The sequence below is a fragment of the Stagnihabitans sp. genome, assembly GCF_964946895.1.
Genome location: NZ_CBBQHX010000029.1, coordinates 1 through 56,823, shown reverse-complemented (window position 1 = coordinate 56,823; position 56,823 = coordinate 1). Strand labels below are relative to the sequence as shown.

Sequence of the window (56,823 nt, the reverse complement as noted above, 5' to 3'; positions counted from 1 at the left end):
GGTATTTCGAGCCCGCAATCAACGACCCCATATCCAGCGCCATCAGCTTCTTGTTGCGCAACGATTCCGGCACGTCACCATTGACGATGCGCAGCGCAAGGCCTTCAGCAATCGCCGTCTTGCCCACGCCGGGCTCGCCAATCAGCACCGGATTGTTCTTCGTCCGCCGCGACAGCACCTGCATCGTGCGCCGGATCTCGTCATCCCGCCCGATGATCGGGTCGATCTTCCCTTCAGCCGCTGCCTCGGTCAGATCGCGCGCATATTTCTTCAGCGCGTCATAGCCTTCCTCGGCCGAGGCCGAATCCGCCGTCCGCCCCTTCCGGATCTCGTTGATCGCCGCATTCAGCTTCTGCGCCGTAACGGCACCCGCATCCAAAGCCTCCTTGGCTTTCGAGGCGACCATGGTCAACGCCATCAGGATCCGCTCCACTGGAACGAAACTGTCGCCGGCCTTCTTGGCAACCTTCTCCGCCTCGTCCAGCACGCGTGCCAGCGCGGGGTCCATGAAGGGCTGCGCGTCACCCGTCACCTTCGGCACCTTGGCCAAGGACAGCGCCAGCGACTCGGTCACCCGCGCAGGCTCGCCGCCCGCACGCCGGATCAAGTTAGAGGACAGACCCTGCTCGTCATCCATCAGCGCCTTCAGCAGATGCTCGGGCGCCAGCCGCTGGTGGCTTTCCCGCATCGCAATCGTCTGCGCCGCTTGCAGGAACCCGCGCGACCGCTCGGTAAATTTCTCAAGGTTCATAGTGGCTTCTCCCGTTCAAGCGCCCATAGGATGCCCGCAGCAACAGCACATCCCTCAAGCCTCGGCATTCACTTGGGTATGCCGCCCGTGCTTTGCAATGCATCAATCTGCCGCGCCCCGCTTTTTCAAACCGAGGCGCAAAGGTATCCATCAGGATAGCCGCCTTATGCCCCTGCCCGATGCCGGATCGGTCGCCCATGCCCTATAGGCTAGCGGGCCAGATACAGTTTGCTGTGAAGTTTCGGAGGAAGACCCATGAACGTGGAACAGACGGACTGCCCGTCCATGTTTGACGCCACCCCATCCCTTGGCACGTCCACGCCGGTGCGCTCGTCGATCAAGACCCGCTTCCCTCCGATTGCAGAATATGAAAGCAGCATTTTCGCCACCCTGCGGGCGAAAGAACACCTCGCCGAAGCCGAAGCCAGGTCAGTCGGCCACAAGTATCGCCTGCCGCGTTTTTCCCTGCTGCGCGGCGAAGTGGCGCTGCTGGCAGAGCGCGTGTTCAAACCCAGCCGCGGCACCGCTTGACCATCGGGCCGCTTGCCCGCCTAATGAAGGCCCCAACCCAAGGCCCTTCCGTGCAAGTGCTCACCGCATCCCTTCGCCAGACCGCGCTTGACTTCGGCTTTTCCGCCATCGGCATCACCGCACCCGATGCCATCCCGCAAGCCATCCCCCGCCTGCGCAGCTTCCTTGCCGCAGACCACCACGGCCAGATGTCTTGGATGGCAGAGCGAGAGGCGTGGCGCAGCAACCCCGCCGCCCTTTGGCCACAGGCGCGCTCCGTCATCATGCTGGCCGAGGTTTACACGCCCGAAACCAACCCGCTCGAAGGCCTGAACCACCCCTCCCACGGCGTCATCTCAACCTATGCCCAGGGCAAGGACTACCACGACCTTGTCAAACGCCGCCTCAAACGCCTTGCCCGCTGGCTGATCGACCAGGCCCCCTGCGAGGTCAAAGTCTTCGTCGACACCGCCCCCGTCATGGAAAAACCCCTCGCCGAAGCGGCTGGCCTTGGCTGGCAAGGCAAGCACACCAACCTTCTCTCTCGCTCCTTGGGCAACTGGTTCTTCCTCGGCGCCATCTTCACCACCCTCGATCTGCCCAAAGACGCGCCCGAGACCTCCCATTGCGGCACCTGCACCGCCTGCCTTGACGCCTGCCCGACGAAAGCCTTCCCCGCCCCCTACCAACTCGATGCCCGCCGCTGCATCTCCTACCTCACCATCGAGCACAAAGGCCCCGTCGCCGACGACCTCCGCCCCCTGATGGGCAACCGGATCTACGGCTGCGACGATTGCCTCGCCGCCTGCCCCTGGAACAAATTCGCCGTCGCTGCGTCAGAAATCGGCTATCAGCCCAAAATCGGCCTGCCCGAACTGTCCGACCTTGCCAGCCTCGACGACGCCCAATTCCGAACCCGTTTCGCCGGTTCCCCCATCAAGCGCATCGGCCGCGACCGCATGGTCCGAAACGTCCTCTACGCCATCGGCAACTCCGCCGATCCAGCGTTGATCCCAATAGCCCAGCGCCTGACCACAGACCCCGACCCCACCGTGCAAGATGCCGCCCATTGGGCGCTCAAACGGCTCGCAGCCGGTCCCGCAGCCCGGTGATCTGATCGCGCAGCGCCAACAACTCGTCTGCCGCCATCCCGCAGGCATCGAAGACACAGCCAGCAATCGCATCCGACTCCGCCTGCAAGCCCCGCCCCTTGTCGGTCAACGCCACCCGCACCTGCCGCTCGTCCTTGGCAACCCGTGCCCGGCTGACCAGCCCCTGCGCCTCCATCCGCTTCAACAGCGGCGTCAGGGTGTTTGACTCCAACTGCAAGGCTCGGCCCAACTCCCCGACCGTCTGACCATCCTGCGTCCACAACTGCATCAGCACCAGAAACTGCGGATAGGTTAAACCAAAGCCGGCCAGCAGCGGCTGATAGACCCGCTGCATGGCGTGGTTGGCCGAGTACAGCGCAAAGCAGATCATGTCAGGAAGCTTCAGGTCAGGTTGGCCCATGGATCACCTCTGCCCCCTGATTAAATCGCACACGATCCAATCGCAAGAGCCTTGACCGACTCACCGGGCCGCAGTAACCAATCGCACACGATCAAATCGCAAACGAGGTATACCATGTCCGTTGACCCGAAATACTGGACCGAAGCCACCGCCACCGGTGGCGGCCGCAATGGCCTGGCCAAACTGGCCGATGGCAAGCTGACCATCACCATGACATCGCCCAAGGAGCTTGGCGGCTCCAGCGCCGGCCACAACCCTGAAGAACTCTTCGCCCTCGGTTATGCCGCCTGCTACCTGGGTGCCATGCGCTTCGCCGCCGCGTCGGAAAAGCTCGGCACCGTGCCCGACAATGCCACCGTCACCGCCCATGTCGGCATCGGCCCGCGCTCGGAAGGCGGCTTCGGCCTTGCCGTCAACCTGTCCATCTCGATGCCCGGCGTCGCCCCCGATGTCGCCGCCAAGATTGCTGAACGTGGCCATTTCATCTGCCCCTATTCGGACTTCTCCCGCGGCAACGTCACCGTGCAAACCGAAGTCGTCTGAGACCTTGCCACCGCCCCCTCCGATGCTAGGCTGCGGCCAAAATCGGAGAGTGCCATGGTCGACCGTCTCAAAGGAAAAGTCGCAATCGTCTCCGGCGGTGCCACGGGCTGTGGTGCCGCCGCAGTGCGGTTGTTCGCCGCCGAAGGCGCGGCGGTGGGTATCATCGACCGCAACGTTCAGGCCGGTCAGGCGCTGGCATTCGAACTGGCACAAGCGGGCAAGCGCGTGGTCTTCGCCACTGCCGACGTCTCCAGAAAATCCGAGGTCGAGGCTGCCGTGGCCAACATCAAGGCCTCGCTCGGCCCGGTGAACGTGCTGTTCAACCACGCTGGCACCATCGTCATCAAACCCTTCCTTGAAACCGAGGAAGAGGACTGGGACTTCCTGTTCGACGTCAACGTCAAGTCGATGTACCTGATGACCCGCGCTGTTCTGCCCATGATGCTGGAACAGGGCAAGGGCGCCATCGTCTGCACCTCCTCGATCTCCGCCGTCTATGCCACGCCGAACGAAGTGCTTTACGACGCCACCAAAGGCGCCTGTCACATGTTCGCCCGCGCCATCGCGGTGGAATTCCGCGACCGCGGCATCCGCTGCAACGCCATCTGCCCCGGCTTCATCGAAACCCCCCATGGCCTGCGCGAGGTGCAGGAGCTGACCGCCCTTGGTGTTGACGTCTCCGAGGCTGCCCTCAAGGCTGCCCAAGGCCGTTTCGGCCAGCCCGAAGACATCGCACGCGCCGCGCTATATCTGGCCTCGGATGACGCCGAGTTCGTCAACGGCACCCAGCTTTTCGTCGACAATGGCTTCTCCGCAGTGTGAAATCACCGCGTGAAAGTCTGAACAAAAGGTTAATGCCAGAGGCACAAACCTTTTGAAATCAATACTATAACTAAGATTGCACGCGTGCAATCCAACCCAAAGGCCCGCCCATGTCAGACGCCCACTGGATCTACACCCAAACCGTGAAAACCTTCGCCGCCGGGGCCGAACCCCCCTTCGAGGACCCCTCTGAACTCCTCTCCTCCTGGGGCGCCGTCTGGGGCATCGACAACGACGTGGGCAAGATCCGCAGCATCCTGATGCACCGCCCCGGCCCCGAACTGAACGTCGTCGACCCCTTGAAGCGCCTGCCCGAGATCGGAAGCTACGGCGACCCCGCCGTAGGCTGGTACTTCCAATCCGACACCCTCCCCGACCTGCCCCTGATGCAGCGCCAGCACGACGCCTTCACCGCCGCCCTGACCGCCGAGGGCGTGGACATCCACTACATGGACGGCGAGGCCGGCAACCGCCTGAAACAGATCTACACCCGCGATCCGCTGATCATGGTCAAAGGCGGCGCGATCGTCTGCCGGATGGGCGCCCGGATCCGTCGTGGCGAGGAACTCGCCGTCACCCGCACCCTCGCCAAGATCGGCATCCCGATCCTGCGCACCATCTCGGGCAAGGGCATCATGGAAGGCGGCAGCTTTGCCTGGCTGAACGACAAGACCTGCGCCATCGGCGTCGGAGTCCGCGTGAACCGCGAGGGCGCCGAACAGGTGGGCGAGGTCCTGAAGCGGCAGGGGGTCGAACTTCTGATCGTCGAACTGACCGGGTACGACATCCACCTCGACGTTTCGTTCCTGATGATCGACAAGGACCTTGCCATCCTCAACCCGATGGGCCTGCCCTACTCCTTCCTGGAAGACCTGACCGCCCGCGGCATCCGCTACATCGAGACCGACCCCGGCGATGACCCCTGGATCGTGAACTCCCTCGCCATCGCCCCCGGCAAGGTCCTGATGCCCGAGGGCGCCACCAATCGCACGCTCGACAGGCTCGCGGCGGCGGGGGTTACATGGCAAACGATCCCCTACGCGGCCAACCACAAGAACGGCGGCGGATTGCATTGCTCCACCACCCCGCTGCGCCGCGACAGCCTGTAAGCGGCGAATTCCGCCGGTGCGGCGCGGCCAAACCGGCGGAACCTGACAGGGTCCTAACCCAGCATTAGGTCAACCCGCGATCCTCTGCTATTCTAAGAGCCCAATTGGGAGAGGATCGACATGACAAAACATCTGGCAGATCATCACACCCCTAGCAACGCGCAGCGGCTGAAGCACTTCTTTCGCATCGCCCGTGATAGGTCCGAGTCGGCTTGGCATACCGTCTGGCAGCGCCAGCCCTCGGCCGAGCAGCCCGGGCGAATGATCGTAGAATATGCGAGGATCGAGCGCGGCCGGCGTGTCTAGGCGCATTGACCGGCACCGGCAAACGATCTAGTCAGGCGGCAGGGCATCCGGTGCCTGCCGCCTGCAATTCGTGGTGAAACCGGGGACCAAAGCCGCAACCTGATCCAGATCGGGACGCATCGGCAACGCAGGCACCCGAGCATCTAGTCCCGCTTAGGACAGGCCATGACCGAACTTCCCAGCCTAGAGGCCGCCAAGGCCCAAGCCCGCTACCTTCGTTTAGATCTTGCCGAACAAGGGCGTGAAATCAGCCACTCCGCCGCCCTTGAACTGCTGGCCAAAAGCTACGGCCAGCGCGATTGGAACACGCTGCACGCCGCAATCGGCAATGAACCGCGTCCTCCGGTACATCTGGGGCAGATCGTGCCCGGTCGCTACCTGAAGCAGGATTTTCTTGCCGAAGTGACGGACATCCGGCCACTTGGCGACGGATCTTACGAGGTCACGCTGGCCTTCGACAAGCCGGTTGACGTGGTCAGCTTCGACAGCTTTTCCAACTTCCGCAGCAGGGTCCGCAAGGTGATCGGGGCCGATGGCCGTTCGCTGGACAAGACTTCGGACGGAACCCCGCACTTGGTTCTTTGGGGATAAAGGCAGCGCAATTTCCTTGGGTCCTGCACCAAATTTCCGCAATCCTGCCGCGATTTCGGGGCAAGATCACATGATGGCACAGATTCTGAACCCCGGAACGCCGAACCTTCTGCTGACCAGCCTTGTCGGCTGGCTGGTCGTCGTCAATCTTCTGGCCTTTCTGGCCTTCTTCCTCGACCATCGCCGCGCCTTGGCGGATCAGGGAGCCATGCCAGAGGGCCCGCTTCTGCTGCTGTCGACGATGGGCGGGTGGCTTGGGGCGCAACTGGGTCAGCTGTGCTTCCAAAGCCAGTTGCGCGAGCGGTCATTTCGCACCTTCCTGAACCTGTCGATCCTGCCGGTGCTGGCCTTGGTCGCCATGATGGCCGCACAGGATGTGGATTGGGCCGGTTTGGCAGCCAAAGGTCAGCAGATGATGGCGGCCCAAACCTCTGGCCCAGCCGAGCAGACCCCTCCCGCCACCGCGCAAACCGATCCGGCCACGCCAGCGGTTTCAGACGCTGCCGTTGCAAAACCACTTGCAGCAAAGGCGGCCACCAAGATGACCGCAAACGCGACCGCCACCAAGGGGACCTCGGTGACAGACAATCCTGACCTGCCCAAGCGGATCGGGCCAAGCTCCAAGAAAGAAGCCTGGCACTCGCGTTAGCGGGCGTCCCGTTCCAGATTGAGCCAAAGCACTTCGGCCTCTGTCAGGGTCAGTGCTGCGCCTGGCAGAGTCGAGACGATCTCACCCGGAGAGCGCGGACCGATCAGGGCCAGCGACTGGAAGCTTTGGCTGAGAACCCAAGCCGTAGCGATGTTGTGCGCCGACAAACCCTTTTCCGCGGCCAGAGTTTCAGCACGCTTGCGACGCTCGGCATTGGCCGTGCTGCCAAAGCAGGTTTCCGGCGCAGTATCTGCGGGCAGACGGTTGCGCAGCGCCTCTGGCAGGAAATAGCCACGGGCTTGTGACGACCATGACAGATGCGCCGCGCCGCCCTTGCGGAGGAAGGTGAGGGTTTCCGGCGTGTTGGAGGTGATGCAGCCGGCCCAGACCGGCTTTTCCATAATCGCCAGCGACAGGTTGTTGTTGAGGATGCGGAACGGCTCTTGACCGGTTTTGGCGGCGTAGGCGTTCGCCTCGGCCAGGCGGGTAGGGGACCAGTTGGACCCACCGAAGATCCCAATCTTGCCGGCGGATCTCAGCGCGTTCAGGGCATCGACGAATTCGGCCACCGGAACGGCGGGGTTGTCGCGGTGCATGATATAGATCGGAACCGAGGACAGGCCGAGGCGTTCAAGGCTGATGTCCAGTTGCGTGCCAATGGCGCGCGGGGTGCAATAGGGGGTGTGGGCGCCCTTGGCGATCACCACGACTTCCTTGGCGATACCGCGGGCCGCAATCCACTCGCCCAGCACACGCTCATGCTGGCCACCGCCATAGACGAAGCCGGTGTCGAACGCGTTGCCGCCGGCTTCCACCCAAGCGTCCCAGACAATCGCGCCCTCAGCCACGGTGTTGCGGTTGTCACAGCCGATGATCAGCTTGGAGACGGGAAGTGCCACGCCTGCAAGCTTGACCTTTGGCACCTGCGGCAGGCCTTTCGGAAGAACGCCGGGCAGAGTGCGGTTGGTGGCGGGCGTTTCGGCGAAGGTCTTGTAACCGATCTCAGCCCGCCATTTGTCCAAGGTTTCGTTGTTGCCAATAGAGTCGGCATGGCTCGGAGCGGGGCCAGAGGCTTGCAGCGCACCGGAGGCGATGGTTTTCGAGACATATTCCGCCTCGAACGCAAACAGCATGCGGGGGTCGCGCAAAACCTCGGTGCGGGTGTCCTTGCCGACGGTGATGTGGATGGTGGCGTCTGAGGGGCCAGCGTTGCGGCCAGGGACCCAAGGGTCGTCAATCACGATCTGGCCGTTGGGCCCCGTGATGATCGCCCTGTTGTCCATGTTGCGCGCCACCGCAACCGCGATTTCCGCGGTGAAGCCCGAAGCGAAGGCCAAGAGCCCATGCGCCACCGCATCGACGCCAGTTTCCGCCAAGGTGCCCACGGCCTTCACCGAAGTCGGATTGGCAAACGGCGCCCCAATGGCCGCCCCCGCGATCAGTCGGGCCAGAGAGGCCGGATAACCGCCGACATCCAAAATCCCGCCGCCGCCCAAGGCCATTTCGTACAGCCGAGAGCCGGGCTTGTAGGGCGCGTTGAAGCCGAATTGGGTGCGGATGTGCTGCGGCGTGCCGATTTCCCCCGAGGCGATGATCTCCAGCACGCGGGCGATTTGGGGATGGCAGCGGTACATGAAGGCTTCCATGAAAAAGCGGCCTTCCTGAGCTGCCACTTCTGTCACGGCGATGACCTCGGCCGAGTTCATGCCCGCGGGCTTTTCGCAAAGCACATGCTTGCCAGCGCGCAGGGCTGCGATGGAGAGTTCTGCGTGCCACGGGTGCGGGGTGGAGATGTAGATCGCGTCAACATCCGCATCCGCCAGAATTGCGGCATAGGAGGCATGGCGCTTGTCCGCCGGAATGGCATAAGCGTCGCCAAAGGCATCGCGCCGCGCCGCATCGCGGCCCGCGATGGCCACCAGTTTGCCCGATGTCGATTGAGCCAAGCCGTCGGCATAGTTGTGCGCAATGGCACCCGGGCCGATGATCCCCCAACGAATGGTCATGAGTTCCTCCCTCAGTTGCGGCATTGGTAGCAGCGAGAGAGCCTGATCCGAAAGCGAAATTTTTACTAAAATTTAGCCGCACTGCGGCGGCCGTAGGTAGGGTGGGGTTGTAACCCCACCCTACGTGAGCCCGTTACGCCCGGACGAGGCGCTCGTATTCCATTGCGACGCGCTTGGTCAGGTCACCGACCTCAAACATATGGTCGCCGATTTGGCCCACCGGGGTCACTTCGGCGGCGGTGCCGGTCAGCCAGCATTGTTCGAAGCTGGAAAGTTCCTCGGGCAGAATGTGGCGTTCATGCACGACGATCTGCATGTCTTTCAGCATGCCGATCACGGTCTGCCGGGTGATGCCGTTCAGGAAGGCGTCGGCCTTGGGGGTATGCACTTCGCCGTTCTTAACGAAGAAGATGTTCGCCCCGGTCGCCTCGGCCACATAGCCGCGGTAGTCGTACATCATCGCATCCGAGCAGCCCTTGGCCATCGCGGCGTGCTTGGACATGGTGCAGATCATGTACAGGCCCGACGCCTTGGCGGCCGAGGGAATCGTTTCTGGCGAGGGCCGTTTCCACTTGGAGATGTCCAGCTTGGCGCCCTTCATCTTGGCGTCGCCATAGTAGGCGCCCCAGGTCCAGCAGGCGATGGCCAGCCGTACCGGGTTGGCCGAAGCCGCAACGCCCATCTCTTCGCCAGCCCCCCGGAAGGCGATGGCGCGGACATAGGCGTCGGTCAGGCCATTGGCGGCCAGCGTCGCGGCCTTTGCGGCGTCGATCTCTGCGGCGGTGTAAGGGATTGGCATATCAAGCAGTTGGCCCGACAGCAAAAGCCGCTCGGAATGCTCGGTCGATTTGAAGATCTTGCCGTTGTAGCAACGCTCGCCCTCGAACACCGCCGAAGCATAGTGCAGCGCGTGCGTCAGGATGTGGACCTTGGCATCGCGCCACTCCACCAGCTTGCCGTCCATCCAGATGAAACCGTCGCGATCGTCATATCCTGCCATCATGGCCTCCCGCTTTGCGAATGTTGCGCCTGTTAGGTCCACTTCGGACATAATGTTGCGCGAAATCGACGCCGGGATACCGCTTGTGTCCGAGAATGTCAACAAGGCTGACGTAGTTTGCGCAACCAACGGGCACTACGTGCCGCTGTCTGGGAACCCGCACAGCGGTGCGGCGACGCTTGCTGAATTTGCAGCTTGGAACGGCAACAGGGCTGACGTAAATTCAGGGCAGGGAGGACGCCATGGCAGAAAATGCTTCGGGCAGCGAAGGCCTGCTTTTCCTGACGGATGAACAGTTGCGCAAAGGCATCGAGGCGATGTTCTTCGCCTACCGCGGATTCACGGCCGATCCGGACCGGATTCTGGAGGGGATGGACTATGGCCGCGCCCATCATCGGGCGATCCATTTCATCAACCGCTCGCCGGGGATGACGGTCTCGAACCTGCTGACCCTTTTGGGCGTGACCAAACAAAGCCTCAACCGCGTGCTGCGGACCCTTTTCGATGACGGGCTGGTTGAGGCGCGGGTGGGCAAGACCGACAAGCGCGAACGCCGCCTGCACCTGACCGAAAAGGGTCAGACGCTGGAGCGCGCGTTGTCGGACGCGCAACGGGCCCGTATGCGAGCGGCGTACCGCGCGGCAGGACCGCAGGCGGTGCAGGGCTTCCGCACGGTTCTGGAAGCCATGATGGACCCCGAGATGCGCCGGCAATACCTTGGCCTGCGCGAGGATACGCCATGACGGAAAATCAGGCGCACCTGCTGGTGGTCGATGATGACGAGCGTATCCGGGGCCTGTTGCAGAAATTCCTGATCCGCAGTGGTTTTCTGGTCACCACCGCCCGCAACGCTGATCAGGCCCGCCGCCTGATGGCCGGGCTGGAATTCGACCTTCTGGTGCTGGACGTGATGATGCCCGGTGAAGATGGCATCAGCTTTACCCGCAACCTGCGCAGGCGTCTGGCGGTGCCGGTTCTGTTGCTGACCGCCCGCGGTGAAGCCTCCAACCGGATCGAAGGCCTGGAAGCGGGGGCGGATGACTATCTGGTCAAGCCCTTCGAACCCAAGGAACTTTTGCTGCGCATCAACGCCATCCTGCGCCGTATCCCGCAAAGCCGGCCGGTCGAGGTCGCGCCAAAGCACTTGCAGCTGGGTGCCGTCCGCTATGATCTGGATCGGGGAGAACTGTGGCGCGGCAGCGATTTGATCCGCCTGACCGCCACCGAAGCGCAACTGATGCGGATTTTCGCGGCAGCGCCCGGCGTGGCCGTGCCGCGCGAACGTCTGACGGGTGATCTGCCGCGTGAGCCAGGCGTTGGGCAGGAACGCGCCGTCGACGTGCAGATCACCCGCCTGCGCCGCAAGATCGAAGATGACCCGCGCCAGCCGCGCTATCTGCAAACCGTGCGCGGCGAAGGGTATATGCTGCAGCCCGATTGACGGCGCACGCCGATCTCGCACCGGAGGGTTTCACAGCCTCATGACCTGCTGCGGGATATTCGCACGGCGAGGATGGCAAGGCCTGGGCCCACGGCACGCTGGACTTGAGGCTGTCTGCGCAGCATTGTCTGGCGCGGAACCGCAAGCCCCGAGGACATAATGCCAAGCTATCTGAACCTGGAAATGCGTCTGCGCCGGATGAACAAGCGGCTCGACGAACTGCAGCAATGGCTGGCCCGGGAGGTGGTGGTGCTGGACCGCTGGACGCTGCAGGGGGCGGCGATTTCCAAGGGGACGCCATGGCAGGACGAGGGGGCTCCGCTGGCCTTTGCGCATGAGGCGGTAGAGGTGCCGGCGCATTGGCCCTTGCAAGACGTGAAGCTGCATCTGTGGCTGGGCGGCGAGGGATTGGTGCGGCTGATCGGGGACAAGGTGAATTCCTTCGGATTGAACCCGCCGCATCAGGATTTCCGGATACCTGAACGGCGCTTTCGGATCGAGGCAGATTGCGTGGCGCGGCTGGAGCAGGGCGTGCCGAACCGGGAAGCCGCTCTCGGTCGGACGGAACTGGTCTGGGTTGAGCAGGATCTGGCAGACCTGATCCTGATGCTGCGGCAGGTGGTGGAGATGGTGCGCGTCTTGGGCGGCCACGAGGTCGAGGGCTGGCCGGTCCCGGAATGGTTCCCACGCCGCCCGCATCCAGATCACAACGACCCGCATGCCGTTTGTGCACCCGTGATGGATCTGGCGGAGGCGGCATTTCACATGCTGGACTGGCCGACCGAGACACAGGCCTATCTGAAGCGGATTTCGACCACCGCCGAGACCCTGTCGATCTGGAAGCTGCCAGCCTTTGCGGGAGCGGCGGAGCCTTTGCCGGAGGCGGCTCGCGCCTCGGTTCGTGTCGCCCGGGACCATTTGCGTGCGGGGTTGCGGGCTTTGCAGAGCCGCTTCCCGAAAGAGGGGGCGATGGCCCTGACCGGACATGCGCATATCGACCTTGCCTGGCTGTGGCCGATGGTGGAAACGCGGCGCAAGGGCGTGCGGACGTTCCACACCGTCAATCAGTTGATGGAGCAGTACCCGGAGTTCCGCTTCAACCACTCCACCGCGCAGCTGTATGACTTCGTGGGCAAGGATGACCCGGCGCTGCTGGAGGCGATCACCGAGAAGGTCGCCAAAGGACAGTGGGAGCCTTTGGGCGGCATGTGGGTGGAGCCGGACACCAGCATGCCCTGCGGGGAGTCGCTGATCCGGCAATTGCTGTACGGCATCCGGTATTTCGACAAGCAGTTTGGAAAGGACAAGCGCTCCACCGTCTGCTGGCTGCCCGATACCTTTGGCTTCTCTCCGGTCATTCCGCAGTTGCTGAAAGGTGCCGGGATGGGGGCCGTGTTTACCATCAAGAGCAACTGGTCGGAACTTCACAAGCTGCCGCATGACCTGTTTATCTGGCAGGGTCTGGATGGGTCGGAGGTGACGATGCACACCTTCGAGAACCCGGCCAATGGCTATAACGCCGAACTGGGGCCCAGGGCAGCCTTGGGCACCTGGGCGAATGTGCAGGACAAGGCGCTGCTTGGGGAATCGCTGCTGTGCTACGGCCACGGCGACGGCGGCGGCGGCCCGACCGAAGAGCATATTCTGCGGGCGCGGCAGTTGGAGGACTTTCCGCTGATACCGCGTCAGGCCCATGTCAACGTCACCGACTGGTTCCGTTCGATTCCCTCTCGCATCAGGGGCCCGCTGCCGAAATGGGTCGGTGAAATCTATCTGGAATACCATCGGGGCACGCTGACCACCCAAGGCCGCACCAAGTTCCTGCACCGAAAGGCGGAGCAGGCCTTGGTTGGGGCAGAGATCCTGGGCTCTATGGTGGCGCTGAAAGGGGGCGCGATCCCCGGCTCGTTGGAGACCGATTGGCAAGTCCTGCTGCGCAACGAATTCCACGATATCCTGCCCGGCTCCTCGATCCGCGAAGTCTATGAGGTGGCGGAGGCGGAACTGGCGCAGGTTATCGCAAAGGGCAAACTGCGGCAGACTTCGGCACTGGATGTTCTGGCGAAGGGCGTGGCCGGGACTGAGGCAGGGGTGGTCGTGGTGAACCCAGATATCACGCCGCGTCCCTTGCGGTTGGTGTCGGCAGACCCCTTGCCGGGCGGGCAGGCGGTGGTGGGTGGTCATGTCTTCAGCGCACCGGAGGTGGTGGCCGGACTGTCTGTGACAGCGCGGGCGAGCCTTTCGGCTCCGGCGCCATTGGTGGTGTCGGATTCCGGGCTGGAGAATGCCTTTGTCAAGGTGACCCTGGCGGCGGATGGCACCCTGTCCAGCGTGATCGACAAACGCTCGGGTCGGGAGTGTCTGGCAGGGCGCGGCAATCAGATCTGGGCCTACGTCGACAAGCCACGCTTCTTTGACGCTTGGGATATCGAGGAGGACTATGCAGCCTCAGGTCAGGAGTTGCTGGCTGCGCACATCGAGGTGGCTGAAACCGGGCCGCACCGCGCCGCCATCCGGATCACGCGCGGTTTTGGTGCCAGCAAGATCGTACAGCATGTCCGCCTGTGGTCCAACTCGCCGCGGCTGGAGTTCCACACCGAACTGGAATGGCATGACCGCCGCGTGCTGCTTAAGACCCGCTTCCCCTTGGCCGTGAAGGCCGAAAATGCGCTCTTCGAATGTGCCTGCGGCGTGATCTCGCGGCCTACACACCGCAACACCGCGCGCGACGAGGCCAAGTTTGAGGTGGCAGCGCATCGCTTTGCCCTTCTGACGGAACGCGGCTTCGGCGTGGCGCTGCTGAACGATGGCAAGTATGGACACCATGCCCAAGGCAACGAACTGGGGATCAGCTTGCTGCGGTCTCCGGTTTTCCCGGACCTTCTGGCCGATGAGGGGTATCAGGCGTTCACTTATGCGCTGCTGCCGTTCTCAGGCGACTGGCTGGACGGAGGGGTCTTGGCCGAGGCGCAGGACTTGAACCAGCCGCTGTTTGCAAAGTCAGCGATGGTGACCGAAGGCGTCTGGCAGGCCGTCGCGGTGGACGGCGCGCTGGCACTGTCAACGCTGAAGCCAACCGAGGCCGGGGATGGGCTTGTGCTCAGGGTCTATGAACCCGCGGGCGGACGGGCCCCGGGACAGATTCGCCTGCCCTCGGGTTGGCAACAGGCCGGTGGCCTGAACCTGTTGGAAGAGCCTGGCGAATCCCCGGACATCCTTGGTCCGTTCCAGATTTCAAGCCTGAAACTGACCCGCGCCTGACACGACGCTTCGCCTTTTAACCAGTTTACACCGCGCCCCGGCAGCCCTGACAGGCTGTACGGGGCGCAGTCCATTTGCGGGAAACCAAATCTTAAGCCTGCGGCGATATCCCAAGGGAAGCCCGAAACGGACGGGCTCCGATCGCATGCAACAATCGCGGATTTTATCTGAGAGATGCCCATGGCGCATGACTGGAAACTTTTTGAACCGCAGGACCGGCTGAGCATCGCGCCGTCCGACCCGCTGATGTCCTTCCTGAACGCCAACACGGCGGCCCCGGTTCGCGTCTCGATGCGGCACCAGAAGCGACCGGATTCACGGGTGCTGCAGGTGCTGTTGACCGCCTCGCGCGCCTGGAAGACCCGCGATCTGGGCTTTGATGTGTCCGACCTGCCGCCCCGACTGGTGCAGGACTTCATCCGTCTGGGGCTGACCGCTGAAAAAACTGGCTGGAGTGGATTGAAATGACGCTGAAAGTGCTTGCCATCGACGATTCCAAGACAATCCGCGAACTTCTGCGCTCGGTCATGGAGGAAGCAGGGTTTGACTTCGAATCGGCTTGTGACGGCATCGAAGGCGTGGAGCGCTATGCCGAGGTGCGGCCCGATGTCGTGATCACCGATATCAACATGCCCAACATGGATGGCTACGGCGTGATCGACGCGATCCGCCACGGTGACATCGACAATCAGGTGCCGATCCTGGTGCTGACCACCGAAAGCGGTGACAAGCTGAAAGCCCGCGCCCGTGACGCCGGAGCGACTGGCTGGATCGTCAAGCCATTCGACGATGTCTCGCTGGTCTCTGTCATCCGCCGTGTGACGGGCATGGTGGCTTAAAATGAGCAATCCGATCCTCGACACGTTCTTCGAAGAGACGGAAGAGCTTCTCGAATCGCTGGCCGAAGGGCTGGAGTCGATGCAGGGGGCGGAGTTTGACAAGGAGACTGTCAATTCGGTCTTCCGCGCGGTTCATTCGATCAAAGGCGGGGCGGGGGCCTTCAAGCTGACCGATCTGGTCAACTTCGCCCATTCGTTTGAGACCGTGATGGATGCCGTCCGGTCCGAAACCCTGACCCTGACGCCGCAGATCATGCACACGCTGATGCGGTCTGCCGACTGCCTCGCCGATCTGGTCGACGCCGCCCGCAGCAGCCGCACCATCCCCAAAGAGGTGACTGAGGGCTTCCTGACCGCATTGCAGGCCTGTCTGGGTGAGGGCGAAATCGAAGCTGTCGATGCTTGGGACAACTTCGAATTCAACGCCGTGACCCTGGACATCGGTCCGATCGACCTCGACACGGGCACGTCGGATCAGGTTGCGCCACCGGTGCTTCCAGACAAGGATCAGGTCCAAATCGGCTTCCGGATCGAGTTTCGTCCCCATGCGGCGCTGTTCACCAATGGCCATGAACCCGCTTTGCTCTTCGCAGCCCTTGGCGATCTAGGGCAGATGACTTCGAATATTGATCTGTCACGGCTGGCATCCTGGTCCGACTTCAATCCAGCCGATCCGCAGCTGAGTTGGGTCGTGGAACTGCGGACCGATGAAAGCGAAATTTCGGTTCAAGAGGTGTTCGAATTTGTCCATGGCCTGTGCGATCTGACCATCAAACCCCTGATGGGTCCTCCATCAACCACAAACATTGCCTCGCCCAACGCAACCAAGGACTTGGAGGCCAAGACTGTCGCGAATGCCGTGCACTCCGGACCGATCGCCGAGGGGGCCCTGCCGCTGGTGCAGTCAACCGTGCCTTCCACGCAAGCGGCGGTTAGCCTTGTTCCGGCAACGGCCACAAAGACGAGAACCGAACGCAGCGAAGAGGGGTCTGACGCGAAGGCTCCCAAGGCGACTTTGCGGGTCGACCTGGATCGTGTCGACAGGCTGATCAACGCGGTGGGGGAACTGATCATCAATCAGGCGATGATCGCCCAGCGATTGCAGGACATGACGACGACCCGCGACGACGATCTTGTCATGCATATCGAGGATTATCGCCTGCTGGCGCGCGACATTCAGGAAGGCGTCATGGCCATCCGCGCCCAGCCGGTGAAATCGCTGTTCCAACGCATGTCGCGCATCGTGCGCGAGGCGGCAGATGCCACCGGAAAACTGGCGGAACTGGTGACTTCGGGCGAAGGCACCGAAGTCGACAAGACTGTCGTCGAACGTTTGGCCGATCCCTTGACCCATATGATCCGCAATGCCGTAGACCATGGGCTGGAAAGTCGGGAAGCGCGGGCGGCGGCAGGCAAACCGCCGATGGGCACGATCCGACTTTCGGCGTCGCACCGATCCGGCAGCGTCATCATCACCGTCAAGGATGACGGCGCGGGTCTGAACCGGCCGAAGATCCTGGAGATTGCCAAACACAAGGGTCTGATCGCCCCGGAAGCCGAATTGAGCGACGCCGAGATTGATCAGTTGCTTTTCATGGCCGGCTTCTCGACGGCTGCCACGATCTCGAACCTCTCTGGGCGGGGCGTCGGACTGGATGTGGTGCGGACAGCCGTCCAGGCCCTGGGAGGCCGCATATCGATCGCGACAACCCCGGGCCATGGCACAGAATTCACCATCATGCTGCCGCTGACCCTGGCCGTGATGGACGGGATGGTTGTGACCGTGGGCGGCCAAACACTTGTCGTGCCAATCACCTCGATCATCGAAACCATAAGGCCCTTGCCCTCAGATCTGCACCGAATCGGCACCGACGAAACGCTCTTGTCGATCCGGGGCCGCATGATTCCCGTTGTTGACGTTGCCCGCAGTCTGGGGTTCCCGTCGCCGGGGACCCTCAACGCGCCGCTTCTTTTGCTCGTGGAGTCTGAAAACCTCGGCGAATGCGCATTGGTGGTCGATTCCGTTCAGGATCAAAGGCAGGTCGTCATCAAAAGTCTGGAAAGCAATTTCGGCTCCGTTCCTGGCGTTTCCGCGGCCACAGTTCTTGGTGACGGACGGATTGCCCTGATCCTCGACCCCGATGCCATCGCCGGGGGCCGGGTCGCATCAAACTACCCCATGCCCAACATCCTCTCGAACGCGGGAAGGACCGCCTATGCAAATGTCTGAAGACACGACTAAATCCGAAGTTGAATTTGTCACCTTTTCGGCGGGCGAGCAGAGTTTCAGCATCGAAATCACCCAAGTCCGGGAAATCCGGCGATGGAGCCCTGTAACCGCACTGCCCCACGCGCCGCATGAAGTGTTGGGCGTCATGAACCTGCGCGGCTCCGTCATCCCGATTTACGATCTCGCAGCCCGCTTCGGTTTGGGTCAGACCCCCGAGAACCCGCGCAATGTGATCGTTGTGGCCATGCATGGCGGTCAAACTGTCGGCCTACTGGTCGCGGCGGTTTCTGAGATTCTGTCCGTTTCACGCGAACAGATTCAGGAAACGCCCGACATCCGATCGGAGATGGCCCGGCAAAGCATCACCGGCGTCATCCCAATCGAAAACGGGATGACTCGCGTGATCGATCTCGGCGCGGTCTTGCACCCATCCAACCGGGCAGTGGCATGAGAACGGCGCTTTCTTCTGACGAACCACCGGGGCGGGATGTTGGCGGCGCGCGCGATCGGATCCCTTTTACCGACGCAGATTTCCAGGCCATAGCCGACCTCGCCATGCGTGATTTCGGGCTGCACCTGACCTCGGCCAAACGCGACCTTGTCTACTCGCGCTTGCTCAAACGTCTGCGTAGTCTCGGTCTCGACACGTTCCGTGACTACTGCAGCCTTCTGGCCGGCCCTGACGGCGAAGTCGAGCGATCGGCGATGTTGTCGGCGCTGACCACCAATGTGACGCACTTCTTCCGGGAAGATCATCATTTCAAGCTTTTGCGCGATGTGGCCCTGCCATCATTGATCAAGAGTGCGCGGGAAGGGGGGCGTGTCCGGATCTGGTCCGCAGGATGTTCCGCTGGGCAAGAGCCCTATTCGATTGCCTTCACAGTGCTGAACTTGTGTCCTGAGGCTGCAAAACTGAACCTCAGAATCCTTGCAACCGATGTCGATGCCGAGATCCTCGCGAGGGCCGAGGCCGGGCGTTACCCCGAGGAAGAGCGCAAAGCCATTCCCGAGACGATGCGCAAATACATCGAACCGACGCAGGGCGGTGGTTTCACGATTGCCGCAGCCGCACGTCAACTGATCACCTTCGGCCGCCTGAACCTGATTGAGAATTGGCCGATTTCGGGGCCCTTTCAGGTGATCTTTTGTCGCAACGTCGCAATTTATTTCGACAAACCAACGCAGGCCCGCCTTTGGGCACGCTTTGGCGACCTGATTTCGCCGGATGGGTTTCTGTGCATCGGCCATTCAGAGCGCGTCGCGGGCACCGCCGAGCAGATGTTTCGGACAGTGGGTGTCACGGCCTATCAACGATTTGCGGCTGGCGCAGCCATCAGGACGACCGGATCCCACCACGCGTCGCCCGCGACCTATTCGACCTCTCCCAACCGACTGGAAGGACATGATAAATGAGCCTGCGCGACACAATTCGCATCATGGTTATTGATGACATGTCCGTCAGTCGGGCGCTGATTACCCAGTCGCTGGAGGAGCTTGGCATCACGAAATATCAGACCGAAAACGATGGAAAGGCCGCGCTGGGAAAACTGGTTGCGTCTCCCGTGCATCTGGTTCTTTGCGACATGAACATGCCCGGCATGAACGGTTTGGAATTGCTACACGCATTGCGCAACACCAAGACGACAGCCCGCATCGGCTTCATTCTTATCACGGGCCAGCCCACTCCGGAATTGCTCAGAATCGGACAGGAGTTGGGTCTGAACAACCTGATCCGCAAGCCCTTCACCACAGCCACGATGAAAGCCTCGATCGAGCGCGTCGTCGGTCCGCTGTAATTGGGGCGAAAGATGAAGGAAACCTTGCCACCCCTTCTGGAGCGGACGGCCGCTATTTTGGCCGACAGCGCGCATCTGCTGCTGCAGATCGAAGACAGCATTGCGCCGCTTCTGGCCAAGGCGCCCCACAGCGGGGACGGCGCCGTCTCATCGGCGAGCTTCCGAGCCAATGTGATCTCGCTGCAAAAGATCGACCTGCTGAGCCAAACCCTGGAAGATCTGTCGTTCTGGTTGGAAGACCTGGCAGAGGAGGCAAAAAAACACGCCCGCGGATCCCTGTCGCCAGAGGCAGCCATGACCCGGTTGCGCTTGGCCGATCTGCGTCAACGACTGCACGGATACCACTTGCCCAAGGACAGTGAGACACGCTCCGAGCCATTGCTTTTTTGACCGCGCATTTCTGGACAGATACCTGGCGGGCAGCGTGGGGCCAAGATTACGCCGGAATCCAAGCTCGTTAAACCGGCCTTAAGTGCCCGACCGTTACGATGCCCGCGAGGACTGTGGCATCGATCCGGCCGAAGGATCGAACCTAGAGGGACATCATGTTGAAATTCGGATCCATTCCCCTGAAAGCCAAGCTGCCGGCTATTGTGGTGGGCATCGGCCTGATCGTGGCCATCATGGTCGGCTGTATCGGCTACATTCAAATCTCGGATCTCGCCCGTGGCAATCTGGAGGCCAAGGTCACCAGCCTTGGCAAAGAGGGCAAGGGTGCCGCCGAAAACTTCTATTCGGAACTGACGCGCGACATCCTGGACATGTCCAGCAGTCCCACGGTTCTGGCCGGCTACCGGCGCCTCTCAATGGGATGGAAGTCGAACGCGGTCGATCCGTCGGGCACGCTTGTTGCAGCGTATATCACAAACAACCCGAAACCCTTGGGGCATCGCAAGGATTTTGACCGTCCCGATGCCGACAATACCTACAACCAGCAACACGCTGAATATCACCCCGCGTTCCGTCGCTGGACAGAGCTGCACGGCTACTACGACTTCTTCCTGATCGATCTGGATGGCAACGTGATCTACACCGTCATGAAGGAAACCGATTTCGCCAGCAATCTGACGACGGGAACCGAAAAGGATGGGCCCTTGGCGCAAGCCTTCAATCAGGCGAAAGCAGATGGCACTGGCGGCGTTCACTTTTCAGATTTTTCGCCTTATGGCCCTTCGGCAGGCGCCCCCGCAGCATTTGCGGCCCGGGCCATTCTTGATGACAAGGGTGCCGTCATCGGGGTCATGGCCATTCAGATGGCGGATGGGCTCTTGAACGCCGCGATTGATTCCAACAGCAATCTTGGCGAAACCGGAGAAATGCTGATCCTCGGCTCGGATGGGCTGGCCCGAACAGCCTCCCGCTTTCAGCCAGGTTTCCACATTCTGGACGCCCTGCCGGGCCTGGCCGGGCTTGGCGTACCCAACGAAAAGGAATTCGCAATTCACGATCACGTGAAACTCAGCGACGGATCTATCGGCACAGCGCTATTGACCCACCTCGACATTCCCGGACTTGACTGGAACGCCGTCGTCGAGATTGACGACCGCGAAGCCTATGCCGAGGTTGGGCAGTCCGTGAAACTTCTGGTGATCGGCACATTGGTCGCCTCGGCCATCGCGGCGCTGCTGGGCGTTGTGATTGCACGCGGGCTGATCAAACCGATCGTACGGGTTTCCGGCGCAATTCGGACCATTGCAGAAGGAGATCTGACCGCAACGATCGAAGACGCCGACCGCAATGACGAGGTTGGCGATATCGCAAAATCACTCGACGCCCTGCGAGAGAAGCTGGGCCTCGCAGCGGGTCTCGAAAGAGAACGCCACCAGCAGGCCGAGGCGCAGCGGCGCATCGTCGAATCGCTGAGTGTCGGTTTGCGCGAACTGTCCTCCGGCAATCTGACCCAAACCATCACTGCCGAATTCGGGAACCACGAATCCCTTCGCCAGGACTTCAATCAGACTGTTGAACGCCTGTCCGAGACGATTTCGATGGTGGTAGAGACCTCCGAAAGCATCCGGTCGCGCGCGCGGGAAATCAGCCAGTCTTCCGAAGATCTCTCGACCCGGACCGAGACACAGGCGGCAACCCTGGAACAAACCGCAGCCGCACTGGACGAACTCACGGCATCGATCCGATCTGCAGCGGAAGGAGCGAAAGAGGTCGAAAGCATCGTGAGGTCGGCCCGCAACGAGGCTGAGGAAAGCGGCAAGGTGGTTCAAGGGGCCGTCAGCGCGATGACAGAGATCGAACGTTCCTCGGATCAGATTTCGCAGATCATCGGTGTGATTGACGATATTGCCTTCCAGACCAACCTGCTGGCGCTGAATGCCGGGGTCGAGGCTGCTCGCGCCGGGGATGCTGGCAAGGGCTTTGCCGTTGTGGCATCGGAAGTGCGCGCGCTTGCACAGAGATCTTCCGCCGCAGCCAAAGAGATCAAATCGCTGATCAGCGCCTCGACACAACACGTCGGACGTGGGGTCGAACAGGTTGGGCGGGCTGGCGACGCTCTTGCCAATATCGTCAACCGGGTCGGGCATATTTCGAATTTGGTGTCGAACATAGCCTCTGCAGCTTCGGAACAATCCACGGGTTTGGCAGAAATCAATCTCGGCGTTTCCCAATTGGATCAAGTGACACAACAGAATGCCGCGATGGTTGAAGAATCAACCGCTGCCAGCCAGTCGATGAGCCAGGAAGCCGCGGGCTTGACCGAATTGGTCGCTCAATTCCAGTTGCGCAACCTATCAATCGCGGCCAAGCCCGGTGCCGCCCCTTCGGTCATTCACCTTGCCGCGAAACAGCGGCCCAGTCGCGCTACGGAGCTGAAGGCCGGCCCGCTCACGGAAGCCAAGGTCGCATCAAAGGGCGAGGGAGCGCAGGATGGCGTCGCAGCCCGTTCTCAGGTCGCCTCTGCGAAAGGAAAGTGGCAAGATTTCTAACGCAGGTGACACAAGCCGGGCTTCGACAAGCCCTCCCCATTTCATGAGGTGAATACTGTGCCCGACATGACGGTCATTGTGGCTGGCGGAAATCCCGCGATGCGGATGAAGCTGGTCAAAGCCCTCGACGGGGCACCCGGATTTCAGGTCATCAGCCAGGCCTCCGACTTGCCCGCGACGTACACTGCAGCCGAAGCCTTGGAACCGGATGTTGTTCTGGTGTCACGCGAACTCACGCTTCTGCCAGAGTTCAGCCTGATGCGATCCCTGTTTCGGGCTCTACAAGCCCGTTGGATACCCGTGGTTCATCATGGATTGCACGGGCCGGCGCCATCGGTGAAGCCAACCGCAGAGCCGGCCGGGGACTTTCCCGCGCTTGACACGGCACAGACCCCCGAAACCATCCGCGCCCAGATTTTGGCGGCGATGCGTCAAACGCAACAACCGCGTCCATCGCCGGTAACGCAGCCAATCCGTGCCTCTGCCCCGATAAGGCCAGGCAAAGTGATCCTGCTGGGCGCGTCAACCGGTGGGGTCGATGCTTTACTGGCGGTGCTATCCGCAATGCCCGCGAATTGCCCGCCGATTGCCGTGGTGCAACACACGGGGCAAGGGTTCAGCGACAGCCTGATCCGCCTTCTGGACCGCCGCTGTGCCCTGACAGTTGAAGCCGCTCAGGACGGGATGGAGCTGAGGCCCGGGCATGTCTGTGTCGCCGCCGGGTGCCCCGGCCATATGCGGCTCAAGTCAAACAAGCCTTACCGGATTGCCGTCGAACCCGGAGCGCTTGTTTCGGGGCACCTGCCATCGGTGGACGCCTTGTTCCGTTCTGCGGTTCCGGCAGCCGCCAATGTGGTGGCCGCGCTCTTGACCGGCATGGGCCGGGACGGGGCGGACGGGCTGTTGGCCTTGCGAAACGCCGGTGCGGTGACACTCGGCCAAGATGAAAGTTCCAGCGTCGTCTACGGTATGCCCCGCGCCGCTTGGGAGATTGGTGCCGTGCGACAGCAGTTGCCGTTGGGTGAGATCGCCGGGGCCATCTTGCGGGCCTGTGCGCAAAGTTCAGAAGAAGGACGGGTGGCATCTTGACGGTCATTACTGAAGCAAAGTTGGTCTACGTCGTGCAAGGAACGTATTACGTCTCTGCGCACCCGGAAGTGACGATGTCGACGGTTCTGGGTTCATGCATTTCGGTGTGCCTGTTTGATCCGGTTGCCGCGATTGGCGGGATGAATCATTTCCTGCTGCCGGCCGGACGCGGAACCGAATCCGGTCATATCCGCTTTGGCGTCAACGCGATGGAAAAGCTCATCAATGAGTTGTTGAAATCCGGCGCAGCTAAGCCACGGCTGCAGGCAAAGCTGTTCGGGGGTGCGCGCATGTCGTCCACGCTGACCGACATCGGGCGACAAAACGCCGCCTTTGCACACAGCTTCCTGAACAACGAAGGGATCCCCAGTGCCTCGGAAAGCGTGGGTGGGACCTTGGCCAGACGTGTCATCTTCCGTCCCACCACCGGTCAGGCCAAGCTGCTGTTCGTCCAGAACGATGAGGTCGAGTTGAACGAGGTGCCGCCACCCCGCCCGCAGCCTCAACCTGGTTCCGTCGTCATGTTTTAGTCCCTGAAGGCTTGCTTCCGGCGACGCCACTTGCAACGTTGGCGGAATAGCCCCTGCGGAGAGAGTCATGCGGATCGAGGAAGTGGAAACGCCAGCGGTTCTTGTCGATCTTGATGTGGTCGAGGCCAACATCGCGCGCGCTCAGCGCCTGTTTGACGGTTTGGGCAAAGGGTTCCGACCGCATATCAAGACCCACAAGATCCCCTTTCTGGCCCGGTTGCAACTGCAGGCCGGTGCGATTGGAATTGCCTGTCAGAAGATCTCGGAAACCGAAGTTTTCGCGGCTGAGGATTTTGGCGACATCCTTCTGTGCTACAATCTGCTGTCCGCCGAAAAGATCGCGCGCGCCCGGGTCTTGGCCGAACGAGGGCAACTTGCCGTAGTGGCCGACAACGCTGAGGTGGTGGCCGCGCTTTCGACCGGGATGGCAGGCCTTGCAACGCCGCTGCGCGTTCTGGTCGAGTGTGACACCGGCATGGGGCGCTGTGGCGTCCAAAGCCCAGAAGCTGCCCGCGATCTGGCGCGCGTGATCGCCGATGCCAAAGCCTTGCGGTTTGGCGGTCTGATGACCTACCCCAAGCCGGATGACGAAATGCGGGTCGAAGCGTTCCTGACCGCCGCCCGCGACCTGTGTCTGCCGGACGTCGGACCCTGTGAGGTGATCTCCAGCGGTGGGACCCCAACGCTTGCAAAAGCCGGCCTGGCCCCCTGCATCACCGAGTATCGTGCCGGGACCTACATCTACAATGATAGGTCGCTGGTCAGCCGTGGCGCCTGTTCCGTCTCGGATTGCGCGCTGACCGTGTTGAGCACGGTTGTCAGCCGTCCAACCGCTGACCGTGCCATTCTGGATGCCGGGTCCAAAAGCTTGACCTCGGACCTGCTGGGGCTGCAGGGCTATGGCATGTTGCCCGCGTACCCCCATGCCCACATCACGGGGTTGAGCGAAGAGCATGGCCATCTTGACCTGCGCGACAGCCCCACTCGGCCGAACATCGGCGAGAAGGTTCAGATCATCCCGAACCATGCCTGTCCGGTCAGCAACCTGACGGATCAGGTGATCTTCCACCGTGCCGGCGTGGTGGTCCGCGCGGCAGATGTGGCCGCCCGAGGATGCGTCGCCTGAGGCATCCATATTGCCATGGCCCGCATAATCCCCTTTGATCGCCCCAAAGGGGAGATGTCATGACACTGCTTTACGCCCACGCGACCGCAAGCCGCCACCGCACGCCGCCCGGCCATCCTGAACGGATCGAGCGTGTGACCGCGGTCGAGAAGGGTCTTGCCGGCCTGACCCTGACGCGACGGGACTCGACCATGGCAGCGGAGGATGACCTGCTGCGCTGCCACCCGCTGGCCTATATCGACAGGATCCGCCGCGCCGAACCGCAGTCCGGCACTGCGCAGCTTGACCCGGACACCTGGATGTCACCGGGTTCTTTCGAGGCAGCCTTGCGTGCGGTCGGCGGCGCCTGTGCGGCGGTGGATGCCGTGTTGGCGGGTGAGGCAAGAAATGCCTTCGTTCTGGCGCGCCCGCCCGGCCACCACGCTGAAACCGCAACGCCGATGGGATTCTGCCTGTTCGGCACCGTCGCCATTGCAGCCAAGCGCGCGTTGGATCACCACGGTCTGACCCGCGTCGCAGTTGTGGATTTCGATGTCCATCACGGCAATGGCACACAAGATCTGTTGTGGAACGAACCGCGTGCGCTGTTCATCACAAGCCAGCAAATGCCGCTTTGGCCCGGTACGGGCGAACGCAGCGAGACAGGGGCGCACGGCCAGATCCTCAACCTGCCCCTCGCCCCGAACTCGGACGGCAAAGTGATGCGCGCGGCCTATGAGGCCGAAGTTTTCCCGGCGTTGGAGGCGTGGAAACCCGAACTGATCCTGATTTCGGCTGGCTTTGATGCCCATGCTGATGATCCGCTCGCCCAATTGAACTGGCACGAGGCGGATTTCGCCTGGTTGACTCATCGTCTCTGCGATCTGGCCGATCGTCACGCCAAGGGCCGGGTGGTATCCTGTCTGGAAGGGGGATATGATCTTGACGCGCTGACGGCCTCGGTCGCGGCACATGTGGGTGTCTTGCAGGAGCGTGGCCTTTGACAGAGAAAACTGTTGCGGAACTTACCTTTGAAGAGGCCATGGCCGAACTGGAAAAAGTCGTCACCCAGTTGGAGCGTGGCGATGTGGCGTTGGAGCAATCCATCAAGCTTTACGAACGTGGGGCGGCGCTGAAGTCACATTGCGCGAACAAGCTGAAGGATGCCGAGGAAAAGGTTGAACTGATCCGCGCCGCCGAAGGCAAGGCCACAGGCACCACGGCGGTGGAGGGGCTGTGAGCTTTCCTGACATTCTTGCCACCGACGCCCTGACCATTCAGGCACGGTTGACGGCAGCGCTTGCCGACAAGGCGGATGAGCCAGTCATCCATGCCATGCGCTACGCCTTGAACGGCGGCAAACGCCTGCGCGGGTTTCTGGTGCTGGAAAGCGCCCGTCTGCATGGCGTCGGCGACCGCGCGCTGAGTGCGGCCGCCGCGATCGAGGCGTTGCATGCCTATTCCTTGATCCATGACGACCTGCCCTGCATGGACGATGACGACTTGCGCCGAGGCCAGCCCACCGTTCACCGGAAATGGAACGAGGCGACCGCTGTTCTGGCCGGGGATGCCCTGCAAACGCTGGCCTTTGAACTGCTCTGCGATCCGGCTTTGGGCTCTGCCGAGGTGCGGATGGGTCTGGTTCAGGGGCTGGCGAAAGCCTCGGGTGCCGCAGGGATGGTGTTGGGGCAAGCGCTGGACATGGCTGCCGAAATTGCGCCTTTGCCCCTGACCCTGGACCAGATCACGCATCTGCAAGCCGGGAAGACCGGTGCGTTGATCCGCTTCTCGGCGCAAGCCGGGGCGATCATCGCGGGGGCAGACCCCAAGCCGCTGGACGCCTATGCGCGGGCTCTGGGTCTGGCCTTCCAGATCGCCGATGACATTCTGGATGTGGCCGGCGATCCGGCGAAAGCTGGTAAACGCTTGGGCAAGGATGCCGAGGCGGGAAAGGCCACCTTCGTCTCCTTGCTTGGGCTGGAAGGTGCCGAGGCGCGGGCTAAATCCCTGATTGAGGAAGCCGAGGCGCATCTTTCCCCCTATGGCGACAAGGCCGCGACCTTAATCGCGGCGGCGCGCTTCGTGATCGCGCGCGAAAGCTGAGGATAGTATGGCTGACCGCCCCATCACCCCGACCCTTGACCGTGTCAGCGTTCCGGCTGATCTGAAATCCCTGACGGATCGGGAACTGCACCTTTTGGCCAACGAACTGCGGGCCGAGACGATTTCGTCGGTGTCGGTCACGGGTGGTCACCTTGGCGCGGGCCTTGGTGTGGTGGAACTGACCGTGGCGCTGCATGCGGTGTTCGACACGCCGCGCGACAAGCTGATCTGGGATGTCGGCCACCAATGCTATCCGCACAAGATCCTGACCGGGCGCCGCGACCGCATCCGCACACTGCGCACGGAAGGCGGCCTGTCCGGATTTACCAAACGCAGCGAGTCGCCCTATGACCCATTTGGGGCCGCGCATTCCTCCACCTCCATTTCGGCGGCTTTGGGGTTCGCCTTGGCGGCAGACCTTGGCGGCGACCCGGGCGATGCAATTGCTGTGATCGGCGACGGCTCCATGTCTGCTGGCATGGCGTTTGAGGCGCTGAACAACGCCGGCCACCTGAAGAAGCGCTTGTTCGTCATCCTGAACGACAACGAGATGTCGATCGCCCCGCCGGTTGGCGCGCTGTCGTCCTATTTGTCGCGCCTTTACTCTGGCGCGCCGTTTCAAGAGATCAAGCAAGCGGCGAAGGGCATGGTCAGCCTGCTGCCAGAGCCTTTTCAGGAAGGGGCCCGCCGCGCGAAAGAGATGCTGAAGGGCATGACCGTCGGCGGCACCCTCTTCGAAGAACTGGGCTTTTCCTATATCGGCCCGATTGATGGCCATGACCTTGACCAGCTTCTGCCCGTCTTGCGCACCGTGAAGGCCCGCGCCACCGGACCGACGCTGATCCATGTCATCACCAAGAAGGGCAAAGGCTACGCTCCTGCCGAACTGTCCGCCGACAAGGGCCACGCCCGTGGCAAATTCGATGTGGTGACCGGAGAGCAGAAGAAGGCCCCCTCCAACGCGCCCTCTTACACCAAGGTCTTCGCAGAAGCGCTGATCCGCGAGGCGGAGACGGACAGCAAAATTGTCGCCATTACCGCCGCGATGCCTGATGGCACCGGTCTGGACCTGTTCGGCGCGCGCTTCCCCAAGCGGATGTTCGATGTGGGCATTGCCGAACAGCACGCCGTCACCTTCTCTGCCGGGCTGGCAGCGGGGGGAATGAAGCCCTTCTGCGCGATCTATTCGACTTTCCTGCAGCGCGGCTATGATCAGGTTGTGCATGACGTTGCCATCCAGCGCCTGCCGGTCCGCTTTGCCATCGACCGGGCTGGCTTGGTTGGGGCGGACGGCGCCACGCATGCGGGCGCCTTCGATACGGCCTTTCTGGCAAACCTTCCCGGTTTCGTGGTCATGGCCGCCGCCGATGAAGCCGAACTGGTCCACATGGTCGCCACCGCCGCCGCCCACAACGACGGCCCCATCGCCTTCCGCTACCCCCGTGGCGAAGGTGTTGGCGTCGAGATGCCGGCCAAAGGTGTGCCGCTTGAAATCGGCAAGGGCCGCATTCTGCGTAAGGGTGCAAGGGTTGCGCTTCTGTCTTTCGGCACCCACCTGTCCGAAGTGCTGAAAGCGGCCGAAAGCCTCACCGTTCGTGGTCTGCCGCCCACGGTGGCCGATGCCCGGTTTGCCAAACCACTGGACCGCGACCTGATCCTTGAACTTGCCCGCACGCACGAAGCCCTGATCACCATTGAAGAGGGCGCCATCGGCGGTTTCGCATCCCATGTGGCGCATCTGCTGGCCGAGGAGGGCATCTTCGACAAGGGCCTGAAATTTCGCAGCATGGTCTTGCCCGACACGTTCATCGACCAAGCCTCGCCTGAGGCGATGTACCGCGTTGCCGGGATGGAGGCGCCGCAGATCGAAGCCAAAGTGCTGGAAACGCTGGGTGTCGCCGTGGTTGGGAAGCGGGCTTGAACATCCGCTACGTCAGTTTGCAGGGCAAGGGGCAGACCGATGCCTGCCTGACTGCGGCGGTGCGGTTGCTGCAGGCAGCAGGTCTGCGGCTGTCAGGGACGTTTGCGCTGGAGACCGAAGATCCGGCCTGTGACATGCAGTTGCAGGTCTTGCCGAAGGGCCCTGTGATCCGGATCAACCAGAACCTTGGGCGCCAAGCCCGGGGATGCAGGCTGGACGGCGGCGCACTGGAAGAGGCGGTGGTTGAGGTTGCCCAGCGCACCGAAGGCGCCCAAGCCTTGATCGTCAACAAGTTCGGCAAGTTGGAGGCCTTGGGCCGCGGCTATGTGCCGCTGATCGTTCAGGCGCTGGACACCGGGATTCCCGTCTTGATTGGAGTCAACGGGCTGAACCTGCCGGATCTTCTGGCTTTTGCCGGAGAAATGGCCGCTCCCCTGCCGGGCGACCCTCGGGCGATTGCCGATTGGATCATAACCCACGCCTAATCAGGGCTGAGAATTTCTTTTCTTGGCATTAAGCAAGGATTGCCGCAAGATCGATCGATGTCTTGCCTGGGATGAGGTTTGCCCGGGCTTTTGGCGTCATCAACCTTCGGGAACCCAAATGATCCACAAGCGCATCCGCCCCTTCAACACCAAAGACACCTACCCCGAGCAGAAGCTGGACAATGACCTGTCCCATGCTGTCGTGACACGGGGTGGGACAACGGTGTGGTTTCGCGGCGCTTGTCCGCAGGATCTTGACACGGCGGTGAACCTTGGCAGCCACGATCCGGTCGAACAGACCCACAAGGTCATGCAGAACATCAAGCAGATCATCGAGGAAGCCGGTGGCACGATGGAGCATCTGGTCAAGCTGGTGGTCTACTTGACCGACGTGCGCCACCGCGAGCCGGTTTACCGCACGATGGGCGAATACATCAAAGGCGTGCATCCCGTGTGCACAGGCCTGACGGTTGTGGCCCTGGCCCGGCCGGATTGGCTGGTGGAGATTGACGCCACCGCCGTGATCCCGGACTGAGATGACCTTCTCTCTTGTCGCCCGCTGTGCGGAAACCGGCCAGTTCGGCATGGCCATATCGTCCTCCTCTCCGGCTGTAGCCGCGCGCTGCGCCTATGCACGGGCCGGGGTCGGCGCGGCGGCGACGCAGAACATCACCAATCCCGGTTTGGGGGATGTGATGCTGGACCTGTTGGCCGCCGGTCATTCGGCACCGCAAGCCGTGGCTGAGGCCGTGAAGCGCGAGAGATTCCCGGCGTATCGCCAGCTTTTGTGCGTCGATGCGCAGGGTCGGACGGCGACTTGGTCGGGGGAAAACGCGCTTGGCATCTGGGGCGCAGCCGAGGGGAAGAACGTGGCAGCGGGGGGCAACCTTCTGGCCAACAAGGAAATTCCATCTGCCATGGTTGCCGCCTTCGAGACGGCAGAAGGGCATCTGGGCGACCGGTTGCTGACAGCGATGCAAGCGGCGCTGGCTTTGGGCGGTGAGGCGGGGCCAGTGCATTCGGCGGGACTGCTGATTGTGGACGTCCACCCCTGGCCCTTGGCGGAACTGCGCTGCGATTGGGAGGAAGGCGACCCGATCGCCCATATCGCCCGCGCGTGGCAGGTCTACAAGCCGCAGATGGCGGCGTATCAGACGCGGGCGCTGGACCCTCGGGCAGCGCCGGCTTACGGCGTTCCGGGCGAGAAATAGGTGGCGCTGCGCTTCACCTTGCGGCAGCTGGAATACCTCGTGGCTGTTGGCCAGGCGGGGTCAATCACTTTGGCGGCAGAGGGGCTGAACGTCTCGGCCCCGTCGATCTCGACCGCGATAGCACAGCTGGAGGCAGAGTTTGGTCTGCCCTTGTTTGTGCGCAAGCATGCGCATGGCATGTCACCAACCCAGTCGGGGCGCGAAATCATCCGGGAGGCGGCGACGGCCCTTTCGGCGGCGGGGCGCCTGATGGAACTGGCGGCGCAGTATCGCGGAACCGTGCGCGGGCGGCTGAACATCGGCTGCCTTTTGACCTTCGCGCAGATCCTTGTGCCACAGCTGCGCCGAAGCTTCATCGACCGCTATCCAGAGGTGGAGTTTCATCAGACCGAAACCCATCAGGCCGGGTTGATCGAGGGCCTGCGTGATGCAACGCTGGATGTCGCGCTGACCTATGATCTGGCCTTGCCCGCCGATCTGGAGTTCATCGAACTGACCCGTCTGCCACCGTTTGTGATGCTGCCGCTGGATCACCCGCTGAGCCAGCGCGCGTCGCTGCAGGTGACCGAGTTGGCAGATTGGCCGCTGGTGCTGCTCGACCTGCCCTTGTCGGCGGATTATTTCCTGTCGTTCTACGACAAAGCCTTGGTGAAACCACGCATCGGCGAGAGAAGCCGGGATATGGCCGTGGTGCAGTCCTTGGTGGCGAATGGGTTTGGCTATTCGATCCTGAACTTCCGCCCTCTGACCAACCGCGCGCCCGACGGCAAGGAACTGGCCTTCGTGCCGCTGAGCGGCCCGGTGCAGCCGATGCGGATGGGGCTGCTGTGCGCCAATGGCAGCCGGGCCGCGCTGACCATCCGGGCTTTCATCGACCATGCGACCGAAACGCTGCAATCCATCCTGCCCGATCTGACCCAGCGAGTGTAACCGATGCGCGACCCCCGTTATGACATCCTGTTCCAACCTCTTGCCATCGGGCCGCTGACCGCAAAGAACCGTTTCTATCAGGTGCCCCATTGCAATGGCGGTGGCTACCGTGACCCCTCGGCGGCGGCGGCGATGCGGGGCATCAAGGCCGAGGGCGGCTGGGGGGTGATTTTCACCGAACAGACCGAGATGCATCACACGTCCGAGATCACGCCGTTCATCGAACTGCGGTTGTGGGAGGATAAGGATATCCCCTCCATCGCCAAGATGGCCGATGCGATGAAGACCCATGGCGCCTTGGCGGGGATTCAGCTGGCTTATTCCGGCATCAACGGCCCGAACATGTACACCAAGGAGGTGCCGCTGGCGCCTTCTGCCCTGCCGATCCGGACCTTTACCAATGATCCGGTGCAAGCGCGGGCGATGGACAAGAGTGATATCAAGAACCTGCGGCGCTGGTTCGTGAACGCAGCCAAGCGCAGCAAGTTGGCTGGGTTTGACCTGATCTGCCTTTACGGCGCGCATGGCTTCGGGATTTTCCAGCATTTCCTGTCGCGGGCGACCAACCAGCGCACCGACGAATACGGCGGCAGTCTGGAGAACCGCTCGCGCTTTGCGCGTGAGGTGGTGGCGGACATGCGGGATGCGGTTGGCGATACGATGGCGCTGACCATGCGGGTTTCGCTGGATGAAACCATCGGCCGGCTTGGGTTTTCCAACGCCGAGGTGCGCGATTTCATCTCGATGAATGCGGAACTGCCGGATCTTTGGGACCTGGCGATGGGGACGTGGGAAGACTGCTCTGGCCCGTCGCGCTTCAAGGAAGAGGCGGCGCAAGAGGCCTGGGTAACGGGGATCCGCGAACTGTCGCCGAAGCCGGTGGTGGGGGTTGGCCGCTTCACCTCGCCCGACGTGATGGCGCGGATGATCAAGTCGGGGCGGCTGGATTTCATTGGCTGCGCACGGCCCTCGATTGCCGATCCGTTCATTCCGAAGAAGATCGACGAAGGCCGGGTCGAGGACATCCGCGAATGCATCGGCTGCAACATCTGCATCACCGGCGACATGACGCAGGGCATGGGCCGCTGCACGCAGAACCCGACGTGGATGGAGGAATGGCGGCGCGGCTGGCACCCGGAAAAGATCGCCGCCAAGGGCGAAAGCGACAGCGTGCTCATCATAGGCTCGGGGCCCGCCGGGCTGGAAGCGGCCCGGGCGGCGGCCTTGCGGGGCTATGACGTTGCGGTGGCCGAGGCACGCGAGGTGTTTGGCGGGCGGGTGACACGAGAGCGCACCTTGCCCGGCCTGTCGGCTTGGGGCCGGGTTGTCGATTACCGGATGTTTCACGTGAAGCAGCGACCCAATGTCCAGCTTTATCAAGGCTCTCATTTGTCAGCCGAGGATGTTTTGCAGTTCGGCTTCCAGCATGTTTGCGTTGCCACCGGGTCAACTTGGCGTCGGGATGGCGTGGCGCGGCAACACGTCGTGCCGATGCGGATGGACACCGCGATGCCGATCTTGACGCCTGATGACCTGATGACGGGCAAGTTGCCGAAGGGCCGCGTGGTGATCTTCGACGACGACCACTACTACATGGGCGGTGTTCTGGCCGAACTTTGCGCGCAAAGCGGGTGCGAGGTGACGCTGGTCACGCCTTCGGCCTTCGTGTCCGACTGGACCGCCAACACGCTGGAGCAAAGCGCCATCCACCGCCGGCTGGCCGGGCTTGGGGTGACGATCCGGCTCAACACCGGCGTGGCAGCGATCCATGCGGACGGGGTGGAGGCGAACTGCACCTATACCGACACGCGCAGCCGGATCAGCTGCGATGCGGTGGTTCTGGTGACCTCTCGCACCTCTGATGACCAGCTTTATCAAGCCCTTAAGGTGCGCGAGGCGGATTGGGCCGATGCTGGCATCCGCTCGGTCAAGGTCATTGGCGATGCGGCGGCCCCTGCCCCCATCGCGTGGTCCACCTTCGCCGGGCACCGCTATGCAAGGGAACTAGACGCGCCGGACTGGGGCGACGCCCTGCCCTTCCGCCGCGAAGTCACCGCGCTGGAGGATTAGACCGTGACAGAGCCTGTTCTGCTGCAAGGCCTGCGTCTGTATGGGCAGGACGGGCTGTTTGACCTGACGCTGGGGGATGGCGTGATCACCAGCCTGCTGCCTTCCACCCACGCTGATACCGGGCTTCTGGCCCTGCCCGGCTTCTGCGAAAGCCATGCCCACCTTTTCCCCGGTGGCGTGGCGCTGGAGCAGTTGAACCTTTCCGCCGTCCACAGCGCCGAAGCCCTGCGTGCTGCACTGCTGCCCCATGCCAAGGCGACCCCGGACGCGGACCTGATCTGCGCCTATGCGGCCAACTATGACCTGTTGGGCGGCCCCCGCCCTGACCGCCACGCGCTGGACGCCCTGCTGCCCGATCGCCCGCTTTGCATCACCGCAACCGATTTCCACTGCGCCTGGGCCAACACGGCGGCCCTGCAATGGGCCGGGATCCTTAACGGATCCGAGGTGGAAGGGGTGGAGATGGCCAATGGCCAAGCCACGGGCGAGCTTAGGGAATTCGCCGCGATGGACTGTGTCCGCCGCCTCGCCCCCTCTGGCGGGCGCGAGACTTTGGGCCTGACCGCCGCGGAACCCGATGCCGTCACCCCGGCCCAGCGCGCCCGTGACAAAGCCACCCTGCAGCGCGCGATGGAAGACTGCCTGCGCCACGGCATCACGTCCGTCGTCAATATGGATGGCAACCTGTATCTGGCTGACCTGTTGACAGAGATGGCGAAGGACCTGCCCCTTTACGTCAGCCTGCCGATGACCCTGATCCCGGGCCAAGATCCGGAACGACGGCAGGCGCTTTTCGACCGCGCCGCCTCGGCCCCGATCGGCCGGTTGAGCTTCGGTCGCATCAAGATGTTCATGGACGGCGTTTTCGATACCTGGACGGCGTTTCGCACCGACGACTATCCCGGCCGCCCCGGCTTCCGCGCCAACCCCCTGTTTTCGGCAGAGGAATTTGCCGCGATCTGCATTGCGGCCGACGCCCGGACCTTGCAAATTGCCGTTCATGCCGTGGGCGACGGTGCGGTACGGGCGACGCTGGATGGCTTTGAAGCCGCCCGCACCGTGAATGGCACGCGCGACAGCCGCCACCGGATCGAGCATATCGACATGATCCACCCCAGCGACCTGCCCCGCCTCAAGGCTTTGGGCGTGGTCGCGTCGATGCAGCCCGTACACCCGCCGGGTCTGGCTGGCCTGCCGCTGGAGCCGACAATCTCGATCATGTCGCCGGACCGCTGGGCGGATACCTTTCCCTGGCGGACGATCAAGGACCTTGGGGTGCCGTTGGCTTTTGGGACGGATTGGCCGGTCTCGCCCCTGTCGCCGCTGCATGCGCTGCATTGCGCCTTGTCCCGCAGGCCGTGGGCCAAGAATGGGCCGGACCAGCGCTTGACGGTGGCAGAGGCGCTGGAGGCCTATTCGACCGCTGGCGCCCATGCCTGCTTCGCCGAGGGGCGGCAAGGGCGGATTGCGGTGGGAATGGCGGCGGATCTGGTGCTGCTGTCTGGCGATCCTGCCGGGTTGGCCGCCTCGGCCGATGCCTGCCGGGTCGAGCAGGTGTTCAGCGCCGGCAAACGGGTCTGGACCGCTTAGAACCGGATCGTGCGCAGGCCGTTCATCACCGAGACCAAGGCCTCGGAAATTCCGGGTTCGGACAGGGCGTGACCGGCCAGCGAGATCAATCGCAGCTCGCATTTCGCCCAGCCTTGCGCCAGTCGCCACGCGGCGGCGGGCGGGCAGATCATGTCGAAGCGTCCTTGCACAAGGGTGGCCCCGATCCCCTCAATCCTTTGACGTTGCTTGAGAATCCAACCGTCATGCTCCAGGAAACCAGCATTCTGGAAGTAATGGTTCTCCAGCCGGGCGAAGGCGCGGGCGTAGTCGGCGGGCCCCTCGCCCAAGGGGCCGTCGGGGGCGACCGAGGCCAGGGCATTCTCCCAGTTTGACCAGACGCGGCCCAGCCGGATCTCTTCGGACAGGTCGCCCGAGAAGAGCCTGCGGTGATAGGCGCCGATCATGTCGACGCGCTCCTCGGGTGGGATCGGCGCGACGAAACGCGCCCAAAGGTCGGGGTAAAACGCCCCTGCCCCACCGCCGTAGAACCAGTTCAACTCTCCCCGCGTCATCAGGAAGATGCCGCGCAGCACCAGATGGGCGACCCGATCGGGATGGGTGATTGCATAGATCAGCGCCAAAGCAGCGCCCCAGCTGCCACCAAACAGGATAAAGCGTTCAATCCCAAGCGCTTGGCGAATCACCTCGATGTCAGAGACCAAATGCCATGTCGTGTTGTTCTCGACACTGGCGTGCGGGCGCGACCTGCCGCAGCCGCGTTGATCAAACAGCACCACACGGTAATGCGCCGGGTCAAAATACCGCCGCATTGCCGGGCTGCAGCCGCCACCCGGGCCGCCGTGCAGCACCAGAACGGGCACCCCTTGTGGGTTGCCGCACTGCTCCACATAGATGCGGTGGCCGTCGCCCATATCCATCACGCGCTGGTCGAAAGGCTCGACCGGCGGGTAAAGGTAGTCTGTTGCGCGTTTTGGGCCTGATCTATGATCCATCCCGGCCTATATAGCGATTGCAGCGGCCTGTTACACGGCTTTTGAAGGATGAATGACATGCAAACCACCATTGACCCCGGCGAAGTTGCAAAGTTCGAGGCGATGGCAGCCGAGTGGTGGAACCCGAATGGGAAATTCCGACCGCTGCATCTGATGAACCCGTGCCGGCTGGAGTATCTGACCACGCAGATTGCTGCCGAATATGGCCGCGACCTGTCGCAGCCGAGGCCTTTTGCCGGGTTGCGCATCCTAGACATCGGCTGTGGTGGCGGGTTGCTGTCAGAACCGATGGCGCGGCTGGGGGCAGATGTTGTGGGTGCGGATGCCGCCCCCCGCAACATACCGGTGGCGCAAGTGCATGCCGAGCAATCCGGGCTGAACATCGACTATCGCTTTACCACGGCCGAAGACCTTGCGGCCAAGGGCGAGCAGTTCGATGTGGTGCTGAATATGGAGGTGGTGGAGCATGTCAGCGATCCGCTCGGCTACCTGACGGCCTGTCAGAATCTGCTGAAACCGGGCGGAATCATGCTGTGTTCGACCCTGAACCGGAATCCGAAAAGCTATCTGATGGCGATCATCGGGGCGGAGTGGGTGATGCGCTGGCTGCCGAAGGGCACACATGACTGGGCGAAGTTCATCACGCCCGACGAGTTGCAGGATTTGCTCACCCGCGCAGGCCTGACGCCGCTGGATCGCAAGGGAATGGTGTTCAACCCGGTGTCTTGGCGCTGGAGTCTTTCGGCGCGGGACCTGTCGGTGAACTATGTGACGGCCAGCCGCAAGGATGGCACAAGGCCTTGAGAACGCAGCGTTAATCCGATGGGAAACCCGGATTTTGGCGGTCTTGAACCTGTCTTCTTCCTGTCTTCCTTCCGTCTCTACGCGCGCAGAGACGGAAGGTTGTTAACCACGATACGCGAATCAGTGCGCCGGGCTTAATCGGAGGAGGATTTGGCCCAGAGGTTGATGTCACGCTCCAGGCTGATGCGGTCGATCTCGGCCAGTTCGGCAGCGGTAAAGGTCAGGTTGTTCAGGGCGCCGACGCAATCGGTGACCTGTTCGGGCTTGGACGCGCCGATCAGGGCCGAGGTGATCCCGCCATCGCGCAACACCCAAGCCAGCGACATCTGTGCCAGCGTTTGACCGCGTGCAGCGGCGAGGTCGTTCAGCTTGTTCAGGCTGGCAATCGCATGGTCAGACAACACCACCGGGTCAAGGCTTTTGCCTTGTGTGGCGCGGCTGCCCTGCGGGATGCCCTTGAGGTATTTGTTGGTCAGCATGCCTTGCGCCAAGGGCACAAACGCGATGGAGCCAAGACCGAGGTCCTTGAGCGTCTCTTTCAGGCCGTCCGTCTCGACCCAACGGCTGAGGATGTTGTAACTGGGCTGGTGGATGACGAAGGGCGTGCCAAGGCCTTCCAGGATGGCCGCAGCCTCACGCGTGCGCTGGCTGTTGTAGCTGGAAACCCCCACATAAAGAGCCCGGCCCGAGCGGACGATGTGATCCAGCGCGCCCATGGTTTCTTCCAAAGGGGTGTCAGGGTCGAAGCGGTGCGAATAGAAGATGTCGAAATACTCAAGACCCGTGCGCTTGAGGCTTTGATCGCACGAGGCGATCAGGTTCTTGCGGCTGCCCCATTCCCCATAAGGACCCTGCCACATCAGGTAGCCCGCCTTGGACGAGATGATCAGTTCATCGCGCAGGCCTTTGAAATCATTGCGCATGATATCGCCAAAGGCTTCCTCGGCGGAACCGGGCGGCGGGCCGTAGTTGTTGGCAAGGTCGAAATGGGTGATGCCAAGGTCAAAGGCGGTGCGCAGGATGGCCTGTTTGGTCTGATGCGGCGTGTCGTGGCCAAAGTTGTGCCACAGGCCCAACGAGATGGCGGGCAGCTTCAGCCCAGAGCGGCCCAGTCGGTTATAGATCATGCGGTCATAGCGGGTTTCGGCGGGAATATAGGTCATGGCGGCCTCCTGTTCGCTGCTGCTTTGTCCTCCAGCGGAGCGTGAAATTCCAGCGCAATTCTGCCAAGGGAACCAAACAGCGACCTGTTGCATTGCCCTTTGCAGCCTTGGCTGCGATAGTCGGGGTTCGGGTCCAGAAGGGTCGCGTGTCAGTATGGTCGGTTCGGTCAGCCACAAGCTTTGGGTGGGTGCTGCGTCCCTTGCGCTAGGCGCAGCGCTGGCGTTGCCGGGTCAGGCGTTCGATGCCGTGGAATTCAAGGTCACCGGGGCCGACAAGGCGCTGACCAACGAGGTTCGGGCGGCTTCAGGGCTGGTCGGGGCGGCCAAGGACAAGTCGGTGGTTGACCTGTTTGCCGATGCGCGGGCGGAATACGGGCGACTTTTGTCGGCGCTGTATGCGGCGGGGCATTATGGGCCGGTGATCCATGTGCTGATCGACGGGCGCGAGGCGGCGACGATCGCGCCGCTGGATGCGCCCAAGGCCATCGGTCATATCACGGTGACGGTGGATGCGGGGCCGGCGTTTGTGTTCTCAACGGCGGTGGTGGCACCCCTGAGCCCGCACACGGCTTTGCCGCAGGGCTTTGCTGCGGGCAAACCGGCGGGATCGGGAATGATCAAGGCCGCGGTGGCGGCGGGGCTGGACGGCTGGCGCGCCGAAGGCAACGCCAAGGCCAAGGTGGCCGCACAGGATCTGACGGCGGATCATGCGACCTCGACCCTGTCGGCGCAGGTGCCGCTGACGCCGGGGCCGGTGCTGCGGTTTGGTACTTTGGTGATCCATGGCGCGCAGACGATCCGCGAGGCGCGGGTGCGCAAGATCGCCGGCCTGCCCAGCGGCAAGCGGTTCGACCCGGCCGAAGAGGCACGGGTGGCCGAGCGGTTGCGGCGCAGCGGGGTGTTCTCTTCGGTTTCGCTGACGGAAGACGACCTGATCACGCCGCCCGATCTGTTGGGCCTGACCGCCGATCTGGTCGAGGCCAAGCCGCACCGCTACACCTTTGGCGCGGAGGTGGCGACCAATGACGGGCTGGCCCTGAACGGCAGCTGGCTGCATCGCAACCTTCTGGGCGGTGGAGAGCGGCTGGAGGTGATTGGCAGCATCACCAACATCGACGCGGCCGGCAGCGGGATGGACTATGCCCTGGGCGTGACGCTGGACCGCCCCGCAACGCCGGGGCCCGATACCACGCTGAACCTGTCCGCCAATATCGCCCACAAGGACGAGGCGGATTACAAGGCCAACACGCTGGCCACCGGCTTTGGCTTCACGCATTATTTCAGCGACACGCTGACCGCCCATGCGGCGCTGAGCTACAATTTCGCCAAGGGCAACGATACGGCGGGCGATTTCACCTATCGCAGTCTGGATCTGCCTTTGGGCGCAACCTGGGACCGGCGTGACAGCAAGACCGATGCCACACGGAATTTCTACATCGACCTGAATGCCAAGCCGTTCTTCGGCTTCGGCTCGACGGACAACGGGGTGCGGATTGCCTTTGACGGGCGGGCCTACAAGCCATTGGGTGCGCAGAACGCGGTGGTGCTGGCCGCAAGGCTGCAGGGCGGGGCGGTCTTTGGCGCCTCGGCCCTGGGGACGCCGCGGACGGATCTGTTCTATTCCGGCGGCGGTGGCACGGTGCGGGGGCAACCTTACCAGTCTTTGGGGGTGACGGTGCTGGACGGCATCACACCGGTGAAGATCGGCGGCACGCGGTTTGTGGCCGCCTCGCTTGAAGCGCGGGTCAAGGTGACCGAGACTATCGGCGTGGTGGGCTTTGTTGACGCGGGAGCTGTCGGGGTAGGTGGGCTGTCGGGGAACAGTTGGCAGGCGGGTGCGGGGCTGGGTCTGCGCTATGCCACCGGGTTTGGACCGATCCGGCTGGATGTGGCGCTGCCGGTGCATGGCGACACGGGCAAAGGGGTTCAGGTTTACGTGGGATTGGGGCAGGCATTCTGATGCGGATAGGTCTTGCGCTTGCCCTGTGCCTGCTGCCGCTCAGCGCGCCAGCCGATACCGCCGCCGACAAGGGATTCTTGACCAATTGGCTGGAAGAGAACCTGTCGGGTGCAGGGCGAAAGGTCACGATTGATGGGTTTCAGGGGGCCTTGTCCTCGCAGGCCAGTCTGACGCAGCTGACAATTGCCGATGATCAGGGCGTCTGGCTGACCCTGAAGGATGTGACGCTGGATTGGAGCCAATCGGCTTTGCTGTCCGGCCAGATTTCCGTCACCGACCTGTCGGCGGGCGAGATTGATCTGGAGCGGATGCCGGTGACGGATCAGGCCTCGGCCCTGCCCTCTCCGGTGGCGCGATCTTTGGCCCTGCCGGATCTGCCGGTGTCGATCGCCATCAACGGGATTGCGGCGCACAAGCTGGTGCTGGGGCCAAGCGTGCTGGGTCAGGCGGTGGAGGGCAGTCTGGCGGCTGATCTGTCACTGGCAGGGGGCGAGGGTGCGGCGCATTTGACGCTGTTGCGCACGGGGGATGGGCCGAAGGGTCATGTAGCGCTGACGGTCAGCTTTTCGAACGCGACGCAGGTGCTGGGCATCTCGCTTGACGCGGCCGAGGATGCCGGGGGCATCGCGGCCAGCCTGCTGCATGTTCCGGGCGCGCCGGCAACCAGCCTGAAGATCGACGGCACCGGTCCGCTGACAGATTTTGCGGCGACGGTGGATCTGGCGACCGATGGCCAGACCCGGCTGGCGGGCAAGATCACCCAGACGGCGGATGCCGCGGGCAACCGCAGCTTTGCCGCCGATCTGGCCGGCGACCCGACCCCGGTCTTCCTGCCGCAATATGCCAGCTTTTTCGGGCCGAACGTGGCGCTGCAGGTCAAGGGCCAGCGGACGGTTGATGGCGCGCTGACGCTGGATGCCTTGTCGGTGCAGTCACAGGCGCTGAACCTGTCGGGGAGCATGGCTTTGGCGGCAGATGGACAGCCGCAGAAGCTGGCGTTCAGCGGAACCTTGGCCCTGGCCTCGGGCCGGGTGACGCTGCCGGTTCCGTCGGCCACGCCGATCACGCTGCAGAATGCCGATGTGACGCTGAGCTATGACAAGGCCAGCAGTCCGCTGTGGCGCTTTGCCACCACGGTCAGCCAGTTTGACAGCGGCAGTCTGGCGGCGGGGCTTCTGAAGGTGACGGCCGAGGGGCAGTTGCAGGATCACCTGTTCGACGGGACGGCGCGGTTTTCGGCGCTGTCGCTCGCGGCGGTTCAGCCGGGGCTGGCGCAGGCCTTGGGATCGACGGTGACAGGGTCGGCAGATTTCAGTTGGCCCCGGGGCAGCGCGGCGCTGCAAGTGTCCAATCTGGCGGTGACGGCCCCCGGCTATGCGCTGCAACTGCAAGGGACCATCGGGACCATGGCCGCATTGCAGGGACGGGTGACCGGGCATTATGATGACCTGTCGCGGCTGTCTGAACTGGTGCGCAAACCGCTGCACGGCGCGGTGCGGATTGATGCGGAGGGGACGGCAACCCCGTTGAGCGGCGCCTTCGATCTGAAGGGAAGCCTGCAGGGCAGCGCTTTGGGTGTTGGCACGCCGCAGGTCGATGCGCTGCTGGCGGGCGGCAGCGTGGTGACCTTCGACGCCAAGCGGGATGAGACCGGCACGGTGCTGCGGGCACTTTCCATCCGCGCGGCGAGCCTTTCGGCGGATCTGACCGGCAGTCTGGTGCCGGGTGGGGCCAATCTGTCCGGTTCATTGAGCTTTGCGGACCTTTCAGCCCTTGGGGCGGGGTATCGTGGCAGCCTGACGGCATCCGGCAGTTTTCAGGGCTCGCTGGCCTCTGGCCAGATCAGCGCCAAGGCCCAGGGGCTGAACCTTGCGCTGGGTCAGCCGCAGGCCGATGGGCTGCTGGCCGGAACCAGCGATCTGGCGCTGGAGGCAACCTTTGCCAATGGCATTGCCAGCGTGCAGAAGGCGCAGATCACGTCGGCTCAGGGCTCGGTCGGGGTGCAGGGGACCGCCTCGGCTGACCATAGCGCGCTGACGGCGGTGCTGTCCTTGCCGGACCTGTCGGCGCTGGGCGGGGGGTTCAAGGGTGGGATTGACGGCAAGGCCAGCTTCACCGGCAAGATGGAAGCCGGCACCGTGACCCTGGATGTCAGCGGCACCAATCTGGCCGTGGGGCAGGCGCAGGTGGATGCGGTGCTGCGCGGCAGCTCGAAGGTCTCAGCGCAGTTGGCCTTGACGGCGGATGGCGTAAGGATTGACCGCGCGACGATTGGCAACCCGCAGGTGTCGGCCAATGTCAGCGGGACGGTGGCCGGAACTGACCGGACTTTGACGCTGTCGGCCAAGTTGGCCAATCTTGGGCTGCTGTTTCCGCAATTTCCCGGACCTGTGACGGTAAGCGGCACGGCGGTGCAACGCGCGGATGGCACAAGGCTGGACCTTGCGGCCAAGGGGCCGGGGCAGATTGATGCCAAGGTGAGCGGCACTGTCACGCCTGACTATGCGCGCGCCGATCTGAGTGTGACCGGCACGGCCATGGCAGCGCTGGCCAATGGATTCATTGCCCCCCGCTCGATCGACGGGGCGCTGCGGTTTGACTTGCGGCTGAATGGGCCGCTGGCGCTGAGTTCGGTCAGCGGTCCGGTGTCGATCAGCGGTGGGCGGCTGGCAGATCCGTCATTGAACTTTGGGCTGATCAACCTTGCGGGAACGGCCAAACTGGGCGGCGGCAGGGCCCAGATCGACATGACCAGCGCTGTATCGTCCGGCGGAAAGATTGGCGTGCAGGGCAGTGTCGGGCTGGCCGCCCCCTACGCGGCGGATCTGGCCATTCAAGTCCAGCAGGCGGTCCTGAAAGACCCGCAGCTTTACACCACAACAGCCAACGGCGCTTTGTCATTCCGGGGACCGGCGCTGGGCGGAGCGACGGTTGCGGGCAGCATCGCCTTGGGGGCGACAGAGTTGCAGATCCCCTCCACCGGGATGGGCGCGGATGGCGGGCTGCCAGGGCTGAAGCACCGCAACGAGGCCTCTGCGGTCAATGCCACACGGGTCAGGGCCGGGCTTGGGTCTGGGACGGCATCCCATGCCTCTGGCGCCGGATATGCGCTGGATGTCACGATTTCGGCGCCCAATCAGGTCTTTGTGCGGGGGCGCGGGCTGGATGCCGAACTGGGCGGCAACCTTGTGTTGCGCGGCACCACGTCCAATATCGTGCCCTCGGGCGCGTTCAACCTGATCCGTGGGCGGCTGGACATTCTGGGCCGCCGGCTGGTTCTGTCCGAGGCGCAGGTGCAGTTGCAGGGGGCTTTGGTGCCCTATGTGCATGTGGTGGCCTCGGTCGAGAGCGATGGGATCACCTCGTCGGTGCAGATCGATGGCGATGCCACCAATCCGACGGTGACCTTCGTCTCTTCGCCCGATCTGCCGCAGGAAGAGGTGCTGGCGCATTTGCTGTTCAATCAGGGGCTGGCCAACATCAGCCCGTTTCAGGCGGCACAACTCGCCTCGGCCGTGGCGACCCTGGCGGGGCGGGGGGGAGAGGGCGTTTTGGGCGCGTTGCGGCGGAGAACCGGGCTGGACAATCTGGATGTGCAATCGGATGGCACCGGAAACACCTCGGTCACGGCGGGCAAATACTTTGGCGACAAGACCTATTCCGAGGTCACGGTGGATCAGGCGGGCAAAAGCTCGATCAGCCTGAACTACGATGTGGCGCGGCATATCACCTTGAAGGGCCACGTCGATTCGACGGGAAACACCGGCTTCGGCATCTACCTCAAACGGGATTACTGAGGTTTGTCGGGGCGTCTGCGCTGACGCTCGGCGTCGACGGCGGCGCCGAGAAGAATGGTGTAAGCGCTGACATAGAGCCAGATCAGCAGCACGACCACCGCCCCGATCGAGCCGTAGATGCGGTTGTAGGACGGGAAGTTCGCCAGATAGAGCATGAAGCCGCGTGCGGCCAGCGCCCAAAGCACCACGGCCACCAGCAGGCCCCAGCTGAACAGCGGCGGCAGACGGTTGCCGTGGTTGGGGCCATAGCGGTAGGCGATGGCGACCGAAACCACGACCAGCACGACGCCCAGCGCCAGGTTCGCCCGGTGCAGCAGCACGGCATCATCGCCGGGCAGCGGCAAAAGGCCGATGATCAGCGGGGCCACCACGGTCACCAGCATGGCCGCAAGCGCAAAGCCAATCAGCATCAAGGTCAGCAACAGCGCGCGCAACTGATGGTGCCCGCCAGAACGGTTGGGCAACTGGTGGATGGCGTTCAAGCCCCGGATCAAAGCCGCAACGCCGGCGCGGGCGGACCAGAGCGCAAACAGCGTGGACAGCGCCGTGGCCCAGCCCAGTTGCGGGCCTCTGACCGACAGCAACGCCTGCACCTGGGACCGGACCAAGGTCAGCGCCTCGGGCGGAAGGAAGCCTTTCAGCAGATCGACTTGAGTCTGGATGACGGAGGGATCATTGACCGTGCCCCAGATCGCAATCACGGCGGCGGCGGCTGGAAACAAGGCCAGAAATCCGAAAAACGCCACCCCTGCGGAAATCAGGTCAAGTTCTGCCTGTTCTGCCCTCCGGTACAGCCTGAGGGCTGCCGCGAGCAGATTGGGAGGGAGCGGTAAGCGTCGCAAACCCCTGACCTCTCCATTGTGTTTCCAATGCGTAAACGGGCCCGCCCTTCTAGCGCGCCCGTCCCAGAAACGAAAGTCAGATCAAAGGGATCAGTTGCCGGTTTGACCCGTGGTCGTGCTGGAACCTGAACCACCCAGAACACCGGCGACCACCGCAGCGGTCACGCCACCAACGGTAAGCCACAGGATCGGCGGGGCCTGATTCACAAGCGTAACCTTCGGGCCGGTCTTGTTATATTTCAGGGTCGCTTCTTGCACGCCACCGGCAAACCCGGCGGATGCGACCAAAGCCATGGCAACAGCCAACGAAAGAATCTTGTTCATGGAAACCTCCAAACAGACGACATTGATACTTTGTTAGCACGAATCGACCGGCGAGGTAAGACTAAAGTATCTTCGTTAGTCTATAACGCGCTGCAACTGCATCGATGCCACTTGAACCGATACGAATTGGACAGACTGCCTCAATTTTCCGCTGCCGTCGAACCAATAGACATTGTCGAATTTGCTGTCTGGATTGGAACAGGATTCCGTAACACGTCGCGTCGTGTAGGTGCGATCGAGGACCGTGACCGTCTCGGCACCGGAGGGCGCAAAATCACAATCGAAATCAAGGCGTTGTGTCTGATCGGCGCCGTCAAGATAGTAGTAGACCCGGTGGAAGAAACCGCTTCCGGCGCTGACCTGCCCCAGTGTTGGTGCAACGGCCGACATGATGTCAGCCCCGAAGCCGCGCGTTGCGACCAGAATGCCATCGTTGAGGGAAACAGATTCGTAGGTATTGCTGGCCCAAGTCTGGATGGGTCCGTTGGAACCGTAAGGCGCCATGAAATTAGTGTAGCGCATTTTATCTATTTTGACGCCGTAGACCGGCTGGCCGGCCTGGGCCAGACCCGCGCGAATGGTGGCAGGATCAGGCGGCGGCGCTGCCTGATGGCCAAACGCCAGAAGATGCACGGCATAGTTCTTCAGCACGGCAGCATTGTCGCGGTTCTCGGTCGCCTGTGGATCGTTGCCGCAGGCGGACAACAGGGCAAGGCACAGCGCAGGGCCAGTCAGGGCGCGGAGGTTCAGTTTCATTTCCACACCCGCCCCCACTGAGCATCAAGCCGTGTCTGATCATAGCTGCGCAAGACGTCATACAGGCGATCGTTCACGTCCAGCCGCGCGCCACCGTCGCGTCCGATCGGGCGAATCATGACCTGTTTGACCGTGCGCGTCGGCTTGCCCGTCAGCCAGCTGAGCGGGATTTCCAGCGTGATGCCCTTGTCAAACGAGCCCTCGCCAAAGGTTTTGGCCGAGACGTTGGTCTTGGTGGCAAAGGCACCGATCCGCCAGCCATTCGCAAACTCGCGCGAGATGGCCAGCGTGGCGCCAATGTCACCCGCCAGATAGCGGCCCATGTCGATTTCCACATGGTAACCGTTGCCGAAATCATAATAGCCCGACACATGGCCGGTCGCGACCTTGTAGTTGTATTGGCTGAACCCAAGGCCGCCGTTGGTATCACGCTGCGCGACATAGTTGGCCTCGGCCCCCAAAGCCCAGCGCTGCGCCACCGGACGCCACAGGATTTCCGTCGAAATGCCACCAAACATCTGTTCCAGATAGCCAACGGTGACACGGCCGAACACGTTGGGTGCGATGCGGGTGTACCAGGCGGCGGTCAGGGTTTCGAGGTCAGGGTTAGCCTTGGTGTCATACGCGGTCGCATCACTGCGGACATGGTGCATCACGCAATTGGTGCATTTGCGGTCCTTGATGTCGCTGAACAGAACCTGCGTCACTGAACCTGACAGGATCAGCCCGGGCGCAAGTTCGTATTGCGCCGCGAACCGAAGACCCACACCCACTTGCAACGGATTGGCCGGGTTGAACATGACGGTGCGGCTGAACGGCAGGATGGACCAGTCGAAATGCGGATACAGCGTCGGATTCCGCTCGGTTCCCGGCAGGGGCTGACCGGCCTCCACAATATCGGAGCGGATGCGCAGGGCGTGGCCGGCGTCTTGCGCGAACTCAAGGTTCTCCATGTCGGTGCGGCGGATCACAACCTTGGAGCCGGCAATACCGTGATCAACCGGAACGATCTCGAACAACTCCACCGAGTTCGGCAAAGACTGCGTCATGGCGCGCGCCACCCGGCCAACGGCTTGCGCGGCGGCATCGTAGGTCTTGCTGCGGAAGCGCACCTGCGCCTTGGTCCCGGTTACACCGAGCGATTCGACCACGATGCCGGTGCCTTCAAGGTTGCTGGTCAGGTTGTTGAGCAGAACATCCTTGATGCCGTCCAGCGAGGTCCAGTCGGTGGTCCAGTCCGCCGGGTTGGAGCTTCGCGACGGGCGAACCAGAACCGGCTCTGGCCCGCGGCCACCAATCCCGGCGCCGGGGCGCTGATCAGGGTTGATGAAGATGGTCATGTTGAGACCAAGTTCACTGCCGTACATATAGTAGGCGCCCAGCCGCAGGGTGGGATTTGGCTGATACTCCAGCCCGAAGTTCAGCGGGCTGTTGCGCACGAAGGTGCCGCGGCGCTTGGTTTCTTCGGTATAGGCGTCTGACGAATACTCGGCCTTGAAGGTCAGCTTGTCGTTGATCTGGTATTCGACACCGCCGAACGGTGCAGCGTCGCCGCGGAACCATTGCTTGAAGTTGAAATTCCCGCCCTTGCCGATGTCGATCTTCGGGCGCTTGCCGAAGGGTTGACCAATGGCGCCATAGCTGCCCAGACGACCAAAGCCGATCCCGGCGGTGACCTTCAGGCGCGGGCCGAAATTCTTGGTGGCGGCGATGTATTCCGCCGCAGAGAGGCCGGTTCCGATGAAGTCCTGCAAACCGATCGACACGGCGGGCAGATAGACGCCTTCGGTCAGGATCTGATAGCTGAGGTCGAAGTTGCGGTCGTAATAGGTGTTGAACCCATCACACAGCGGATGCGGGCCGGGACCGGTGCAGACCTTGGCATCCCAACTGTGGATCCCGGTATAGCGGAAGGTGCCCGAAAACCGCGGCGTCAACTGGAAGCGCAACGAGTTGCGCAGGATCGGCCCGAAATGGGAATGATCCAAGGCCAGATAGCCATCCGGCAATTGCTCTCCCGAGGGCATGTCGATCAGACCCGCCTGACCTGACAAGTTCACGGTCGTCCGCATTTCAGCCTGGGTCGGAAGCGCCAAGGCGAGGACTGCAAATCCAACCAAGGCCCGCGAGATGATCAACCGGAGAGATTTTTTCACAGGAGCCAGCCTTTCGATTGAGATGCCATCTTAGGATGCCGCCCAAAGATGGCACAACCCGAAATATCCTATCGTTAGCGATCTGCGGCGGCGCAGCAACGCTCCGCCCTCACGTCAGCCTTTCAGGGCGGTTTCCGTCGCGAATCCAGGAGCGGTCTGGCCGACGGCTGCACCAAAACCCTCGACATAGGCAGCGGCGACGGCGCGGGCGGCTTGCGCATCTCCGGTCGCCATGGCGTTGCGCAGCGCTTGCAGCGCCTTTGCCATATCCAGTTCAGACAGGCTGCCTTCATGCGCCCGCAGGATCTTGGCATGCGGCGTGGTAAGGAGGCCGGCGCCGATCAACAGCTCTTCATGCATCTTCTCGCCGGGGCGCAGGCCGATCATCTGGATCTCGATATCGCCATCGGGTCGGGTTTCATCGCGCACCGTGTAGCCCGAGGCCTGGATCATCTGCTCGGCCAGGTCGCGGATGCGCATGGGCTTTCCCATGTCGAGCACAAAGACATCCCCGCCGGTGTCAGGGCCCGAGCAGGAGAAACTTCCGGCCAGCAAGACAAGATGCGCCGCCTCAGAGATGGTCATGAAATAGCGGGTCACATCTTCATGGGTCAGGGTGACCGGACCGCCGCGCCGGATCTGATCCTTGAACAGCGGAACGACAGAACCGGACGATCCCAGCACATTGCCGAACCGCACCATGGAAAACATCGTCTTGCTGGAGCGTTTGGCCAGATCCTGGACCACCATCTCGGCCAGACGTTTGGAGGCGCCCATCATGTTGGTGGGGCGCACGGCCTTGTCGGTCGAAATCAGGATGAAGCGTTGCACCCCGGCCTCTTCGGCAGCATCGGCAAGGGTGCGCGTGCCCAAGACGTTGTTGACCATGCCGGCGACCGGATTGGCCTCGACCAGCGGGACGTGCTTGTAGGCGGCGGCATGCACGACCACTTCGATCCCGTGGTCAGCCATGGCCGAGCGTGTCGCACGCGAATCGGTCACCGACCCAAGAACGGCAATAATTTCAGTCTTGCCGATGTCAGGCCGGGCGCGCAGCTCCCGGTCAATTTCGTAGAGGGCAAGCTCGCTCACCTCGAACAGGACGAGTTTGCGGGGTGTGAAGGTCAGCAGCTGGCGGCAAAGCTCTGACCCGATCGAGCCGCCTGCCCCCGTGACAAGGATGGCGCGGCCGGAATAGGCGGCGACCCCATCCGTCACCTCTTGTTCAACCATCTCGCGGCCAAGGAATTTGTTGGCAGAGACCGGGGCAAGATTCTTGACCAAAGCCTCAGCCCCGACGAGTTGGGCGAAAGAGGGCAGGGCCAGAACATCAACGCCGAGATCCTGCAGCCGCCGGGCAATCTGGTTCTGCTTTGGTGCCGAGACGGAGGGCATCGCCAGCAGAACACGGTCAATTTCCTTGTCGCGCACGATCTGTTCGATCTTCTCTGGCGACATGACGCGCAGCCCCGCCACGGTCATGGATTGCAACCCGACGTCGTCGTCAATGAAGGCAACGACCATGATTGATTCATGCGATTTCAGCGCCGCCGCCAACTGGGTTCCTGTCGTTCCGGCGCCATAGATCAGCACACGCCAGCGGCGGTGCCCCCAGCGCAAAACGAGAAGGTAAAGGTTGAGCATGGCAAGGCGGATGCCCACCGAGCCGAGGAAGAACAAAAGGCCGAACAGGCTGATGCCGACCGCCGGAAAGTTCAGGTCAAAGGCGCGGCACATGGCCCAGAGCGCTGCGACCAGCAGGGCGGAAAAGCAGGCCGTCCGCAACACGGCGAGGGATTCGTAGGCCTTCAACCGGATATTGGGAATGCCCAGCATCAAGGAAAACAAAGCCGCGATCAGCGGGATCACGGCAAAGGCGGCTGCCATCTGGCGCAGCATGACGAATGGCAAGAAGGAAGAACTGAGCAACATCACCGATGCCAGAAGCGCAAGGGGTGCAATGGCAACATCAATCAGCAGAAACACGAATCGTTTGTGGACGCGGTTCAGCCGGTCAACCAGAGCAAAAAGGCGGATGCGCAGTGATGTCATGAGTCCGAAATAGACCTTCTATTCATTGACAAGTCATTGCCAAACAAGTGGTTCAGGGCTTTTGCATCCGGTTTGTCACAATGGTCAGGGTACGGCTGCGAAGCGGCCCATTCAAGTCAAACGCAATAAACCTCGGATCGATTTTTGTTCAATTGGATTTATTTATAGCACGTTTGACGGTCAATGCCATCAGACCTAGGTCGGAAAGCAGCGTCCGCCGGCGCTGGTAAATCAGGTCGATCCGCGCCTTTCGGGGTACACAGCGCCGGGAATAGACCGCATCCGTCTCTTCCGGTGTGTGACAGGCCGCCAACAAACGTTCTTCATGGCGATGAAAAGTCAAAGTTGCCAACCCGGTTATGCCCGGCCTGCTGCGCAGCACCTGAGCGTAGATTTCGGGGTACCGCTCGACATAAAGACGCAAGGGCGGGCGCGGGCCGACAAAACTCATGTCCCCCTTCAGGACGTTCCAGAGTTGCGGCACTTCGTCCAGTCGGGTGCGGCGCAGGAAAGCGCCGGTGGCCGTGATGCGCGAGCGCTTGTCACCGCCCGAGACGCCCTGTTCAGGTGCCACGACGGTCATGGTCCGCAGCTTCCACAGCAGGAACGGACGATCCGGTGCCCGCATGCGTTCCGAAACGTAGAATACGGGGCGCCCCTCGCGCAGCCAGAGCCACAGAACGACGAGCGTGAAGGGCACGGCAAGAAGTGCCGCCACCCCAAGCGCCACCACGATGTCGAACAGGCGTTTCGACAGGGTCACGGCCAGCTTCCCTTCAAGCTATTGAGATCTGAAACTATTCCTTCGGCGGTTGCCTTTGGCAGGGAGATGATGGCGTTCAGCCTGGCTACCGAGAGCGCCACCTTGGCCACCGCAGCCGCGCGGGGCGGGCCAAACTGCCAGGACGCGCCGAACGCTGTAAGCAAATCGGCCATCTGCAGCGCCGGTTCCTGGGCAAGGTTGATCACGCCGGGCAAGGCGTTACCCGCCGCAGCCATCGCAATCAAGCGCTCCAGCGCGGCGGCGAGTGCGCGGGGGCCGATGCAGGATCGCACCGGCCCGCCGGGCTGACCGTCGATCGGATCCAGCGCCACGGGCCCGCGTGCGGCACCAGACAGCAAGCTGTCTGCCCCCGCCAGATTTGCCAACCGCAGGATGGTCAAGGTGGAAGCCGGGATTTGGGCGCTCATCACCTGTTCAGCGGCCAGCTTTGCATGGCCATAGTCGTTGATCGGATCGGGCGTTCGGATTTCCTCCAAAAGAGCCGAATCCGGTCGGTACACTGCAGCGGAAGACATGAAGAAGATATGTCGCGCCGCAACTTGCTGCGCTGCGGCGCACAAAAGAGCGGCAGAGCGGCGGTTTTCCGCCAGTGCGGCCACATCGCCTCGGGTTTGGCCTGCCAAATGCACAAAGATCGCCCCCGATGGCAGCGCAGGAACGCCGTCCTTGCCAATATCCCATGCAATATCAATGCCTTCAGCAGGCTTTCGTGCCAGCCATAAAATAGGGCAGCCGGCCACTTTGCCCCCCCAAACGGCCCGCAGGGCGCGACCGACGCGGCCCCCAGACCCGGTCACGATGACACTGCAGTGGCTCATTTCAGGGTTAATCACAGGTTTATCCACAAGGCATTGAAGGAGCCTAGCCCAATCCGGTTGACCCGCCAAGACGCGCGAGTATGTACTGACTGTTAGCAGAATCCAGCCCTTGCGGGCCGGATGCAGGAGTCCCGCATGTCTGTCTTTATTCGGTCCGCTGGTCCAGTTCTTGTTCTGATGTCGTTGATTACGCCCTTGGCTTCGTGTTCTCCGCCGCAAGGAGCCGCTGATGTGGCGCAAGTGGTTGCCGGGGTAAACAAACCTGACGCGAATTTCGCGGTCGAGATGGTGACACGCGATACGCCAGAGGTGGTCGCAGAATGGCCCAACAGCCACCCGCGACAGGACCTTGGCTGGATCCCGCACCAACGCACGTCTGCTGATCCGCTGATCCAGCCCGGCGACAAGCTGAGCCTGGCGGTTTGGGACAACGACGACACATCGTTGCTCAGCTCGCCGGCGCAGAAGGTGATCCAGCTGCCCGACCTGCGTGTGTCCAGCGCCGGCACCGTGTTTCTGCCCTATGTCGATGAAGTCTACGTCGCCAAGATGACGCCCGACGAGGCGCGCAAGGCGATCCAGAGCAAACTTCTGTCGATCATCCCCTCGGCACAGGTTCAATTGAACTATGCCTCGGGCACGCAGAATTCTGTCGTTGTGGTGGCGGGCGTGTCGGCTCCCGGAAACGTGTCGCTGGCGGACCAAAGCACAACGGTGACCAGCGTGCTGGCGCAGACCGGTGGCGTGCCGGGCGCCATGTCAAATCCGCAGGTCAATCTGCAGCGCAACGGCAGGCTTTACCGGATTTCGGCGGATACCCTGCTGCAGCATCCGGAACTCGACACCACATTGCGCGGCGGGGACAAGGTTTTCATCACACCGGATGACCGCTATTTCATGTCCTTGGGCGAGGCCGGGAAACAAGCCGTCATCAATTTCACCCGCGATGACATCACAGCGCTTGAGGCCATGTCACAGATCGGCGGTCTGGCGGGCGGCACGGCAGACCCCAAGGGCATTCTGATCCTGCGCAACTATCCGGCCTCGGCCGTGCGCAGCGATACCCAGAAGGGTCCGCCGAAGCAGCGGATGATCTTTTCGTTCAACCTGACCTCTGCTGACGGTCTGTTCAGCGCCGGTGAATTCAAGATTGAAGACCGCGACCTGATCCTTGTCACGCAAAGCCCGCTGGTCAACACACGGACCATCCTAAGCTTCGTGAGTGGCTTCATCAGCACTGGCCGGACGGTCTACAACTCCACCAACTGAGCGTTACTCTGCATCCTCCAGCCGGATGCGGAGTTCGCGCAGGACCGGAAGCACGGCACGGACCCGGTCCGCACCGATGGCTTTCACGATGTCAGCGATCAGCGGTGCCACGGATTGCACGGCTGCATCCCGCGCGGCGCGACCTGCCGGGCTGATGGCGACGAACTTCTGGCGCGCGTCGTCCCAATCGGGGCGGATGTGGATATGCCCGGCCCATTCCAGCTTGGACAGCGTGTTGGTCATCGCCCCCCGGGTCAGGTGAAAGGCCTTGGCCAACTGGGCGGGGGTGCGCTCCTCCTGCAGGCGGGCCAGGTGGTTGAGGACAGAGAAGTGCGACAATTCCATCCCTTTGGGCAAGACCTTGGAGATGCGGTTGCGCGCCAACTGGTCGGCAATCAGCAACTCGCCGAACAGCGAGACGGCAAGGTCTTCGTTTCGTTCGCTCATGGTCCTTCGAAGTCCCGATCGTGGGTCAACGAAGGCACGCGGGCGCGGGCAGCGTCGACGCGCGACAGGTCGAGGTCGACGAGCGTGACGCCCGGTTCGCTGCCACCGTCAGCCAGAACCTCGCCCCAGGGGGCAATGGCAAAGCTGTGGCCGTGGGTGCGGCGGCCCTTACCGTTGGTTTCGGTGTGGAAGCCCGTTTGGGCAGGGGCAAGCACGAAGCAACCATTTTCAATCGCGCGGGCGCGCAGCAGGGTTTCCCAATGCGCGGCGCCGGTGATGTGGTTGAAGGCGGCGGGAACGGTCAGGATCTGCGCGCCACCTTTGGCAAGGCGGCGATAAAGCTGCGGGAAGCGGACGTCATAGCAGACGCTCATGCCGATCTTGGCGAAGGGCGTTTCGGCAACGACAGCCTTGGTGCCGGGACGGAACCCAGCGGATTCGCGATAAACCTCGGCTTCAGACACATTCACGTCGAACATGTGGATCTTGTCGTAGCTGGCCGCGATCTGGCCCTGCGGGTTGATCAGGAAGGACCGGTTGGCAAAACGGCCATCGTCGTCATGCGTCAACAGGGCAAGCGAGCCGATCAGCAGCCAAATGCCCAACCGGGCCGCCTCGTTCTGCAGGGCGGCGAGGGTTTCATCCAGCGCCTCATGCCGCAGCAGCGATTTCTGCACGGCGCGGTTGGACCACAGGCCGTTGGTGCATTCCGGCGTCAGAACGAAGCCCGCGCCCTCGGCCTGCGCCTGGCGAACGAAGGCCAGAGTGGACGCAAGATTGTGCGCCAGATCATCGCTGACGTTCAGTTGGACGAGGGCCGCGCGCATGGGGTCAAGCCAGCAGCGGGTCAAGCGCCCCGGCATGATCCAACGCGTGGATGTCATCACAGCCGCCAACATGCTGGCCGCCGATAAAGATTTGCGGCACGGTCCGGCTGCCATTGGCGCGCTTGACCATCATATCGCGCAAAGCAGGGTCGCGGCCGACGTCAATCTCGGTGAAGGCCACGCCTTTCTTGGTCAGCAACCGCTTGGCTGCGACGCAGTAGGGGCAGGTTTGGGTGGTATAGATTTCAACGGGTTTCATGAGCGTAATCCTTGGGCCTGTGGCGACTATACTGACTTAAGCATCCTTCGCAACGCGCGCCATGACCAGAACGGAAACCCCGATTGCGCCAGCGGCAACGCAGGCCTCGGCCCCCGCCGCCAGAGTGGCGCCAGAGGTCATCACGTCATCCACCAAAAGGACATGTCGTCCCTCGACCCGCTTGGCGTGGCGTGGATGCAGGGTCAGCGCGGATGACATGTTTGCAAAGCGGCCATCCCGGGTCAGCCCATCCTGCGATCCGGTGGAGCGGCGGCGTTGCAGAAGGTCGGGGCAGTGTTCCAGCTTGGTCAGCTTGGCAATGCGCGACGACAAAAGCGCTGCCTGATTGTAGCGCCGCTTGACCAGGCGCAGCCAATGCAGCGGGATCGGGGCCACCAGCATGCCGGGCACCAGCATCGGAGTGGCGGCCTTGACCATCCACTCGGCAGCCGGGCGGGCAAGGTCCAGCCTGTCACCGTGCTTCAAGGCAAGGACCAGTTTGCGGCCATTGTCCTTGTACAGCATTGCCGCCCTTCCCGCCGACCAGGGCCGGGCAAGGGTCAGACAATCATCACAAAGGGCTGTTGCGTCATCCTCCCCCGGCAGGGAGACGCCGCAGTGCTGGCAGACGAGACCATGGATGAAGGGGGTCTGTTTCCAGCAGTCACCGCACAGGCCGAAATCGCTGGTCACCCGCGCCCCGCAGGTCAGGCATTGTGGCGGGTAGATCAGGTGCAGCAAGGCTTGCAATCCCATCCGTCTCTCCTTAGGTCCGCGCCATGCAGACACCGCCCCTTCTGACCGACCGCAGCCGCCTTCAGCGCAACCGCGCCCGCGCCACCGCCCTGTTTCTGCAGGAGATGGCCGTGGCCGAGGTGCAGGATCGCCTCAGCGAGGTTAACAGAACCTTTACAGCGCCCTTGGTAGTGACAGGTTTTCCGCAATTGTGGCCGGATATGCCGGTGATCGAGGACGACGAGGTGCTGCTGGCAGAGGCGCAGGGTCACGATCTTGTGATCAACGCCCTGACGCTTCATTGGGCAAATGACCCGGTTGGCCAGCTTGTACAGTGCCGTCGGGCGCTGAAACCGGACGGATGGTTCATGGGGCTGATGTTCGGCGGCCAAACGCTGCAGGAGTTGCGGGCCTGTCTGGCGCAGGCGGAGGCCGAAGTGACCGGCGGGCTGTCACCAAGGGTGCTGCCGATGGCAGAGATTCGCGACCTGGGCGGGTTGCTGCAACGGGCGGGGTTTGCGCTGCCGGTGGCGGACAGTTTCTCGACGCAGGTGCGGTATCGCGATGCGTTTCATCTGATGCGCGACCTGCGCGCCATGGGGGAGGGCAATGCCCTGGCGCAACGGCTGCGCAAGCCGACACGGCGGGCGGTGTTTACCCGTGCGGCGGAATTGTATCAGCAGACCTACGGTGGCCCTGATGGCCTGATTCCGGCGACCTTCGAGATGATCGTGCTGACCGGTTGGGCCCCGCACGAGAGCCAGCCGAAACCACTTCGGCCCGGTTCTGCAGCAACACGCCTGTCGGATGCGCTTGGTGCAGCGGAACTGAAGCTGCCGCGCGATCCGGGGCTTTGACGCGGGCGCTTTTGCCGCTATCTGAGGCGCAACACCCAAGGAGCCATTTATGTTTGACGTGACCTCAGGATCTGGCCGCTTGGCCCATGCTCCGGCCAACCATCCTGCCGTGAAGCCTGCAAAGGTCGGTGTCCTGCTGGCCAATCTGGGCACGCCGGATGGCTATGACTATTGGTCGATGCGGCGCTATCTGAACGAGTTCCTGTCGGACAAGCGCGTCGTCGATTTGCCAGACTGGAAATGGCAGCCGATCTTGCAGGGCATCATCCTGACCTTTCGACCCTCTAAATCCGGGGCGAACTACAAGTCGATCTGGAACGAGGAACTGAACGAAAGCCCGCTGTTGACGATCACCAAGCAGCAGACCGCCGCGATCCGCGACAGCCTTGAGACGTTGTATGGCGACAAGGTCGTTGTCGATTTCTGCATGCGCTATGGCAACCCGTCCACCGCGTCCAAGGTGCGGGCGATGGTAGAGGCGGGGTGCGAGAAGATCCTGTTCTTCCCGCTGTATCCGCATTACGCGGGCGCCACCTCTGCCACGGCGAACGATGCTTTCTTTCGGGCGCTGGCGACGGAAAAGCGCCAGCCCGCGGCCCGGACGGTGGCGGAATACTTTGAACATCCGATGTATATCAAGGCTTTGGCCCATTCGGTGAC

General features: G+C 62.6%; 54 protein-coding genes (1 of these 54 only partly in view). 37 read left to right on the top strand and 17 right to left on the bottom strand.

The genetic code is table 11. The features are described from left to right. Window positions 1-751, bottom strand: the 5' end (the start) of a protein-coding gene (gene clpB / locus AC1Y2B_RS16910) for an ATP-dependent chaperone ClpB (protein WP_482254287.1). The gene continues 1,862 nt to the left of window position 1, outside the view; the window shows 751 of its 2,613 coding nt (coding positions 1-751); the start codon lies at window positions 749-751; the stop codon falls past the left edge of the window. Window positions 752-1,006: 255 nt separating this feature from the next. Here clpB and AC1Y2B_RS16905 point away from each other — a divergent pair, with 255 nt between their 5' ends. Then, complete coding sequence (locus AC1Y2B_RS16905) at window positions 1,007-1,282, top strand: hypothetical protein (RefSeq protein ID WP_482254286.1); 276 nt, start codon at window positions 1,007-1,009, stop codon at window positions 1,280-1,282. A 23-nt stretch (window positions 1,283-1,305) separates the two neighbouring features. Further along, window positions 1,306-2,373, top strand: coding sequence for a tRNA epoxyqueuosine(34) reductase QueG (gene queG / locus AC1Y2B_RS16900; protein ID WP_482254285.1), 1,068 nt, complete (start codon window positions 1,306-1,308; stop codon window positions 2,371-2,373). On the opposite strand, the gene AC1Y2B_RS16895 is transcribed toward queG, so the two are convergent. Then, on the bottom strand, window positions 2,339-2,773 hold the full coding sequence (locus tag AC1Y2B_RS16895) for a MarR family winged helix-turn-helix transcriptional regulator (protein ID WP_482254284.1): 435 nt from the start codon (window positions 2,771-2,773) through the stop codon (window positions 2,339-2,341). The genes queG and AC1Y2B_RS16895 overlap by 35 nt on opposite strands. A 114-nt stretch (window positions 2,774-2,887) precedes the next feature. On the opposite strand from AC1Y2B_RS16895, the gene AC1Y2B_RS16890 reads away from it, so the two are divergent. From AC1Y2B_RS16890 to AC1Y2B_RS16870, 5 genes are all read left to right on the top strand, one after another. Next, window positions 2,888-3,316, top strand: coding sequence for an organic hydroperoxide resistance protein (locus AC1Y2B_RS16890; protein ID WP_482254283.1), 429 nt, complete (start codon window positions 2,888-2,890; stop codon window positions 3,314-3,316). A gap of 54 nt (window positions 3,317-3,370) precedes the next feature. After that, window positions 3,371-4,138, top strand: coding sequence for an SDR family NAD(P)-dependent oxidoreductase (locus AC1Y2B_RS16885; RefSeq protein ID WP_482254282.1), 768 nt, complete (start codon window positions 3,371-3,373; stop codon window positions 4,136-4,138). 110 nt (window positions 4,139-4,248) lie between these two features. After that, window positions 4,249-5,247, top strand: a complete 999-nt coding sequence (locus AC1Y2B_RS16880) for a dimethylarginine dimethylaminohydrolase family protein (RefSeq protein ID WP_482254281.1) — start codon at window positions 4,249-4,251, stop codon at window positions 5,245-5,247. Between the two features lie 471 nt (window positions 5,248-5,718). Beyond that, complete coding sequence (locus AC1Y2B_RS16875) at window positions 5,719-6,144, top strand: glyoxalase superfamily protein (protein ID WP_482254280.1); 426 nt, start codon at window positions 5,719-5,721, stop codon at window positions 6,142-6,144. Window positions 6,145-6,217: 73 nt separating this feature from the next. After that, window positions 6,218-6,793: a DUF1294 domain-containing protein gene (locus AC1Y2B_RS16870; protein WP_482254279.1), complete on the top strand. Its 576-nt coding sequence runs from the start codon at window positions 6,218-6,220 to the stop codon at window positions 6,791-6,793. Here AC1Y2B_RS16870 and AC1Y2B_RS16865 read toward each other — a convergent pair. Together AC1Y2B_RS16865 and AC1Y2B_RS16860 are read right to left on the bottom strand one after the other, a co-directional pair. After that, window positions 6,790-8,799 carry an aldo/keto reductase gene (locus tag AC1Y2B_RS16865; protein WP_482254278.1) on the bottom strand — a complete coding sequence of 670 codons (2,010 nt, stop codon included), beginning with the start codon at window positions 8,797-8,799 and terminating at the stop codon, window positions 6,790-6,792. The genes AC1Y2B_RS16870 and AC1Y2B_RS16865 overlap by 4 nt on opposite strands. Window positions 8,800-8,932: 133 nt before the next feature. Beyond that, window positions 8,933-9,799, bottom strand: a complete 867-nt coding sequence (locus tag AC1Y2B_RS16860) for a branched-chain amino acid aminotransferase (RefSeq protein WP_482254277.1) — start codon at window positions 9,797-9,799, stop codon at window positions 8,933-8,935. A 242-nt stretch (window positions 9,800-10,041) separates the two neighbouring features. Here AC1Y2B_RS16860 and AC1Y2B_RS16855 point away from each other — a divergent pair, with 242 nt between their 5' ends. From AC1Y2B_RS16855 to AC1Y2B_RS16740, 24 genes are all read left to right on the top strand, one after another. Continuing rightward, the gene (locus tag AC1Y2B_RS16855; RefSeq protein ID WP_482254276.1) at window positions 10,042-10,542 is read left to right on the top strand and encodes a MarR family winged helix-turn-helix transcriptional regulator; all 501 of its coding nucleotides are present in this window, start codon (window positions 10,042-10,044) and stop codon (window positions 10,540-10,542) included. Beyond that, window positions 10,539-11,240: a response regulator gene (locus AC1Y2B_RS16850; RefSeq protein ID WP_482254275.1), complete on the top strand. Its 702-nt coding sequence runs from the start codon at window positions 10,539-10,541 to the stop codon at window positions 11,238-11,240. The genes AC1Y2B_RS16855 and AC1Y2B_RS16850 overlap by 4 nt, the downstream gene beginning before the upstream one ends. A gap of 159 nt (window positions 11,241-11,399) precedes the next feature. Beyond that, window positions 11,400-14,501, top strand: a complete 3,102-nt coding sequence (locus AC1Y2B_RS16845) for an alpha-mannosidase (RefSeq protein ID WP_482254274.1) — start codon at window positions 11,400-11,402, stop codon at window positions 14,499-14,501. Window positions 14,502-14,681: 180 nt separating this feature from the next. Then, on the top strand, window positions 14,682-14,969 hold the full coding sequence (locus AC1Y2B_RS16840) for an STAS domain-containing protein (protein ID WP_482254273.1): 288 nt from the start codon (window positions 14,682-14,684) through the stop codon (window positions 14,967-14,969). Next, window positions 14,966-15,340 (top strand): response regulator, encoded by a 375-nt coding sequence (locus AC1Y2B_RS16835; protein ID WP_482254272.1) that lies wholly within the window; start codon window positions 14,966-14,968, stop codon window positions 15,338-15,340. Before AC1Y2B_RS16840 ends, AC1Y2B_RS16835 begins: the two co-directional genes overlap by 4 nt. A 1-nt stretch (window position 15,341) precedes the next feature. After that, window positions 15,342-17,570: a chemotaxis protein CheA gene (locus AC1Y2B_RS16830; protein WP_482254271.1), complete on the top strand. Its 2,229-nt coding sequence runs from the start codon at window positions 15,342-15,344 to the stop codon at window positions 17,568-17,570. After that, on the top strand, window positions 17,557-18,021 hold the full coding sequence (locus AC1Y2B_RS16825) for a chemotaxis protein CheW (protein WP_482254270.1): 465 nt from the start codon (window positions 17,557-17,559) through the stop codon (window positions 18,019-18,021). The genes AC1Y2B_RS16830 and AC1Y2B_RS16825 overlap by 14 nt, the downstream gene beginning before the upstream one ends. Then, window positions 18,018-18,983 carry a CheR family methyltransferase gene (locus tag AC1Y2B_RS16820; protein ID WP_482254269.1) on the top strand — a complete coding sequence of 322 codons (966 nt, stop codon included), beginning with the start codon at window positions 18,018-18,020 and terminating at the stop codon, window positions 18,981-18,983. The genes AC1Y2B_RS16825 and AC1Y2B_RS16820 overlap by 4 nt, the downstream gene beginning before the upstream one ends. Further along, entirely contained in the window at window positions 18,980-19,366 is a 387-nt protein-coding gene (locus tag AC1Y2B_RS16815) for a response regulator (RefSeq protein ID WP_482254268.1), read from the top strand. Before AC1Y2B_RS16820 ends, AC1Y2B_RS16815 begins: the two co-directional genes overlap by 4 nt. Before the next feature lie 12 nt (window positions 19,367-19,378). Further along, entirely contained in the window at window positions 19,379-19,756 is a 378-nt protein-coding gene (locus AC1Y2B_RS16810) for a hypothetical protein (protein ID WP_482254267.1), read from the top strand. 155 nt (window positions 19,757-19,911) lie between these two features. After that, window positions 19,912-22,305 carry a methyl-accepting chemotaxis protein gene (locus AC1Y2B_RS16805; protein WP_482254266.1) on the top strand — a complete coding sequence of 798 codons (2,394 nt, stop codon included), beginning with the start codon at window positions 19,912-19,914 and terminating at the stop codon, window positions 22,303-22,305. A gap of 66 nt (window positions 22,306-22,371) precedes the next feature. Continuing rightward, window positions 22,372-23,394 (top strand): chemotaxis protein CheB, encoded by a 1,023-nt coding sequence (locus AC1Y2B_RS16800; RefSeq protein ID WP_482254291.1) that lies wholly within the window; start codon window positions 22,372-22,374, stop codon window positions 23,392-23,394. Further along, on the top strand, window positions 23,391-23,924 hold the full coding sequence (locus AC1Y2B_RS16795) for a chemotaxis protein CheD (protein WP_482254265.1): 534 nt from the start codon (window positions 23,391-23,393) through the stop codon (window positions 23,922-23,924). The genes AC1Y2B_RS16800 and AC1Y2B_RS16795 overlap by 4 nt, the downstream gene beginning before the upstream one ends. Before the next feature lie 67 nt (window positions 23,925-23,991). Next, window positions 23,992-25,050: an alanine racemase gene (locus tag AC1Y2B_RS16790; protein WP_482254264.1), complete on the top strand. Its 1,059-nt coding sequence runs from the start codon at window positions 23,992-23,994 to the stop codon at window positions 25,048-25,050. 59 nt (window positions 25,051-25,109) lie between these two features. Continuing rightward, window positions 25,110-26,033: a histone deacetylase family protein gene (locus AC1Y2B_RS16785; RefSeq protein WP_482254263.1), complete on the top strand. Its 924-nt coding sequence runs from the start codon at window positions 25,110-25,112 to the stop codon at window positions 26,031-26,033. Next, the gene (locus AC1Y2B_RS16780) at window positions 26,030-26,269 is read left to right on the top strand and encodes an exodeoxyribonuclease VII small subunit (RefSeq protein WP_482254262.1); all 240 of its coding nucleotides are present in this window, start codon (window positions 26,030-26,032) and stop codon (window positions 26,267-26,269) included. Before AC1Y2B_RS16785 ends, AC1Y2B_RS16780 begins: the two co-directional genes overlap by 4 nt. Continuing rightward, window positions 26,266-27,132, top strand: a complete 867-nt coding sequence (locus AC1Y2B_RS16775; protein WP_482254261.1) for a polyprenyl synthetase family protein — start codon at window positions 26,266-26,268, stop codon at window positions 27,130-27,132. Before AC1Y2B_RS16780 ends, AC1Y2B_RS16775 begins: the two co-directional genes overlap by 4 nt. Window positions 27,133-27,139: 7 nt before the next feature. Continuing rightward, entirely contained in the window at window positions 27,140-29,053 is a 1,914-nt protein-coding gene (gene dxs / locus AC1Y2B_RS16770; RefSeq protein ID WP_482254260.1) for a 1-deoxy-D-xylulose-5-phosphate synthase, read from the top strand. Continuing rightward, the gene (locus AC1Y2B_RS16765; protein WP_482254259.1) at window positions 29,050-29,538 is read left to right on the top strand and encodes a DUF2478 domain-containing protein; all 489 of its coding nucleotides are present in this window, start codon (window positions 29,050-29,052) and stop codon (window positions 29,536-29,538) included. The genes dxs and AC1Y2B_RS16765 overlap by 4 nt, the downstream gene beginning before the upstream one ends. A gap of 118 nt (window positions 29,539-29,656) precedes the next feature. Continuing rightward, window positions 29,657-30,073, top strand: coding sequence for a RidA family protein (locus tag AC1Y2B_RS16760; RefSeq protein WP_482254258.1), 417 nt, complete (start codon window positions 29,657-29,659; stop codon window positions 30,071-30,073). A 1-nt stretch (window position 30,074) separates the two neighbouring features. Beyond that, window positions 30,075-30,749 (top strand): DUF1028 domain-containing protein, encoded by a 675-nt coding sequence (locus tag AC1Y2B_RS16755; protein WP_482254257.1) that lies wholly within the window; start codon window positions 30,075-30,077, stop codon window positions 30,747-30,749. Beyond that, complete coding sequence (locus AC1Y2B_RS16750) at window positions 30,750-31,679, top strand: LysR family transcriptional regulator (RefSeq protein ID WP_482254256.1); 930 nt, start codon at window positions 30,750-30,752, stop codon at window positions 31,677-31,679. Window positions 31,680-31,682: 3 nt separating this feature from the next. Continuing rightward, the gene (locus AC1Y2B_RS16745) at window positions 31,683-33,749 is read left to right on the top strand and encodes an oxidoreductase (protein WP_482254255.1); all 2,067 of its coding nucleotides are present in this window, start codon (window positions 31,683-31,685) and stop codon (window positions 33,747-33,749) included. 3 nt (window positions 33,750-33,752) lie between these two features. After that, window positions 33,753-35,339, top strand: coding sequence for an amidohydrolase (locus tag AC1Y2B_RS16740; protein WP_482254254.1), 1,587 nt, complete (start codon window positions 33,753-33,755; stop codon window positions 35,337-35,339). On the opposite strand, the gene pip is transcribed toward AC1Y2B_RS16740, so the two are convergent. Beyond that, window positions 35,336-36,313 carry a prolyl aminopeptidase gene (gene pip / locus AC1Y2B_RS16735; RefSeq protein ID WP_482254253.1) on the bottom strand — a complete coding sequence of 326 codons (978 nt, stop codon included), beginning with the start codon at window positions 36,311-36,313 and terminating at the stop codon, window positions 35,336-35,338. The two genes, AC1Y2B_RS16740 and pip, sit on opposite strands and share 4 nt — an antisense overlap. A 48-nt stretch (window positions 36,314-36,361) precedes the next feature. Between pip and ubiG the strand changes: the two genes are divergently transcribed. Then, the gene (gene ubiG / locus AC1Y2B_RS16730; protein ID WP_482254252.1) at window positions 36,362-37,117 is read left to right on the top strand and encodes a bifunctional 2-polyprenyl-6-hydroxyphenol methylase/3-demethylubiquinol 3-O-methyltransferase UbiG; all 756 of its coding nucleotides are present in this window, start codon (window positions 36,362-36,364) and stop codon (window positions 37,115-37,117) included. A 134-nt stretch (window positions 37,118-37,251) separates the two neighbouring features. On the opposite strand, the gene mgrA is transcribed toward ubiG, so the two are convergent. After that, window positions 37,252-38,280: an L-glyceraldehyde 3-phosphate reductase gene (mgrA, locus tag AC1Y2B_RS16725; protein ID WP_482254251.1), complete on the bottom strand. Its 1,029-nt coding sequence runs from the start codon at window positions 38,278-38,280 to the stop codon at window positions 37,252-37,254. Between the two features lie 154 nt (window positions 38,281-38,434). Here mgrA and AC1Y2B_RS16720 point away from each other — a divergent pair, with 154 nt between their 5' ends. Together AC1Y2B_RS16720 and AC1Y2B_RS16715 are read left to right on the top strand one after the other, a co-directional pair. Continuing rightward, complete coding sequence (locus tag AC1Y2B_RS16720) at window positions 38,435-40,240, top strand: autotransporter assembly complex protein TamA (RefSeq protein WP_482254250.1); 1,806 nt, start codon at window positions 38,435-38,437, stop codon at window positions 40,238-40,240. Next, window positions 40,240-44,037, top strand: a complete 3,798-nt coding sequence (locus AC1Y2B_RS16715; protein ID WP_482254249.1) for a translocation/assembly module TamB domain-containing protein — start codon at window positions 40,240-40,242, stop codon at window positions 44,035-44,037. Before AC1Y2B_RS16720 ends, AC1Y2B_RS16715 begins: the two co-directional genes overlap by 1 nt. On the opposite strand, the gene AC1Y2B_RS16710 is transcribed toward AC1Y2B_RS16715, so the two are convergent. The 7 genes from AC1Y2B_RS16710 to AC1Y2B_RS16680 all read right to left on the bottom strand — a co-directional run bounded on the left by AC1Y2B_RS16710 (window position 44,031) and on the right by AC1Y2B_RS16680 (window position 52,009). Further along, window positions 44,031-44,879, bottom strand: coding sequence for a YihY/virulence factor BrkB family protein (locus AC1Y2B_RS16710; RefSeq protein ID WP_482254248.1), 849 nt, complete (start codon window positions 44,877-44,879; stop codon window positions 44,031-44,033). The genes AC1Y2B_RS16715 and AC1Y2B_RS16710 overlap by 7 nt on opposite strands. Before the next feature lie 90 nt (window positions 44,880-44,969). Next, entirely contained in the window at window positions 44,970-45,203 is a 234-nt protein-coding gene (locus tag AC1Y2B_RS16705) for a hypothetical protein (RefSeq protein ID WP_482254247.1), read from the bottom strand. Between the two features lie 75 nt (window positions 45,204-45,278). Continuing rightward, window positions 45,279-45,959: a YjbF family lipoprotein gene (locus AC1Y2B_RS16700; protein ID WP_482254246.1), complete on the bottom strand. Its 681-nt coding sequence runs from the start codon at window positions 45,957-45,959 to the stop codon at window positions 45,279-45,281. Beyond that, window positions 45,956-48,115, bottom strand: a complete 2,160-nt coding sequence (locus AC1Y2B_RS16695; RefSeq protein WP_482254245.1) for a YjbH domain-containing protein — start codon at window positions 48,113-48,115, stop codon at window positions 45,956-45,958. The genes AC1Y2B_RS16700 and AC1Y2B_RS16695 overlap by 4 nt, the downstream gene beginning before the upstream one ends. Before the next feature lie 114 nt (window positions 48,116-48,229). After that, the gene (locus AC1Y2B_RS16690; RefSeq protein ID WP_482254290.1) at window positions 48,230-50,158 is read right to left on the bottom strand and encodes a polysaccharide biosynthesis protein; all 1,929 of its coding nucleotides are present in this window, start codon (window positions 50,156-50,158) and stop codon (window positions 48,230-48,232) included. A gap of 157 nt (window positions 50,159-50,315) precedes the next feature. Beyond that, a complete protein-coding gene (locus tag AC1Y2B_RS16685) occupies window positions 50,316-50,930 on the bottom strand; it encodes a sugar transferase (RefSeq protein ID WP_482254244.1) in 615 nt (204 codons plus the stop codon). Continuing rightward, window positions 50,927-52,009 carry an NAD-dependent epimerase/dehydratase family protein gene (locus AC1Y2B_RS16680; RefSeq protein ID WP_482254243.1) on the bottom strand — a complete coding sequence of 361 codons (1,083 nt, stop codon included), beginning with the start codon at window positions 52,007-52,009 and terminating at the stop codon, window positions 50,927-50,929. Before AC1Y2B_RS16680 ends, AC1Y2B_RS16685 begins: the two co-directional genes overlap by 4 nt. Here AC1Y2B_RS16680 and AC1Y2B_RS16675 point away from each other — a divergent pair. Continuing rightward, window positions 52,001-53,038, top strand: a complete 1,038-nt coding sequence (locus tag AC1Y2B_RS16675; RefSeq protein ID WP_482254242.1) for a polysaccharide biosynthesis/export family protein — start codon at window positions 52,001-52,003, stop codon at window positions 53,036-53,038. The genes AC1Y2B_RS16680 and AC1Y2B_RS16675 overlap by 9 nt on opposite strands. A 3-nt stretch (window positions 53,039-53,041) precedes the next feature. On the opposite strand, the gene AC1Y2B_RS16670 is transcribed toward AC1Y2B_RS16675, so the two are convergent. Genes AC1Y2B_RS16670 through AC1Y2B_RS16655 form a run of 4 tightly spaced genes read right to left on the bottom strand, consistent with a single transcriptional unit; the run spans window position 53,042 to window position 55,327 of the window. Next, window positions 53,042-53,485 (bottom strand): MarR family winged helix-turn-helix transcriptional regulator, encoded by a 444-nt coding sequence (locus AC1Y2B_RS16670; protein ID WP_482254241.1) that lies wholly within the window; start codon window positions 53,483-53,485, stop codon window positions 53,042-53,044. Continuing rightward, window positions 53,482-54,312, bottom strand: a complete 831-nt coding sequence (locus AC1Y2B_RS16665; RefSeq protein ID WP_482254289.1) for a carbon-nitrogen hydrolase family protein — start codon at window positions 54,310-54,312, stop codon at window positions 53,482-53,484. The genes AC1Y2B_RS16670 and AC1Y2B_RS16665 overlap by 4 nt, the downstream gene beginning before the upstream one ends. A 4-nt stretch (window positions 54,313-54,316) precedes the next feature. Further along, window positions 54,317-54,571, bottom strand: a complete 255-nt coding sequence (gene grxC / locus AC1Y2B_RS16660) for a glutaredoxin 3 (RefSeq protein ID WP_482254240.1) — start codon at window positions 54,569-54,571, stop codon at window positions 54,317-54,319. A 36-nt stretch (window positions 54,572-54,607) separates the two neighbouring features. After that, complete coding sequence (locus tag AC1Y2B_RS16655; protein WP_482254239.1) at window positions 54,608-55,327, bottom strand: ComF family protein; 720 nt, start codon at window positions 55,325-55,327, stop codon at window positions 54,608-54,610. A gap of 23 nt (window positions 55,328-55,350) precedes the next feature. Between AC1Y2B_RS16655 and AC1Y2B_RS16650 the strand changes: the two genes are divergently transcribed. Together AC1Y2B_RS16650 and hemH are read left to right on the top strand one after the other, a co-directional pair. Next, the gene (locus AC1Y2B_RS16650) at window positions 55,351-56,163 is read left to right on the top strand and encodes a methyltransferase domain-containing protein (RefSeq protein ID WP_482254238.1); all 813 of its coding nucleotides are present in this window, start codon (window positions 55,351-55,353) and stop codon (window positions 56,161-56,163) included. A gap of 49 nt (window positions 56,164-56,212) precedes the next feature. Then, window positions 56,213-56,823: ferrochelatase (hemH, locus tag AC1Y2B_RS16645; protein WP_482254237.1), on the top strand; the 611-nt coding region annotated here is incomplete at its 3' end.

Excerpts from the sequence above, each read along its gene's own strand:
- AC1Y2B_RS16890 (WP_482254283.1), top strand. The coding sequence starts at position 2,888 with ATGTCCGTTGACCCGAAATACTGGACCGAAGCCACCGCCACCGGTGGC.
- dxs (WP_482254260.1), top strand. The coding sequence starts at position 27,140 with ATGGCTGACCGCCCCATCACCCCGACCCTTGACCGTGTCAGCGTTCCG.
- mgrA (WP_482254251.1), bottom strand. The coding sequence starts at position 38,280 with ATGACCTATATTCCCGCCGAAACCCGCTATGACCGCATGATCTATAAC.
- AC1Y2B_RS16805 (WP_482254266.1), top strand. The coding sequence starts at position 19,912 with ATGTTGAAATTCGGATCCATTCCCCTGAAAGCCAAGCTGCCGGCTATT.
- AC1Y2B_RS16880 (WP_482254281.1), top strand. The coding sequence starts at position 4,249 with ATGTCAGACGCCCACTGGATCTACACCCAAACCGTGAAAACCTTCGCC.
- AC1Y2B_RS16755 (WP_482254257.1), top strand. The coding sequence starts at position 30,075 with ATGACCTTCTCTCTTGTCGCCCGCTGTGCGGAAACCGGCCAGTTCGGC.
- AC1Y2B_RS16875 (WP_482254280.1), top strand. The coding sequence starts at position 5,719 with ATGACCGAACTTCCCAGCCTAGAGGCCGCCAAGGCCCAAGCCCGCTAC.
- AC1Y2B_RS16715 (WP_482254249.1), top strand. The coding sequence starts at position 40,240 with ATGCGGATAGGTCTTGCGCTTGCCCTGTGCCTGCTGCCGCTCAGCGCG.
- AC1Y2B_RS16670 (WP_482254241.1), bottom strand. The coding sequence starts at position 53,485 with ATGAGCGAACGAAACGAAGACCTTGCCGTCTCGCTGTTCGGCGAGTTG.
- AC1Y2B_RS16820 (WP_482254269.1), top strand. The coding sequence starts at position 18,018 with ATGAGAACGGCGCTTTCTTCTGACGAACCACCGGGGCGGGATGTTGGC.
- AC1Y2B_RS16870 (WP_482254279.1), top strand. The coding sequence starts at position 6,218 with ATGGCACAGATTCTGAACCCCGGAACGCCGAACCTTCTGCTGACCAGC.
- AC1Y2B_RS16705 (WP_482254247.1), bottom strand. The coding sequence starts at position 45,203 with ATGAACAAGATTCTTTCGTTGGCTGTTGCCATGGCTTTGGTCGCATCC.
- AC1Y2B_RS16790 (WP_482254264.1), top strand. The coding sequence starts at position 23,992 with ATGCGGATCGAGGAAGTGGAAACGCCAGCGGTTCTTGTCGATCTTGAT.
- AC1Y2B_RS16815 (WP_482254268.1), top strand. The coding sequence starts at position 18,980 with ATGAGCCTGCGCGACACAATTCGCATCATGGTTATTGATGACATGTCC.
- AC1Y2B_RS16785 (WP_482254263.1), top strand. The coding sequence starts at position 25,110 with ATGACACTGCTTTACGCCCACGCGACCGCAAGCCGCCACCGCACGCCG.
- AC1Y2B_RS16840 (WP_482254273.1), top strand. The coding sequence starts at position 14,682 with ATGGCGCATGACTGGAAACTTTTTGAACCGCAGGACCGGCTGAGCATC.
- AC1Y2B_RS16655 (WP_482254239.1), bottom strand. The coding sequence starts at position 55,327 with ATGGGATTGCAAGCCTTGCTGCACCTGATCTACCCGCCACAATGCCTG.
- grxC (WP_482254240.1), bottom strand. The coding sequence starts at position 54,571 with ATGAAACCCGTTGAAATCTATACCACCCAAACCTGCCCCTACTGCGTC.
- AC1Y2B_RS16865 (WP_482254278.1), bottom strand. The coding sequence starts at position 8,799 with ATGACCATTCGTTGGGGGATCATCGGCCCGGGTGCCATTGCGCACAAC.
- AC1Y2B_RS16850 (WP_482254275.1), top strand. The coding sequence starts at position 10,539 with ATGACGGAAAATCAGGCGCACCTGCTGGTGGTCGATGATGACGAGCGT.
- AC1Y2B_RS16830 (WP_482254271.1), top strand. The coding sequence starts at position 15,342 with ATGAGCAATCCGATCCTCGACACGTTCTTCGAAGAGACGGAAGAGCTT.
- AC1Y2B_RS16845 (WP_482254274.1), top strand. The coding sequence starts at position 11,400 with ATGCCAAGCTATCTGAACCTGGAAATGCGTCTGCGCCGGATGAACAAG.
- ubiG (WP_482254252.1), top strand. The coding sequence starts at position 36,362 with ATGAATGACATGCAAACCACCATTGACCCCGGCGAAGTTGCAAAGTTC.
- AC1Y2B_RS16745 (WP_482254255.1), top strand. The coding sequence starts at position 31,683 with ATGCGCGACCCCCGTTATGACATCCTGTTCCAACCTCTTGCCATCGGG.
- AC1Y2B_RS16700 (WP_482254246.1), bottom strand. The coding sequence starts at position 45,959 with ATGAAACTGAACCTCCGCGCCCTGACTGGCCCTGCGCTGTGCCTTGCC.
- AC1Y2B_RS16650 (WP_482254238.1), top strand. The coding sequence starts at position 55,351 with ATGCAGACACCGCCCCTTCTGACCGACCGCAGCCGCCTTCAGCGCAAC.
- AC1Y2B_RS16835 (WP_482254272.1), top strand. The coding sequence starts at position 14,966 with ATGACGCTGAAAGTGCTTGCCATCGACGATTCCAAGACAATCCGCGAA.
- AC1Y2B_RS16905 (WP_482254286.1), top strand. The coding sequence starts at position 1,007 with ATGAACGTGGAACAGACGGACTGCCCGTCCATGTTTGACGCCACCCCA.
- AC1Y2B_RS16895 (WP_482254284.1), bottom strand. The coding sequence starts at position 2,773 with ATGGGCCAACCTGACCTGAAGCTTCCTGACATGATCTGCTTTGCGCTG.
- AC1Y2B_RS16665 (WP_482254289.1), bottom strand. The coding sequence starts at position 54,312 with ATGCGCGCGGCCCTCGTCCAACTGAACGTCAGCGATGATCTGGCGCAC.
- AC1Y2B_RS16760 (WP_482254258.1), top strand. The coding sequence starts at position 29,657 with ATGATCCACAAGCGCATCCGCCCCTTCAACACCAAAGACACCTACCCC.
- AC1Y2B_RS16855 (WP_482254276.1), top strand. The coding sequence starts at position 10,042 with ATGGCAGAAAATGCTTCGGGCAGCGAAGGCCTGCTTTTCCTGACGGAT.
- AC1Y2B_RS16885 (WP_482254282.1), top strand. The coding sequence starts at position 3,371 with ATGGTCGACCGTCTCAAAGGAAAAGTCGCAATCGTCTCCGGCGGTGCC.
- queG (WP_482254285.1), top strand. The coding sequence starts at position 1,306 with ATGAAGGCCCCAACCCAAGGCCCTTCCGTGCAAGTGCTCACCGCATCC.
- AC1Y2B_RS16825 (WP_482254270.1), top strand. The coding sequence starts at position 17,557 with ATGCAAATGTCTGAAGACACGACTAAATCCGAAGTTGAATTTGTCACC.
- AC1Y2B_RS16800 (WP_482254291.1), top strand. The coding sequence starts at position 22,372 with ATGACGGTCATTGTGGCTGGCGGAAATCCCGCGATGCGGATGAAGCTG.
- AC1Y2B_RS16810 (WP_482254267.1), top strand. The coding sequence starts at position 19,379 with ATGAAGGAAACCTTGCCACCCCTTCTGGAGCGGACGGCCGCTATTTTG.
- pip (WP_482254253.1), bottom strand. The coding sequence starts at position 36,313 with ATGGATCATAGATCAGGCCCAAAACGCGCAACAGACTACCTTTACCCG.
- AC1Y2B_RS16860 (WP_482254277.1), bottom strand. The coding sequence starts at position 9,799 with ATGGCAGGATATGACGATCGCGACGGTTTCATCTGGATGGACGGCAAG.
- AC1Y2B_RS16720 (WP_482254250.1), top strand. The coding sequence starts at position 38,435 with ATGGTCGGTTCGGTCAGCCACAAGCTTTGGGTGGGTGCTGCGTCCCTT.